49 protein-coding genes and 2 pseudogenes are annotated in these 57,086 nt (G+C 63.3%); 35 read left to right on the top strand and 16 right to left on the bottom strand.

What is annotated here, in order from left to right; translation table 11 throughout:
* Nucleotides 1-244: 244 nt before the first annotated feature.
* The 4 genes from AB3X94_RS14900 to imuA are packed head-to-tail and all read right to left on the bottom strand — an operon-like array spanning nucleotide 245 to nucleotide 6,541.
* Complete coding sequence (locus tag AB3X94_RS14900) at nucleotides 245-1,204, bottom strand: SOS response-associated peptidase family protein (protein ID WP_368611940.1); 960 nt, start codon at nucleotides 1,202-1,204, stop codon at nucleotides 245-247.
* A 48-nt stretch (nucleotides 1,205-1,252) separates the two neighbouring features.
* A complete protein-coding gene (locus AB3X94_RS14895; protein ID WP_368611939.1) occupies nucleotides 1,253-4,402 on the bottom strand; it encodes an error-prone DNA polymerase in 3,150 nt (1,049 codons plus the stop codon).
* A 32-nt stretch (nucleotides 4,403-4,434) separates the two neighbouring features.
* Nucleotides 4,435-5,904 (bottom strand): DNA polymerase Y family protein, encoded by a 1,470-nt coding sequence (locus AB3X94_RS14890; protein ID WP_176108855.1) that lies wholly within the window; start codon nucleotides 5,902-5,904, stop codon nucleotides 4,435-4,437.
* Nucleotides 5,834-6,541 (bottom strand): translesion DNA synthesis-associated protein ImuA, encoded by a 708-nt coding sequence (gene imuA, locus AB3X94_RS14885; RefSeq protein ID WP_026228047.1) that lies wholly within the window; start codon nucleotides 6,539-6,541, stop codon nucleotides 5,834-5,836. The genes AB3X94_RS14890 and imuA overlap by 71 nt, the downstream gene beginning before the upstream one ends.
* Nucleotides 6,542-6,625: 84 nt before the next feature.
* On the opposite strand from imuA, the gene AB3X94_RS14880 reads away from it, so the two are divergent.
* From AB3X94_RS14880 to dctA, 4 genes are read left to right on the top strand one after another with little or no spacing between them, the layout of a single operon-like run.
* Nucleotides 6,626-6,910 carry a hypothetical protein gene (locus tag AB3X94_RS14880; RefSeq protein WP_176108854.1) on the top strand — a complete coding sequence of 95 codons (285 nt, stop codon included), beginning with the start codon at nucleotides 6,626-6,628 and terminating at the stop codon, nucleotides 6,908-6,910.
* Between the two features lie 30 nt (nucleotides 6,911-6,940).
* Nucleotides 6,941-7,348 (top strand): GFA family protein, encoded by a 408-nt coding sequence (locus tag AB3X94_RS14875; protein ID WP_176108853.1) that lies wholly within the window; start codon nucleotides 6,941-6,943, stop codon nucleotides 7,346-7,348.
* Nucleotides 7,349-7,405: 57 nt separating this feature from the next.
* Nucleotides 7,406-8,374, top strand: a complete 969-nt coding sequence (locus tag AB3X94_RS14870) for a LysR family transcriptional regulator (RefSeq protein ID WP_368611938.1) — start codon at nucleotides 7,406-7,408, stop codon at nucleotides 8,372-8,374.
* A complete protein-coding gene (gene dctA, locus AB3X94_RS14865; protein WP_368611937.1) occupies nucleotides 8,371-9,678 on the top strand; it encodes a C4-dicarboxylate transporter DctA in 1,308 nt (435 codons plus the stop codon). The genes AB3X94_RS14870 and dctA overlap by 4 nt, the downstream gene beginning before the upstream one ends.
* Before the next feature lie 40 nt (nucleotides 9,679-9,718).
* On the opposite strand, the gene AB3X94_RS14860 is transcribed toward dctA, so the two are convergent.
* The 7 genes from AB3X94_RS14860 to AB3X94_RS14830 form a co-directional block, all read right to left on the bottom strand.
* Nucleotides 9,719-10,501, bottom strand: coding sequence for a substrate-binding domain-containing protein (locus AB3X94_RS14860; RefSeq protein ID WP_176108850.1), 783 nt, complete (start codon nucleotides 10,499-10,501; stop codon nucleotides 9,719-9,721).
* Between the two features lie 43 nt (nucleotides 10,502-10,544).
* Entirely contained in the window at nucleotides 10,545-11,840 is a 1,296-nt protein-coding gene (locus tag AB3X94_RS14855) for an MFS transporter (protein ID WP_368611936.1), read from the bottom strand.
* A gap of 196 nt (nucleotides 11,841-12,036) precedes the next feature.
* The gene (locus tag AB3X94_RS14850; RefSeq protein WP_176108848.1) at nucleotides 12,037-14,736 is read right to left on the bottom strand and encodes a CoA-binding protein; all 2,700 of its coding nucleotides are present in this window, start codon (nucleotides 14,734-14,736) and stop codon (nucleotides 12,037-12,039) included.
* Between the two features lie 10 nt (nucleotides 14,737-14,746).
* Nucleotides 14,747-16,051 carry an ATP-grasp domain-containing protein gene (locus AB3X94_RS14845; RefSeq protein WP_176108847.1) on the bottom strand — a complete coding sequence of 435 codons (1,305 nt, stop codon included), beginning with the start codon at nucleotides 16,049-16,051 and terminating at the stop codon, nucleotides 14,747-14,749.
* A 721-nt stretch (nucleotides 16,052-16,772) separates the two neighbouring features.
* The gene (locus AB3X94_RS14840) at nucleotides 16,773-17,087 is read right to left on the bottom strand and encodes a high-potential iron-sulfur protein (RefSeq protein ID WP_176108846.1); all 315 of its coding nucleotides are present in this window, start codon (nucleotides 17,085-17,087) and stop codon (nucleotides 16,773-16,775) included.
* Between the two features lie 91 nt (nucleotides 17,088-17,178).
* Nucleotides 17,179-18,453, bottom strand: coding sequence for a c-type cytochrome (locus AB3X94_RS14835; protein ID WP_176108845.1), 1,275 nt, complete (start codon nucleotides 18,451-18,453; stop codon nucleotides 17,179-17,181).
* 119 nt (nucleotides 18,454-18,572) lie between these two features.
* Nucleotides 18,573-20,300, bottom strand: coding sequence for a methanol/ethanol family PQQ-dependent dehydrogenase (locus AB3X94_RS14830; protein WP_368611935.1), 1,728 nt, complete (start codon nucleotides 20,298-20,300; stop codon nucleotides 18,573-18,575).
* A gap of 437 nt (nucleotides 20,301-20,737) precedes the next feature.
* On the opposite strand from AB3X94_RS14830, the gene AB3X94_RS14825 reads away from it, so the two are divergent.
* The 5 genes from AB3X94_RS14825 (at nucleotide 20,738) to AB3X94_RS14805 (ending at nucleotide 24,804) form a co-directional block, all read left to right on the top strand.
* Nucleotides 20,738-22,723 carry a sigma-54-dependent Fis family transcriptional regulator gene (locus AB3X94_RS14825; RefSeq protein WP_176108844.1) on the top strand — a complete coding sequence of 662 codons (1,986 nt, stop codon included), beginning with the start codon at nucleotides 20,738-20,740 and terminating at the stop codon, nucleotides 22,721-22,723.
* A 37-nt stretch (nucleotides 22,724-22,760) separates the two neighbouring features.
* Nucleotides 22,761-23,009: a pyrroloquinoline quinone precursor peptide PqqA gene (pqqA, locus tag AB3X94_RS14820; protein WP_368611934.1), complete on the top strand. Its 249-nt coding sequence runs from the start codon at nucleotides 22,761-22,763 to the stop codon at nucleotides 23,007-23,009.
* A gap of 86 nt (nucleotides 23,010-23,095) precedes the next feature.
* Nucleotides 23,096-23,377 carry a pyrroloquinoline quinone biosynthesis peptide chaperone PqqD gene (gene pqqD / locus AB3X94_RS14815; RefSeq protein ID WP_368611933.1) on the top strand — a complete coding sequence of 94 codons (282 nt, stop codon included), beginning with the start codon at nucleotides 23,096-23,098 and terminating at the stop codon, nucleotides 23,375-23,377.
* Nucleotides 23,378-23,500: 123 nt separating this feature from the next.
* Entirely contained in the window at nucleotides 23,501-24,343 is an 843-nt protein-coding gene (locus tag AB3X94_RS14810; RefSeq protein ID WP_368611932.1) for a helix-turn-helix transcriptional regulator, read from the top strand.
* 83 nt (nucleotides 24,344-24,426) lie between these two features.
* Nucleotides 24,427-24,804 (top strand): cupin domain-containing protein, encoded by a 378-nt coding sequence (locus AB3X94_RS14805; protein ID WP_312883599.1) that lies wholly within the window; start codon nucleotides 24,427-24,429, stop codon nucleotides 24,802-24,804.
* Nucleotides 24,805-24,813: 9 nt separating this feature from the next.
* Here the strand turns inward: AB3X94_RS14805 and AB3X94_RS14800 are convergent, their stop codons facing one another.
* Nucleotides 24,814-25,560, bottom strand: coding sequence for an SDR family oxidoreductase (locus AB3X94_RS14800; RefSeq protein ID WP_176108840.1), 747 nt, complete (start codon nucleotides 25,558-25,560; stop codon nucleotides 24,814-24,816).
* Nucleotides 25,561-25,634: 74 nt separating this feature from the next.
* On the bottom strand, nucleotides 25,635-26,456 hold the full coding sequence (locus AB3X94_RS14795) for an SDR family NAD(P)-dependent oxidoreductase (protein ID WP_368611931.1): 822 nt from the start codon (nucleotides 26,454-26,456) through the stop codon (nucleotides 25,635-25,637).
* 108 nt (nucleotides 26,457-26,564) lie between these two features.
* Between AB3X94_RS14795 and AB3X94_RS14790 the strand changes: the two genes are divergently transcribed.
* From AB3X94_RS14790 to AB3X94_RS14770, 5 genes are all read left to right on the top strand, one after another.
* Nucleotides 26,565-27,425, top strand: a complete 861-nt coding sequence (locus tag AB3X94_RS14790; protein ID WP_368611930.1) for a helix-turn-helix transcriptional regulator — start codon at nucleotides 26,565-26,567, stop codon at nucleotides 27,423-27,425.
* A gap of 107 nt (nucleotides 27,426-27,532) precedes the next feature.
* Complete coding sequence (locus AB3X94_RS14785; RefSeq protein WP_368611929.1) at nucleotides 27,533-31,807, top strand: TIR domain-containing protein; 4,275 nt, start codon at nucleotides 27,533-27,535, stop codon at nucleotides 31,805-31,807.
* A gap of 28 nt (nucleotides 31,808-31,835) precedes the next feature.
* Nucleotides 31,836-32,693 carry an MBL fold metallo-hydrolase gene (locus tag AB3X94_RS14780; protein ID WP_368611928.1) on the top strand — a complete coding sequence of 286 codons (858 nt, stop codon included), beginning with the start codon at nucleotides 31,836-31,838 and terminating at the stop codon, nucleotides 32,691-32,693.
* Between the two features lie 1,170 nt (nucleotides 32,694-33,863).
* Nucleotides 33,864-34,604 carry an autoinducer binding domain-containing protein gene (locus AB3X94_RS14775; protein ID WP_368611927.1) on the top strand — a complete coding sequence of 247 codons (741 nt, stop codon included), beginning with the start codon at nucleotides 33,864-33,866 and terminating at the stop codon, nucleotides 34,602-34,604.
* Nucleotides 34,588-35,616 (top strand): fatty acid desaturase, encoded by a 1,029-nt coding sequence (locus tag AB3X94_RS14770; RefSeq protein WP_368611926.1) that lies wholly within the window; start codon nucleotides 34,588-34,590, stop codon nucleotides 35,614-35,616. The genes AB3X94_RS14775 and AB3X94_RS14770 overlap by 17 nt, the downstream gene beginning before the upstream one ends.
* On the opposite strand, the gene mnmH is transcribed toward AB3X94_RS14770, so the two are convergent.
* Complete coding sequence (gene mnmH, locus AB3X94_RS14765) at nucleotides 35,545-36,603, bottom strand: tRNA 2-selenouridine(34) synthase MnmH (protein ID WP_368611925.1); 1,059 nt, start codon at nucleotides 36,601-36,603, stop codon at nucleotides 35,545-35,547. The two genes, AB3X94_RS14770 and mnmH, sit on opposite strands and share 72 nt — an antisense overlap.
* 512 nt (nucleotides 36,604-37,115) lie before the next feature.
* Here mnmH and AB3X94_RS14760 point away from each other — a divergent pair.
* From AB3X94_RS14760 to AB3X94_RS14660, 21 genes and pseudogenes are all read left to right on the top strand, one after another.
* On the top strand, nucleotides 37,116-37,517 hold the full coding sequence (locus AB3X94_RS14760) for a hypothetical protein (RefSeq protein WP_260332039.1): 402 nt from the start codon (nucleotides 37,116-37,118) through the stop codon (nucleotides 37,515-37,517).
* 103 nt (nucleotides 37,518-37,620) lie between these two features.
* The gene (locus tag AB3X94_RS14755; RefSeq protein ID WP_184225648.1) at nucleotides 37,621-37,860 is read left to right on the top strand and encodes an AlpA family transcriptional regulator; all 240 of its coding nucleotides are present in this window, start codon (nucleotides 37,621-37,623) and stop codon (nucleotides 37,858-37,860) included.
* Nucleotides 37,847-38,137 (top strand): hypothetical protein, encoded by a 291-nt coding sequence (locus AB3X94_RS14750; RefSeq protein WP_311733455.1) that lies wholly within the window; start codon nucleotides 37,847-37,849, stop codon nucleotides 38,135-38,137. The genes AB3X94_RS14755 and AB3X94_RS14750 overlap by 14 nt, the downstream gene beginning before the upstream one ends.
* A 366-nt stretch (nucleotides 38,138-38,503) precedes the next feature.
* Nucleotides 38,504-39,079: a hypothetical protein gene (locus tag AB3X94_RS14745; RefSeq protein WP_184248097.1), complete on the top strand. Its 576-nt coding sequence runs from the start codon at nucleotides 38,504-38,506 to the stop codon at nucleotides 39,077-39,079.
* A gap of 2 nt (nucleotides 39,080-39,081) precedes the next feature.
* A complete protein-coding gene (locus AB3X94_RS14740; protein WP_184225650.1) occupies nucleotides 39,082-39,756 on the top strand; it encodes a lytic transglycosylase domain-containing protein in 675 nt (224 codons plus the stop codon).
* 49 nt (nucleotides 39,757-39,805) lie between these two features.
* Complete coding sequence (locus AB3X94_RS14735; RefSeq protein ID WP_184248094.1) at nucleotides 39,806-40,147, top strand: TrbC/VirB2 family protein; 342 nt, start codon at nucleotides 39,806-39,808, stop codon at nucleotides 40,145-40,147.
* A gap of 17 nt (nucleotides 40,148-40,164) precedes the next feature.
* Entirely contained in the window at nucleotides 40,165-40,485 is a 321-nt protein-coding gene (locus AB3X94_RS14730; protein ID WP_368611924.1) for a type IV secretion system protein VirB3, read from the top strand.
* 1 nt (nucleotide 40,486) lies between these two features.
* Nucleotides 40,487-42,964, top strand: a complete 2,478-nt coding sequence (locus AB3X94_RS14725; RefSeq protein ID WP_184225653.1) for a VirB4 family type IV secretion/conjugal transfer ATPase — start codon at nucleotides 40,487-40,489, stop codon at nucleotides 42,962-42,964.
* Nucleotides 42,961-44,130 (top strand): type IV secretion system protein, encoded by a 1,170-nt coding sequence (locus AB3X94_RS14720; protein WP_368611923.1) that lies wholly within the window; start codon nucleotides 42,961-42,963, stop codon nucleotides 44,128-44,130. Before AB3X94_RS14725 ends, AB3X94_RS14720 begins: the two co-directional genes overlap by 4 nt.
* A gap of 37 nt (nucleotides 44,131-44,167) precedes the next feature.
* Nucleotides 44,168-44,842: a P-type DNA transfer protein VirB5 gene (virB5, locus tag AB3X94_RS14715; protein WP_260325872.1), complete on the top strand. Its 675-nt coding sequence runs from the start codon at nucleotides 44,168-44,170 to the stop codon at nucleotides 44,840-44,842.
* Nucleotides 44,843-45,064: 222 nt separating this feature from the next.
* Nucleotides 45,065-45,775: a virB8 family protein gene (locus AB3X94_RS14710; protein WP_368611922.1), complete on the top strand. Its 711-nt coding sequence runs from the start codon at nucleotides 45,065-45,067 to the stop codon at nucleotides 45,773-45,775.
* Nucleotides 45,772-46,596: a TrbG/VirB9 family P-type conjugative transfer protein gene (locus AB3X94_RS14705; protein WP_184225657.1), complete on the top strand. Its 825-nt coding sequence runs from the start codon at nucleotides 45,772-45,774 to the stop codon at nucleotides 46,594-46,596. Before AB3X94_RS14710 ends, AB3X94_RS14705 begins: the two co-directional genes overlap by 4 nt.
* The gene (gene virB10 / locus AB3X94_RS14700) at nucleotides 46,589-47,812 is read left to right on the top strand and encodes a type IV secretion system protein VirB10 (RefSeq protein ID WP_368612090.1); all 1,224 of its coding nucleotides are present in this window, start codon (nucleotides 46,589-46,591) and stop codon (nucleotides 47,810-47,812) included. Before AB3X94_RS14705 ends, virB10 begins: the two co-directional genes overlap by 8 nt.
* Nucleotides 47,809-48,927: a P-type DNA transfer ATPase VirB11 gene (gene virB11 / locus AB3X94_RS14695; RefSeq protein WP_368611921.1), complete on the top strand. Its 1,119-nt coding sequence runs from the start codon at nucleotides 47,809-47,811 to the stop codon at nucleotides 48,925-48,927. Before virB10 ends, virB11 begins: the two co-directional genes overlap by 4 nt.
* A gap of 9 nt (nucleotides 48,928-48,936) precedes the next feature.
* Complete coding sequence (locus AB3X94_RS14690; protein WP_368611920.1) at nucleotides 48,937-49,311, top strand: hypothetical protein; 375 nt, start codon at nucleotides 48,937-48,939, stop codon at nucleotides 49,309-49,311.
* Nucleotides 49,308-51,026 (top strand): type IV secretory system conjugative DNA transfer family protein, encoded by a 1,719-nt coding sequence (locus AB3X94_RS14685; RefSeq protein WP_368611919.1) that lies wholly within the window; start codon nucleotides 49,308-49,310, stop codon nucleotides 51,024-51,026. Before AB3X94_RS14690 ends, AB3X94_RS14685 begins: the two co-directional genes overlap by 4 nt.
* On the top strand, nucleotides 51,023-52,873 hold the full coding sequence (locus tag AB3X94_RS14680; RefSeq protein ID WP_184225661.1) for a PriCT-2 domain-containing protein: 1,851 nt from the start codon (nucleotides 51,023-51,025) through the stop codon (nucleotides 52,871-52,873). The genes AB3X94_RS14685 and AB3X94_RS14680 overlap by 4 nt, the downstream gene beginning before the upstream one ends.
* Before the next feature lie 55 nt (nucleotides 52,874-52,928).
* Nucleotides 52,929-54,422 carry an LPD7 domain-containing protein gene (locus AB3X94_RS14675; RefSeq protein WP_368611918.1) on the top strand — a complete coding sequence of 498 codons (1,494 nt, stop codon included), beginning with the start codon at nucleotides 52,929-52,931 and terminating at the stop codon, nucleotides 54,420-54,422.
* Between the two features lie 14 nt (nucleotides 54,423-54,436).
* Nucleotides 54,437-54,967, top strand: coding sequence for a plasmid stabilization protein (locus AB3X94_RS14670; RefSeq protein ID WP_221313923.1), 531 nt, complete (start codon nucleotides 54,437-54,439; stop codon nucleotides 54,965-54,967).
* Nucleotide 54,968: 1 nt separating this feature from the next.
* Complete coding sequence (locus AB3X94_RS14665; RefSeq protein ID WP_368612089.1) at nucleotides 54,969-55,982, top strand: relaxase/mobilization nuclease domain-containing protein; 1,014 nt, start codon at nucleotides 54,969-54,971, stop codon at nucleotides 55,980-55,982.
* A 30-nt stretch (nucleotides 55,983-56,012) separates the two neighbouring features.
* A pseudogene (locus tag AB3X94_RS14660) lies at nucleotides 56,013-56,161 on the top strand (DNA adenine methylase); the annotation flags it as partial.
* 196 nt (nucleotides 56,162-56,357) lie between these two features.
* Here AB3X94_RS14660 and AB3X94_RS14655 read toward each other — a convergent pair.
* Together AB3X94_RS14655 and AB3X94_RS14650 are read right to left on the bottom strand one after the other, a co-directional pair.
* A complete protein-coding gene (locus tag AB3X94_RS14655) occupies nucleotides 56,358-56,897 on the bottom strand; it encodes a hypothetical protein (RefSeq protein WP_368611917.1) in 540 nt (179 codons plus the stop codon).
* Between the two features lie 61 nt (nucleotides 56,898-56,958).
* Nucleotides 56,959-57,086: pseudogene (locus AB3X94_RS14650) on the bottom strand (IS5/IS1182 family transposase); the annotation flags it as partial.

Here is a 57,086-nt window from a genome sequence, read left to right as displayed (position 1 = left end):
CCAGACCCAGTCGGCGACCTCGGCGCGGTCCGTGGCGTGCGTATGCGCATGGTGCAGGTGGTGGGCGCGTTGCGCAGGCGCTTCGATGATTGACGGGGTCCGGATCGCACCTGTTCGCGAACCTCTGCGACCGGGTATTTTTTGCCAGCCGACGAAGATTCATAACGCAGAATATGTTACTGCGCGAAGATTGCAAGGATGATCCGGCACCGTATTGCGCGGCCTGGAAAACCGCATGTTGTATTCAGGCCGCGATCCGATGTTCGTAGAACGGCCGGTCCCGATCGTCGAGAATCGCGTACAGCGCTGCCAGATCGTGCGGATCGGGATTCAACCACGCGTCGATATGCTCGGGCTTGATCGGAATGATGCAGCGATCGTGGCCGGCGGCGGCAACCTCGGGTGGCGGATCATCGGTGATGGCCGCGAAGGACAATAGATCGGGCTCGCCTTTGCCGCTCCAGCGGGACCATAAGCATGCGACCAGCATGTCATGGGGCGGGTTGGGGCTGAACTCCAGCCGGACATTTTCATCTTTGTCGCCGGGCGCCAGTTCACGGCCTTCCATCCGCGCGCGCGATACGTTCTCATAGAATGAACTGGCCAGCACGAGTCCATGCGAGTAGCCGAATAGCGTTTTCCAGAAACTTTCGAGACTGTCCCGACGAGCGTTGTACGTGCCCGGATAGCGGGTGTCGTACGATGCGGGCTTGCCGGCGAGGCGGCACTGATAGCGCATCGGCTTGACCACGCGCTGGCCGTTTTCCATCACCAGTACCGGCGCGTAGTAGCCTGGAAAGATGCGCGAGTCGGCTGCTTTGGGATCGACCCGGCGGAGGTCGTCGAGCCGTTCGAGCGTGCGGTCGATCTTGTCTTTGGCGATCCGTTGACTCTCGGTCGCCGCCTTGGTGACTTTGGTCTGCAAGGAGCGCTCGGCATCGGCGAAGCGGGTGCGCTGTTTGAACAGTTCCTGTTCGAGCTTCACGGTCTGCTGCGACCGGAAGCGTTCGATCATCGCCCAGACTTCCCGTTCCGCGTCGGACTGCGGTTCCGAGAACGCGTCTTCCATCGCTTTGGGAATCTTCGCCTGATTGTCTTGCGCGCGTTCGAAGAAAAGCCGCGCGAATTCCTCGATGCTCATCTGCGCGCCGAACATGCGAACGTAGCGCCGGTAGTCCGCCACGATCTGAGCCGAATAGCACATGGATGCCCTCCGTTTGCTGTTCCGATGATACGCATTCGCGCGCTCGCGTCAGCAGAAGTTTCTGCTCGTCGTTTGCAACTTGCCCAGCAGATGGGACATATCGACGAGCCTCTGCGCGACGAGGTGCCGTACTTCTCCCTGACACTGCCACGTGCCGTACACGGCGAGCAGCGTGGCGCCCAACGCTTCCTTGCGCTGTTTTTCGAGCAGGCCCGGCCAGATGATCACGTTGACGTTGCCCGTCTCGTCTTCCAGCGTGACGAATACGACGCCCTTGGCCGTGCCAGGTCGCTGACGCACCGTCACCAGTCCGCAGGCGCGCGCGAGGCGGCCGTCGCGATAGGTCCGCAGCGTCGCGGCCGGCATCAGCCGGTTCGCGAGCAATTGCGGCCTGAGCAGTTCCAGCGGATGGCGGTTCAGCGTCAGGCCGAGCGAGCGGTAGTCGGCGACGATGTCGTGCGCTTCGCTCGGTGCGCCCAGTTCGGGCGTTTCGTCCTGAGTCGCCGCGGCCGCGAGCATATCCTTGTCCGGCACCGCAGCGACCGACTGCCACAGCGCTTCGCGGCGGTTTCCCGCGAGCGCTGCCAACGCATTCGCATCCGCGAGCGCATGCAGGTCTTTGCGGTCGAGCTGCGCGCGGCGCGCGAGATCGTTGACGCTCGCGAACGGACGAACCGCGCGCGCGTTCTCGATCCGTTCGGCGGCGCCGTCCTTCATGCCGCGCAGCAGCGAAAGACCGAGCCGCACGGCGGGGCGCATCGCCCCCGCACGCGGTTCGAGCGAGGAGTCCCAGCCGCTCACCGTCACATCGACCGGCAACACCGTGACGCCGTGCCGCTGCGCATCCTGAACCAGTTGCGACGGCGAATAGAAGCCCATCGGCTGGCTGTTCAGCATCGCGGCGAGAAATGCCTCTGGTTCGTGACACTTGAGCCAGCTGCTCGCATAGACGAGCAGCGCGAAACTGGCCGCGTGACTTTCGGGGAAGCCATATTCACCGAAGCCCTTGATCTGCTCGAAGATCGCCTCGGCGAAGGCCTGGTTGTAGCCGCGCTCCTGCATGCCGAGCACGATGCGGTCATAGTATTTTTCGAGCCCGCCCTTGCGTTTCCACGCGGCCATCGCGCGCCGCAGCTGGTCGGCTTCGCCGGCCGTGAAGCCGGCCGCGAGAATCGCCACCTGCATCACCTGCTCCTGGAAGATCGGCACGCCGAGCGTGCGGCCCAGCGCGGTCTTTAACGCGTCGCTCGGATAGGTGACGGGCTCGAAGCCCTGGCGGCGCTGCAGGTACGGATGCACGGCGCCGCCCTGAATCGGACCCGGCCGCACGATCGCGACTTCGATCACGAGGTCGTAGAACGTCTGTGGCCGCATGCGCGGCAGCATGCTCATCTGTGCGCGCGATTCGATCTGGAACACGCCGACCGTATCGGCGGCTGAAATCATCGCGTAGGTCGCGGGATCTTCAGACGGAATGTCCTGCATTTCGAAACGTTCGCCGCGCTGTTCCGACACGAGGTCGAGTGTGCGCCGGATCGCCGACAGCATGCCGAGCGCGAGCACGTCCACCTTCAGCAAGCCCAATGATTCGAGATCGTCCTTGTCCCACTCGATCACCGAGCGGTCGGCCATCGCCGCGTTTTCCACCGGCACGAGCCGCGTGAGCTTGCCGCGGCTGATCACGAAGCCGCCCGAATGCTGCGACAGATGGCGCGGAAAATTCAGCAGTTGCGCGGCGAGCTTCGCCCAGGCCTGAATCAGCGGCTTGTCCGGATCGAGGCCGGATTCCGCGAAGCGCGCGAGCAGATCCTGGCGGCTATCGAACCAGTGATGCGACTTCGCGACCGCATCGACGATCTGCGGATCGACGCCGAGCGCCTTGCCGGTTTCCCGCAGCGCGCCACGCGGACGATAGGTCGACACCGCCGCCGCGATCGCGGCCCGGTCGCGGCCGTACTTGCGATAGATGTACTGGATCACTTCTTCGCGCCGCTGGTGCTCGAAGTCGACGTCGATATCGGGCGGCTCGCCGCGCTCCTTGCTGATGAAGCGCTCGAACAGCATGTTGCCGCGCGCGGGGTCCACCTCGGTCACGCCGAGGCAGTAGCAGACCGCCGAGTTCGCGGCCGAGCCGCGACCCTGACACAGAATGTGCTGGCTGCGCGCGAAGCGGACGATGTCATAGACGGTCAGGAAATACGGCTCGTACTGCAGGTCCGCGATCAGTTCGAGTTCGTGCTCGATCTGCTGCTGCACGTGATGCGGGATCCCCGCCGGAAAACGCCGCTGCGCGCCGATATAGGTCTCCTGGCGCAAGTACGAGGCCGGCGTATGGCCGGCCGGCACCAGCTCGTCGGGATACTCGTAGCGCAGCTCATCGAGCGAAAACGTGCAGCGGCTCATGATGTCGACCGTCGCGGCCAGCGCGTCTTCCGGGTACAGGTTGGCCAGGCGCAACCGCGAGCGCAGATGCTGCTCGGCGTTCGGCGCGAGATCATAGCCGCACTCATGGACCGGTTTGCCGACCCGGATCGCGGTCATCGTGTCCTGCAGCGGCTTGCGCGAGCGCACGTGCATCACGACTTCGCCAAGCGCGACGACGGGCACGTCGCGGCTCTTCGCGACGAATTCGACCGCGCCGCGATGCATGTCGTCCATCGCGCGTTGATGCAGCACGAGACCGACCCATGCGCGGCCGGTGAAGGTTTCGTCGAGCCATTCGACCTGCGCGTCGAGCGCGTCTTCGCTGGCCGGGAAATCCGGCACCAGAATCGCGAGGCAGTCGGGCATGCCGAGCAGGTGGCGATATTCCTTCTCCGGCCGCGACAGATCCTGCGGCGTGAGCCGGTATTCGCCCTTGGGCGCGCGCATGCGCGCGAGCGTGATCAGCTCGGACAGATTGCCGTAGCCGTTGCGGTTGCGGGCGAGCAGGATCAGGCCGAAGGCCGGCGAACCATCGGCATTGACGAGCCGGAAATACGAACCGACGATGAACGGCAGCTTCGCTTCCTTCGCCGCGACATGCGCGCGCACGACTCCCGCGAGGGAGCATTCGTCGGTGATCGCGAGCGCGGAGTAGCCGAGTTGCGCGGCACGCTCGGCCAGTTCCTCAGCGTGCGACGCGCCGCGCAGAAACGTGAAGTTGGAAAAGCAGAACAGCTCGGCATACGCCGGCAGCATCGTGAAGGTGGTGTCCATGGCCGTTCATCCGCGCATATCAGCCGCGCCTGTCAGCCGAACAGGCCATGAAGGAACCAGCGTTGCTCTTCTTCCGCGTCGCGGCTGCTCACGCGTTCGCGGTAGATCCAGTAGCAGCTCTGGTCGTCCGCCTGCGCGACGAAGTAATCGCGCGTGACGAGCTCGCCGTCGAACCAGCCGCTCTCGATACGCTCGCCCGGCGACACCATGCGCAACGGCGAGCCATAGAACGGGCGGTGCTGGCGCATCAACAGACGCACCGGCGTATCGAGCATCCACGTCGGGCGCGGCAGATTCTGCGGCAGCGGCTCGGGCTTGACCGGCTGCGACACCGGCAGCCAGCGGTTTGCGATCTCCGGGCGATGATCGGCGGTTGGCGCGGGTTTCAGCACGTTCTCTTCGCCGAGCCGCGCGACCAGCAGTTCGAGCAGGCGCTCATGGTCTTCCTGCGAGCCGCCCGGTTCGGGAAACAGCGTGTCCGACGCGGGCGCGGCCGACTCGACGTTCGACGCATCGAGCCGCAACGCAATCACGGGCGCGGCGAGCTCGATGCGATGCAGCCGCTCTTTCAGCAGCCGCATCAGATGTTCTTCGCGCCAGGTCGGCTCGCCGAGCGCGATGTCGATCGTGGTCGGCTCGATCGCATTGCGGCCGCGCTCGTGTTCGAGCGACAGGCGAATGCCGCTGACCGCGAGCTGCTTCGCGCACAGCCATCCGCACAGTTGCACGACGAGCCGCTGCGCGCCGAACACCGCGCCATCCGCGTGTTCGAGCCGGTCCGGCATCTCGATGCGCGCCGAGAACGTGGGCGGCAGTTCGAGCCAGTCGAACAGTTCGGGCGCGGTCCCGAACGCGCGGTCGAGCGAGTCGAGCAGATGTTCGCCGCAGCGGCGCTGCAAGCCGGCGCGGGGCAGGCGGCGCAGATCGGCGATGCGCTCGCAACCAAGGCCCGTGAACCAGTCGGCGAACGGGCGGACTTCGGGCACGGCGAGCATCGGCAGCGCTGAGAGGCGGTGTTCGAGCGACGCGAGCTTCAGCACGCGGCGGTTGCCGAACTTCGCGAGCAGCCACGCGCCCTGGCCGGTCGGCGCGGCGCTGATGCGCGCGGTGAAGCCGAGCGCATCGAGGATGGCCTTGGCGTCGCGACACAGCGCGAGCAGGCCGCCGAAGAGCCGCAGACTCGCGCCGATCTCGACGACCACCGTCGCCTCATCGAGCAGCGCGACTTCGGGCGAGAAGCGCATCAGTGCGATCCCAACCTCGCGATGAGCCGCCGCTTCGCGGCCGCTGTCGCGCTCAACCATCTCGGTTTCCGGCGACAGCGTCAGCACGCCGCCGCGCTTCATGCCCGGACGCACGCCTGCCGAGCGCGCGGCGGGATCGGCCATGACCACCTTGTCTTTCTCCAGCACCGCGCAGCCATGCGCGGGCTCAGGCGACCACTTCGGTCTGAAGACCTCGAGCGGCAACTTTGGCAGATGAACGGCGAGAAAGACGCGCATGTCGGGAAAGCAGAACGGGTGTGGGTTGAAGGGGAATCGACAGGGGCTCTGCGCGAGCGGGCCCTCGTCGTTTCACGATGTCGATGGTCAGACCTTCGGCCGATGGCCTGAGCGCGAGCCGCAGCAGCGCGGGCGACGCGTCCTGCGCGGTGGCGAGCGGCCGCACCATGATGAAAAGCGTCTCCGACGACTGCGCGGCCAGATGCAGGCGGCGCAGCGACGACGCCTGCGCGTATTGCGCCCAGAAGATCAGCGCGCCGCAACTGCCGGCGCGCAGGATCTGCTCGGCGGACCACAGCGCGTCGGCGGTTTTCGGCGCGTTGATGCGCAGCACCTGCTGCAGCGACAGGCCGATGTAGTTGAGCCCGAGGCCGTCCGGCGTGTGCGGCGGCTGCACGAAGGCGACCGGACGCTCGCCGACGGCGCTGAGCGCCGGCTGCAACAGCCGCAGTTCGCCGACGCCGGCCTGCTGCACCAGCAGATCGACCAGCGCGCCGAGCGGCCAGCCGCCGCCGGGCAATTCCGCCGACAGGGCCGGATAGCCGGTATCGACGCTGCGGCCGCGGCCAGCGCCAAGCTGGGACGCCCGCCACAAGGACGGGTGTATGGCTTCCGGTGCTGGCAGGGCGGTTGTCATTTGCGAAAATACCTGTATGGATATACAGTATCCTACATCGTTTTCAAGATATGGCGAATAGGCACTTTTTTCGGGAGCGGATGAATGGACATGCGAGTGCGCAAGCCGGCCGGGCATCCGATGCCCGAGATCGCGGCGTTCGTGGCCGAACTGAAAGCGGCGTTCGGCGAGCCGGGCATCGATGAAGCGATTCGCCGCGGCAAGGCGGGCGAGCCGAGCTTTCATGCGCGGGAAAACGGCCGCTCGGTGGGAACGGCGCGGCCGGCCGAGGCGAACGTCTGGCGCGTGGATCGCGCGGTGCGTGACCGCCACTACTGCGAGGGTTGCGACGGCTCGTGCGTTGGCAGCGCGAAGTCGTGCCGTCCATAATTGCAGCGGCCCTCAACCTCGGAGAACCCCATGCTGCGCACGTACCTCGGAAGCTGCCATTGCCAATTCGTGAAGTTCGAGGCTCGCATCGATTTCGACAAGGGCACGTCGAAATGCAATTGCAGTTATTGCAGCAGGCTGCGATTCTGGCACGTGCAGGTTCGCCGGGAGGACTTTCGTCTGCTTTCGGACGAAGCCGCGCTCAGCGAATATCAGGGGAAAAATGCGGTCGCGCATCATCCGTTCTGCCGGCGCTGCGGGGTCCATGTATTCGATCGGATCGATATGCCGAACGGCACGGGGTATCCGTATATCAACGTCAACATCATGTGCATCGATGAACTCGATCTCGATGCGGCGTTGAGTGCGCCCGTGATCTATCGGGATGGGTTGCACAACGACTGGGGCAATCCGCCCGAGCAAACGCGGCATCTTTGATCGCTGCGTCTCCTGAATAATGCAAAATAGCCGGATTCCAAGATGCGGAGACCGGTCGTGGGCGTCAACTTCGACTTGAACGACTTGCAGGCGTTTCGCGCGGTGGTGGAGCTGGGCAGCTTCCGCAAGGCCGCCGAGGCGGTGAGCATTTCCCAACCGGCCTTGAGTCGTCGGATCGACAAGCTCGAGGAAGCGCTCGGCGTGCGTCTCTTCGAGCGAACCACGCGTAGCGTCACACTCACAACTGTCGGCCGCGTGTTCGCCCCGAGCGCGGAACAACTGCTGGATGACCTCGACATCGCACTGCTCGGCATTCGCGATGTTTCATCGAGCCGCCTGGGTCATGTGACTATCGCGTGCGTGCCATCGGTGGCGTACTACTTTCTGCCGAGCGTCATCGCGAGCTACCATCACCGCTTTCCACGCATCCGGGTCAAGGTTCTGGATGCGAGCGCCAACGAGGTGCTTGGCGCCGTCATCAGCGGCGAGGCTGATTTCGGCGTGAGCTTCATGGGCAGTCAAGAGTCCGAGATCGAGTTCAAAGTCCTGCTGCAAGAGCGGTTCGTTGCTGCTTGCCGCCGCGATCATCCCCTCGCACGCAAGAAGCGCGTGACCTGGACCGAGCTTTACGAGCACGATTACGTCTCGGTCGACAAGACTTCCGGCAACCGTCTGTTGCTCGACCAGGCGCTCTCGAGCGTCGCGCCACGTGCGCCGAGCGTCTGCGAGACGCGACACGTGACGACCATGCTCGGGTTGATCGAAGCGGGGCTCGGCGTCGCCGCCGTGCCGTCGATGGCCATGCCCGGACATGACCACCCGATCCTCACGAGCGTGCCGCTCGTCGAACCGGTGGTGAGACGACGCGTGGGAATCGTAAGACGGCGCGGACGGCCGCTCACACCGGCCGCCCAGGAGTTTCATCGGACGATCATCGAGATGAAGCGCGCCGGAGCCGCAAGGGGTGATGCCGTGGGCAATAACGCAACGGCGACAGTCAAGACAGGAAGGAAGACCGCATCGTGACGTTGGCAAGACCGATTCGTCCGCTCTATGTGCAAGTCCTGCTGGCCATGGTGATCGGCATGATCCTCGGCCATTTCTGGCCGGCAACGGGCGCGCTGCTCAAGCCGCTCAGCGACGCGTTTCTCGGGCTCGTGCGGATGATGGTCGCGCCGATCGTCTTCTGCACGATCGTCTCGGGCATTACGTCGCTCGCCAGCGGGAAGGCCATCGGACGCACGATCATCCAGGCGCTGGCGCTTTTTTATTGCCTGACGGCCGTCGCGCTGGTGTTCGGACTCGGCATCGCGTTCGTGCTGCGACCTGGCGCGGGCATGCACATCGACGTACATCATCTCGATTCGAGCATCCTCGCGCAATATACGAAGCACGCGCAGGCGGGCGGACTCGTGGCGTTCGGGTTGAGCGTGATCCCGGAGACGATGCTCGGGGCCTTCGAGAAGGGCGAGGTGCTGCCGGTGCTGCTGCTCTCGCTGCTGTTCGGCTTCTCTCTGAATTCATATCCGCAGGCCGGCCGGCCCGTGCTCGCGCTCATCGACGGCGTCGCCCAGATCCTGTTTCGCGTCCTCGCGATGATCATGCGGCTCGCTCCGCTCGGAGCGTTCGGCGCGATGGCGTTCACGGTGGGCCGCTTCGGCATCCGCTCGGTCGGCTCGCTCGGCATGCTGATGGTGTCGTTCTACGTCGCATGCGTGATGTTCGTTGCGCTGGTGCTCGCGCCGCTCGCGCGGCTGCACGGTTTCGCGCTTTGGCGACTCCTGCGCTACCTGCGCGAGGAATTGCTCATCGTTCTCGCGACATCGTCGACGGAGCCGGTGCTGCCGCGTTTGATCGGGAAGCTGGAGGCGCTCGGTTGCGACAAGGGCGTCGTCGGGCTCGTGCTGCCCGCGGGCTATTCGTTCAATCTGGACGGCACCGCGATCTATCTGACGCTCGCCTCGATGTTCATCGCTCAGGCGTGCGATGTGCCGCTATCCGCGTCTCAGACCGCGACGATGCTCGCCGTCATGCTGCTCACTTCCAAGGGCGCGGCCGGCGTGTCCGGCAGCGGGCTGGTCGCGCTCGTCGCTACGCTCACGGTGATTCCGGACTTGCCGGTTGCCGGGGCGGCGCTGCTGGTGGGCATCGACCGCTTCATGTCCGAGGCGCGGGCGCTGACGAGCGTCATCAGCAACGCGTGCGCAGTGATCTTCGTTTCGATGTGGGAAGGCGCGTGCGATCGAGCACGTCTCGCACAGATGCTCAGGGCGCCCGAGCCCGCCCGCCCGGACGTCGCGAATGATCCCGCGACAGACGCCTTGCGGTGACGGGAATGCTGGCTGAGACAAGCCTTCCCGTGGTTCTGCCTCAATGCGCCAGGACGGAATCGAGCCCGGTCGATTTCACTTCCGCTTGTACATCGGGTGAAGCAAGATAGTCGAGAAGCGCTTTCGCTTCCTTCGGATGCCGCGCACCGACGGGAATGCCGGCGGCGAAACGCGTGACGGACTGCAGAGACTCGGGAATCTTGCCGACGAACGTGGCACCCTGGACGGGCAGCAATTCGCTCACCTGCTGGAAGCCGATTTCGTAGTCCCCGTTTGCCACCACCGACGCCACCGGAATCCGCGGGATCATCTTCGCCTTCGACCTGACCTGATCCTCGATGCCCAGCTTCTTGAACAGCTCTCGCTCGATATAGACGCCGCTCGCGCTGTCCGAGTAGGCGATCGACTTCGCCTGCAACAGGGTCTGCCTGAGGCCCTCGGGGGAGCCGATGTCGGGCTTCACCGCCCCTTCGCGCACGACCATGCCGATGCGCGAATCGGCCAGCTCTACCCGCGATCCGGGGATGACCTTGCCTTGCTTGATCAGCTCGTCGAGTGCGTAGCCGACCATGATGACGGCGTCCGCGGGCTCGCCGCGCTCGAGCCTGTTGGGGATCGCTTCGGGCGATTTGCCCATCGAGGGCCCGAGCGAGGTGTCGAGCGTGTTGCCAGTCTGGGACGCGAACTTCGGGCCGAGCACCTTGTACGCGGCGGTGAAGCCGCCGGAGCTCATCACGTGCAGGTCGGCGGCCTGCACGTTCGCCGCAGCGGCCGAGCTTGCGACGAGCGCCGCGGCGCAAAGTTTCAGAAGCAGATTTTTCATGGTGATGGTCGTGTGCGGTTGCGATGGATGCGGGGCAAGCGCATCAGTGCGCCGGTGTCAGCGTTACTGCGCGGCGGCGATAGAGCGCGAACGTCGCCAAAAGCGCGCACGCTGCGGCGAGGCTCATCCAGTATCCGGGCGCGGCCTTGTCGCCAGTCATATGAATGAGCGCCGTCGAGATCGCGGGCGTGAAGCCTCCGAACACGGCCGTCGCGAGGCTGTAGGCGAGCGAGAACCCGGCAACGCGCACCTGCACCGGCATCACTTCCGTGAGCGCGACGACCATCGCGCCGTTATAGATGCCGTACATGAACGAGAGCCAAAGGAGGACGAGCAGCATGTTGACGAAGCTCGGCGCGTGAGCGAGCAGCGACAGTGCCGGGTAGGCGGTCGCGATGGCGAGCACCGTCATGGCGACGAGGAGCGGCCGGCGGCCGAGCTTGTCGGAGAGCGCCCCGCCGATCGGCAGCCACACGAAGTTCGATACGCCGACACACAGCGTCACGAGCAGGCTGTCGGCGGTGCTCAGGTGCAGGACCGTCTTGCCGAAGGTCGGCGCGTAGACCGTGATGAGGTAAAAGCTCGTGGTGGTCATCGCCACCAGCATCATGCCTGCGACGACGACGGCCCAGTTCTGGACCAGCGTGCCGAATACTTCCTTCATGGTCGGACGATGCTGGCGCGCCTTGAACTCCTGCGTTTCCTCCAGATTGCGACGCAGCATGAAGATGAACGGCACGATCATGCAGCCCACGAAGAACGGCACGCGCCAACCCCACGCTGCTATGGCCGATGCGTTCAGCCACTGATTGAGCCCGAAGCCGAGGCCCGCGGCGACGACGATCGCCACCTGTTGGCTCGCGGACTGCCAGCTCGTGAAAAACCCTTTGCGGCCGGGCGTGGCCATCTCGGCAAGATACACCGACACGCCGCCCAGCTCCGCGCCCGCCGAGAAGCCCTGCAGCAGCCGTCCGAGCAGCACGAGCGCGGGCGCCAGAAGTCCGATCGTCGCGTAGCCCGGTACGAACGCGATCAGGATCGTGCCGCTCGCCATGATGGAAAGCGTGACGATGAGGCCCTTGCGGCGGCCGACGTCGTCGATGTAGGCGCCGAGCACGATCGCGCCCAGCGGGCGCATCAGGAAGCCGGCGCCGAACACGGCGAACGTCATCATCAACGAGGCGAACTCGCTGTGGGCGGGAAAGAAAACGTTGGCGATCTGCGTGGCGTAGAAGCCGAACAGGAAGAAGTCGAACTGCTCCAGGAAATTCCCGGCCGTTACACGGAAAACCGTGGCGGCCTTCGAACGTCCGGTGGAAAGGTTAGACGAGGGGTGCATCGAGGTGTCTCCTGAGATCTTGAAAAGACGCGGTGGTCCGGCCGATTATGGTTTTGGCAATATTGGCCTGGAGGCGGCAAAACGATAAGTGCAACTTTCGGAACGATTGATGTTCTGCCGTTATCAATCGCGGCCCTGCCGTCGCCACCGCGCCGCGCAACGCGAGCACGGCGGCGGCCGTCAGAGGCCTTTTTTGTCACGCAACGAAGTGGCATTGGGAAGCGGCCGTGCGCGTATCCATATTGCGTCCGCGGTTCAGGTGATCGTCAATTTCAGCAGCGCAGCCGAGCATGCGCGGATAGAGAAAGATCGTGAACGCGGCCGTTTCGAGATCCGCCTCGCTGAACGCTCCGCGCCTGAGCGGCTTCCACAGCATCTTGAGCAGCAGCGCGGCGATCACTGCGTCGACATTGACGCAATAGACGTTACGCGACACGCCGGCATCGAAAAGCGCCTGAACGAGCGCGCGGTAATACGCATGGAACACGTTGTACTCTCCGCGAGCTTCATAGAGGTTCGCTATGAAGACCTCACGCGGGTCGTGATTCACCGGCTTGTCTTTGAAGACCGGATGGTTCACACCCGGAAGTTTCGCGATGTCGAGACTGCCCGCATGCTTCTGGCGTGCCTTGTACTGCGCGTAACGATCGACAGAGCGGCGCGCGAGCGCTTCCAGGTCGACGGCATGGTGCGCATCGGAAGGATCATCGAGGCCGCTGTCGCGGAACGCCTCGTTGAGGAACGCAATGCCTTCATAGCCGTTGCCGCCATGCGTATAGCCGGTGTGTGTGAGGAAACCCGCGAGCGCCTTGTTCAACTGCACGCGCTCGGGGCTCTCGGGGCCATCTGCGGATACCGCGCCCTTTGCGCCCTGGGCCGAAATCGCGCCTGGTCCGTTTGTCAGCAACAAGCCGGCGAGCGTCCTGAAGGCGAACAAATCGTCGGCGGTGGGTTTCAGGTTGAGGAGCGCCGCGAAAGCGATTTCGGTCAGGGTGCGCTCGCCAAGCAGTTCTTCGGTGGCGAAGCCGCAAAAGCCCTCGGAGCTGTGGCGCGAAGCATCCGCCGAAGCGCCGATCATCGTGCCGAAGAGTTTCGTCCACCACGGCAGACTTTCCGCCGTCAGGCGCGAGATGCGCTTGCGCATGAGCGGACCCCAGGCGAGCGTCGTCGTGATGGCCGCGAGCACGGCTTCCGAACGCGGATGTCCCGGGCCGCACGCCAGCCACCGGATGATTGCGGAACTCACGCCGCGCGCGGCGAGCGCCGCGAGCATCGCTTGCGCTTTCGGGTCGGGTTCATCGGAGAAGAGCGCCGCGCTGCCGGTGGTATCGACGGCACCGGTATCGAAAGTCTCATCGAATGCGTCCGTGAGCCTGGCTGCCGCGAAGCGGTCGATCATGAGTGCTGCCGCCTCGCGCGCGGCGCGCTGACGAATCGGCCCGACGATCGCCGCCGCGGCCGCGAGCACGGCGTTGGGCGCGTTGCCCGCCTCGCGCGAAGCCTGCGCGGCCGCCAGTTCCGGCGTGCCGTGCAAGTTCACCGCCGCGCCAACCGCCACGTCGATGAGCTTCGCGTCGTTCGCTCCGCCCAATTCGTGCAGTAGCGCGAGACAGACATTCGCTTCGAGCGAGTGGGTCGCCGCTTCGAGCATCGACACGCCGTGCAGGCTGCTCACCTGCGATCTCGCGTCCATCTGAGAGGCGCCCGAGGCATCCTTCATCGGCTGGCGCGGCGGGACCGCGCCTATATGGCTGTTCACCCGCGCCACCTGCTCGTTGTACGGCGCGATGGCTTCCACCACAGGCAGGGCGAGTTCATCGGGCAGTGCGAGACCCTGATCCGAGCCAAACCACGGTTTGAGCGCAAGGCTGCCTTCGGGCTCGAAGTCGGGCATCGTCGCGTTCTCGCGCATCACCGCCGTGAGTGCCGCCGGAATGTGCGCGATGTTCGTCACCACCGCGCCCTTTGCCGAGCAGCACGGATCGTCCGGCGTGAAGAGCCGCTCGACGCCAAACTTCTCCATGAACCAGCGCTCTTTCGCGCGCGCATCGTCGGCGCCGCCCGCCATTGCGCCCGCGTGGCCCACCGCACGCGTGAGACGGCTCTTCCAGCGTCCCACCACGCACGCGACGACCGGTTTCGTGAATGCGGCGTCGGCCTCGTAGTAGCCGCCCGGCTCGCAGTACAGCACGGCGGCCTTGCTGCGCGCGTCGTTGGCGAGGGCGAAGGCGAATTCCGGCGCGGCATAGTGGATGTAGACGTCCTTGCCGCTGGAGACCACGGTCGACGTGCCCCAGCCGCTCATGCGCAGATATTGCGCGATGGTGGTGCTGAATCCGCCCGAGTTGGAAAAGATCGCGATCGAGCCCTGCCGCAAGGTCGCGCCGGGATCATCGCCGCCGAGCGCGCCGCCGATGCGCACGCGCTGCCACGAATCCGCGACGCCCAGTCCGTTTGCACCAAAGATGTCGATGCCGGCCTGCTGGCCCATCGCTCGAATTTCCCGTGCGTCGTGCACCGAGATCTTCTCCGTGATGATGAAGATCTTGCGCAGATCGGGATTCACGCGGATCAATTCGGCTACGCCGTCGCGCGCGGCCGAAGGCGGCAGGTACACGACGCCGCAATTGAACCGGTGCCCGGCTTCGAGGCCTTCGCGCACGTTGTTGTAGACGGGGATATCGCCCGCGGGAGTCGCGAGCACCTGTCCGCCTTTGCCAGGCGCCGTGCCGAACACGACGTTCGCGCCCGAAAACGCATGGCTCACCGGCGTCACCTCCGACGACTCGCCGCCCAGTATGTTGAGCACGCATACCCGGTCTTCGCGCGTGGCGATGTGTGCGAGCGACTGGATGCCTACGAAATACCTGAAATGATTGTTTCCTCGCTTGACCACGTCTATCTCCTTATGCCACGTGCGTTTCTGCTTGCGGGTGCGCCTCGCGCGCGCCGATACGCGCCGCGACCTGCGCGCGTCCGCCCGATTGCATCCACGCATCGGCCTTGCGTGCGTACTGGATCACTTCGCTGATGTCGGAATCGAACCCGAAGAGGCGATAGGGCAGGCCGAGCGCATCACAGGTGTCGCGCAGTGCGGACATGCCACGCACGAGGTTCGGGCCGCCGCGTCCGAGGACGACATAGAGCGGCGTCGGACCGTGCTCGCTGAAGTGCTCGCGCAGTGCATCGGCCATCGCGCGCAGCGTTTCGTATATGTCGGTGTTGTTGGACTTGCCGCCAATGATGAACAGTACGTTGGACTGCTTCAGCCAATGTCGGAAGCAGATGCGCGCCACTTCCTTCATCTTTTCGTAGGGCGGATTGCCGCCAAAATCCGACGAGATGATGGCCGCGTCGCCCAACATCTCCGTGACGAGCGAATTGGCTCCGCCGCCGAACGTGGGCGCGAGGATCGTTCCCTTGTCGTTGATCACGTAGACATCGCTTTGACCCTGGTGAGTGCGAAGCTGATTGATCTCCTGCTCAAAGTCCGAGTAGTCCGCGGCGAACAGGTGAGCGGGCAGGCCGAGACGGGAGAAGCGCGGGTCGTCGCGATCGAATCCACATTTGAAGTCGCAGGCCACCGGAATGAGGCGCCCCTTCCTGTCCTCGCGCATGCGGATCGGATTCAGTTCGAGCGTGGTCATGCCGAAGTCGTGAAAGAGCTCCCAGAGCTTGGGCAACTGCTGCACGAGCGGAGAAATGATCTCGCGCGGCGCACCGATCTCGCTCAGCGCATTGGCGACGACGAACGCTTTCAGGCCGGTCAACGCATCGAAGGGCACCATTGCGACGTGCCTGGGATCGACCTCCTCGATATCCATGCCGCCCCTATGCGAGAGCGTCATGGTCGGAGCGCGAAAGCGGGTGGAATCGGTAATCGAAAAGTAGACTTCGTGTTTGGCTGGTACTCCGGCTTCGAACGTCACGCCGTTCGCCTTGGCCCTTACGTGCCCCACGATATGCTCGGCGAAGTAGAGGCGCTCTTTCTCCGCAAGCGCGGTCTTGAGATCGGTCGCGCGGCCGAGCAATCCGGCCTTGCCCTTTTTGCCCACGCCGCCCTTGAATACCGGCTTGATGAAGATCTGCTTGTGACGGTCGATCAGCGACTTGATCTCTTCCTCGCTCGCCCCGGGCCCCAGCACTTCGCTGGCCGGAAATCCGACAAATTGCAGCAGGCGCGCGCCGTGCAGCATTCCAGTGATTTGCATATAGAAGTCTCCTGAATTTTCTTGCGATATGAACGGAAAGCGGCTTTGCATGCGACCAGTGCTGCTTCGCTCGCAGCAGGTGCGAGCGAAACCCGCGTCGTCGAGCGCGTGCTTGTGGCAGCGGGAATCAACGGCGACGTGTGTCGTGCAAAAGATGCGTCGGTGCGCAGCGCCGCGAACGTGACTCGAGCTCGCAGTCGGATGCGCTGATAGGAACGGCGTCACGCGCTTGTAGGTTCTTCTTCTAATGCGCTGTTCTTTTGAACCGTTTTCTCGGGCTTCTGTGACACATAGTTGCGCAAGAAGACCAGGAGTAGAAGTGCGATTTTTGGAAGCATTGATGCATGGGCGTTATCAATGCCAATGCTGCGACCGGGTGACAGCGCTCGTAGTTTTACGAAGATCTTTCGAGTCCAACTAGTCGAATCAAGCCAATCCGGTTTCCCTGCAATTGCGCCGGTCAGGGGGCTCTTCGCGGATGGTGGGGCATGTCCGGCAGGTGGGCGTCCAGTCGATGGCGTTCCGATGTGAACTGAGCGAACTGGGGGTTGAATCTGGAAGGATCATCGAGCGTGCCGGCGTAGAGCGTCACGATGTCCGGCGCGTGATGCGGGCTTAGCAGAGCTCCAACGTCGTTCAGCAATCGCATCGAATCAGCGAGCGAAGCGTCGGCAGACCCGTCGCGCGTGCGCCGTTTCGCGGCGCACCCACGGACCAGCGCTCAAGCTCGTGGCGCATAGACGTTGCACCAGCCTTCAGCGGCAACGGATTTGCCGGGGAACATCGGGCACGGTCCGGCGGCCTCACCCGCTGCGCCGGTATAGAAACGACAGTTCGCGCAGGTCTGGCCCGCGTGGTACTTGGGGAACTTCGCGGCGTCGACGCTGCTCGCTTTCGCACGATAGCCGAGCGAGCCGGCCGTGGCGTCGTTTTCATCGACGGGCGGCGGCGCGGCGAGCGCGAGGTCGGCGCTGGCGAGTGCGGCGCACAGGCCCGCGGCCTGGAGAATGAAGTGTCTGCGATTGTGAGAGACCATGATGGTGTCCGGAGAAAAGAAATGGGTCGGCCATGCCGCATTCCATTCGATCGAAGCGGCGTGGCATTGCAATGCAGTGCGATGCAACGTGTCAGTGGCGCGGTCCGGCGTTCAGCGGCGTGGTAGAGGATTGCGCGGCCTGCGCGGTCAGCTTCACGTTGCCGGTGTCGTAGCCATTCGTATAGAGCAGGAAGGCCATCAGATCGGCGTACTCCTCGTCGCTCATCTTGCCGGGATGGTCCGCGGGCATGTTGGTCGACATGTACTGATAGATGCCGCCGATCGTCAGATGCGAGTTCGCCGCTGGCGCGAAAGCCGGTCCGATCAACGAGGGCGCCGTGTTGCCTTCGAGCTTTTCGCCGTGGCATTTCGCGCACGAATCGGCATACAGATGTTCGCCGTGGGCGACCTGATCGTGATCGAACGATGGTGCCTCGGTCGTCGCCGCAACCTTGATGAAGCCGCCGGCGGCCGGCATGCCGCTCACGCGCCATACATTCGCGCGCGGCGACGGCTGCGTCGGGCCGTCGAGATAGCGTGCGGGACTGCGCACGAGGCTCGCGCGAGTGGTCGCCGAACCGGTCGCGATCGTGGCTGGTAACGCCCAGTTGCGCGTCAGCGCCGCGAGCCGGCCATCGCTGCGCAAGCGCGCGAGCGCGCCGTCGATGCGCTTTTGCAACTGCTGCGTGCCGGGTCCCGACGCGAACACGAGATTCCAGTCGGCATAGGGCGATTCGGTGACGGCGACGTCGAAGTGCTGCTGCGGGTGCGCACGCCGATATGCCACCACGGCCGGGTACCAGACGATCGCGCGCTGCGCGCGTCCTTTCGCGACGGCGTCGACGGTCAGTTTGGAGGTGGTTTCCAGATCGAAGCGCGCGTTCTTCTGCTCGACCGCGATCAGTTGCGACGGGCTCGACCAGGTGGCAGCAATCGTGATCTTGCCGTCCGGTGCCGCGACGCTGGTGCTAGCCGCATGGTCGCCGCGCAGCGCAATGCTGACATAGCCGGAGTGAAGATAGCCCTGGGAAAAGAGTAGCTGGGAGTCGGAGCCGTCGGCCACGCTCGAACGCGGAAAGCCCGCGATCACATCGCAGTCGCGCTGCAGCGATTTCGACAGCTCGCGAGCGGAGATGCCGTCGTCGTCGCCGTTGTCGTCGATGCCGCGCGACGCGAAGGTCGCGGCGATGCCCGCGGTGCTCAACACCGCGCGTGCAACGGACTTGTCCAGCTCGGCCGAAGGGCTGCCGGGCATCGTGCATACGCGGACGCTGGATGGCGTCTGCGCCGCCGGCTGGGCGGCAACATGCGCGGCGCTGGCGACGAGCGCGCTGGCCAGAGCAATCTGAGTGAGTCGAATGTTCATGATGGTGCGTTCCTGTGATGGCGGGAACACCGCGCCCGCATGAACTGCGTGCGGGCGCGGAGAGATGCAACTGCGAGAGTCAGAGGCGCAGAACGATCCGGGTGCAATGGTTGCTGTGCCTAGCTGCGATCGAGCGCGAACACATACAGCGTGCCGCCGCGCGGGACGTCCTTCGCGACGTCGGCCATCGGGCCGCCCCAGATCGGATTCGCACCGCCGTAGCCCGCGAGCACGGCCACGTATTCCTTGCCGTCGACTTCGAACACGGAAGGTTGCGCGACGATGCCGCTCGCGAGTTGCGGGCTCTCCCACAACACCTTGCCCGTCGTCACGTCGAACGCGTACAGATGGCCGTCGAGCGAGCCGCTGAAGGCGAGCCCGCTCGCGGTCGTGGCGACGCCGCCGTTCCACGGCATTTTGGTCCAGTGACCCCACAGCTTCTTGCCGGTATTGACGTCGATGGCCTGAAGCTCGCCATAACCCTGGCTGCCCGGTTCGGGCTGAATCTCGAAGCCTTCGCCGAGGTAGGGCAGGCCCTCCATGTAGCTGACCGACTTGCCGGACAGGCTCATGCACGCATGCAGCGACGGCACCACCGCGATGTGCCGCTCCGGATCGTAGGAGGTCGACCACCAGTTCTTGCCGCCGAGAAAGCTCGGGCAGGTGTTGATCGTCGTGCCGGCCTTCGGAAACCGGCTGGCGTCCTGAACCGGTTTGCCGTCGGCGGTGTAGCCGGTCACCGATAGCGCCTTGACGAACGGCTCCGCGTAGATCAGCTTGCCGGTCTTGCGATCGATCGCGTGGAAGAAGCCGTTGCGGTCGGCATGGATGATCGCGTCATACTGCTTGCCCTTGTAGCTGATGTTGGCAAGCACCGGCGTGTTGACGCCGTCGTAGTCCCACGTGTCGTTGTTCGTGTACTGGTAGTGCCACTTCAGCTCGCCGTTTTTCGGGTTGAGCGCGAGCAGTGAATCGGAGTACAGGTTGTCGCCCGGACGCAGCGCGGCGAGCCACGGCCCCGGATTGCCGACGCCCCAGTACAGCGTCTGCGTGGCCGCGTCGTAAGTGCCGGTCAGCCACGCCGCGCCGCCGCCGTGTTCCTGCATGCCGTCGGGCCATGTGTCGCTGCCTTTCTCACCGGCACTCGGGATCGTATAGCGTTTCCAGATGATCGAGCCGTCGTCGGGATTGAGCGCGGCGATATAGCCGCGAATCCCATACTCGCCGCCCGACGTACCGACGACGATCGCGCCATCGAGCGCGAGCGGTGCAAGCGAGAACGCGTAGCCGAGACCCGGCTCGAACATCTGCTTCTTCCACACGAGGTTGCCGCTCTGCGCGTCGATCGCGGCCACCTCGCCGCTCAGCATCGCCACATAGACGTTCTTGCCATACAGCGCGACGCCGCGATTCACGACATCGCAACAGGCGGTCTTGAACGATTCCGCGCCGAGCTTCGGCTCGTATTTCCACAGCTGCGTGCCGGTTTTGACATCGAACGCATAGACGTTGTCCTTGGGTATACTGACGAACAGGTAGCCGCCGTTGACGATCGGAGTTGCTTCGAATCCCTGCTTGAGTTCCGCGGGGAAACGATAGCTCCAGGCCTGCTTGAGACCGGCGACGTTCGATGCATCGATCTGCTTCAGAGGGGAATGCGACTGGCCGCTATAGCTGCGGTAATAGGTGAGCCAGCCCGGGTCGCTTTGCGCTTGAGCGAGGCGCTCGTAGGTCACGGCGGGATAGTCCGGGGCGGCGCCCACCGGAGCCACGTTCAGTGCCATCGCGATCGCGATGCTCGCTCCAAGGACAGCCAGCCGGCCAGCGGCGGGCGAACGGTTCTTCATGGTCGTCTCCTGAGTGTTTGTCGATGCAGTGCCGGGAGAGGCGTCGCCCCTCGTTCCGTATCGTCGATCCGGATGCGATGCCGTTACTGCAAGTCGCATGCCATTTTTGTGAGCGAGTCCGAAAGGGCGGCGCGCCTGAAACGTGCCGCGGCATATATCGCTTGCGTGGCGTTCCATCTGTTGCGTCCCGGTACAACGCCGGGCGATGGAGTGTTGAGAAACAGCACAATTGCGGCGCTCGCGCACATCGCTCGGGGCGAGGGCGACGTCAGCAGCGCGGGTCGAGCGCCACTCGGGGTGACTCCGCATATCGCAACGCGCATCGATTTGCGGTAATACAGCCTCTTCGCTTCGCCACCGTCGATGAATGGCCCGGAGCTTGCTTAAGAGAACGCAGAAAAGTCTGGCAAGGTACCAGGCTCTGCTGGAGGGAGACAATGCGCGATGACGTTCATCCGGCCGTGGCTCAGACGGCCGTCCGGTCCAATGACTTTCCCGCGCCGGCGATTCAGAAAGCGCACGAACGGTCCGAAACGTTTGGTCTGTGCGCGTCGGCGCGACCGGATTACGAGGTTCTTTCGAACGCCGGACTGGTGCTCAAACGCGAGCAGAACCGGGTGCTGTGCGCGCACGCGATGCCGGTGATGGAGACGCTGCGCGAGCAGATCGCCAACACGCAAAGCATGATCGTGCTGACCAATGCCGAAGGGCTGATCCTGCATTCGATCGGCGACGACGATTTTCTCGCGCGCGCGGAGAAAGTCGCGCTGCGGCCCGGCGCGAACTGGGCCGAGGACCGCCAGGGCACCAATGCGATCGGTACGGCGCTGGCCGAGCGCTGCGCGATGGTCGTGCACGGCGACCAGCATTACCTCGCGGCGAACCGCTTCCTGACCTGCTCGAGCGTGCCGATTCTCGATCCGTATGGTGACGCGATCGGCGTGCTCGACGTGACGGGCGACTACCGCAGCTATCATCAGCACACGATGGCGCTCGCCAAAATGTCGGTGCAGATGATCGAGAATCATCTGTTCACGACCACCTTTCACGAAACGCTGCAAGTGTCCTTCCATAGTCGTCCGGAGTTTCTCGGCACGCTGATGGAAGGCATCGTCGCGTTCACGAGCGACGGACGTTTTCTGTCGGCCAACCGCAGTGCGCAGTTTCAGCTCGGCATGCCGCTCGCCGGGCTGCGCGCGCATACGCTGTCGTCGCTGTTCCAGACCACCAGCGCGCAACTGATCGATCGTGCGCGCGCGAGCCTCGACCCGCACCTGATGCTCAATCTGAGCAGCGGCGCGGTGGTTTGCGCGCGCGTGCAGTTCAGGCGGGCGTCGCTGGCCGAAGGCAGCCGCCCGGTCGCCGTGCACGAGGGCGCGCGGGCGGCGGCGCGCGAGGAGCCGCCGCAGACCGTTGCCAGGCTTTCACGTCTGAGCTATCTCGACACGGGCGACCCGCAGATCGCCGCGGTCATTGCGAAGGTCAAAAGAGTGATCGGCAAGGACATTCCGATCCTGATCAATGGCGAGACCGGCACGGGCAAGGAACTGCTCGCGCAGGCGATCCACAATGATTCGCCGCGCCATGCCGGGCCGTTCGTCGCGGTCAACTGTGCTTCGATTCCCGAGACGCTGATCGAATCCGAGCTGTTCGGCTACGAGGAGGGCGCATTCACCGGAGCGCGGCGCAAAGGTGCAATCGGCAAGCTGCTGCAGGCGAACGGCGGCACGCTGTTTCTCGACGAGATCGGCGACATGCCGTATTCGCTGCAAGTGCGGCTGCTGCGCGTGCTGCAGGAACGCGTCGTCAACCCGCTCGGCTCGACGCGCAGCATTGCGGTGGACGTCGCGATCATCTGCGCGACGCACCGTGACCTGCGCGTGATGATCGCGCAAAACCGCTTCCGCGAGGATCTCTACTACCGGCTCAATGGCCTCGTGGTGCGTCTGCCGCGTCTGCGCGAGCGGACCGATCTCGCGGTCGTGATCCAGAAGATGTTGCTGCGCGAATCGCTCGCGAGCGCAAGCGGGCAGCCGCTTCACGTCGCGCCCGACGTGATGGCGATGTTCGAGCGCTGTCCGTGGCCGGGCAACTTCAGGCAGCTCGGCAATCTGCTGCGCACCGCGGCGGCCATGGTCGACGCGGACGGCGAGATCCGGCGCGAGCATTTGCCCGATGACTTCTTCGATGACCTGCGCTGTGGCGTTGCGTCGAGCGGCGCGGCGGATACGCGAGGCGCGGGCAATGCGTGCGTGCCGGAGTGCGCTCGTCTGCAGGACGTGACCGTGTCGGTGATCGCCGCGGCGCTCGCGCGGCATGGCGGCAACGTGTCGGCGGCCGCGCGCGAACTCGGCGTGTCGCGCAACATGATCTACCGGAAGATGCCCGCGGTCGAGCCGGGACGTACCGTGGACGATTTTTGAGCCCATCACCGCTTTCATCGGCACTTCGGTTTCGCCAATGTGTTGTCGCACCGCTGTTGCATCGCGCAGCAGCGGTGCTCCAAAAATCAACACCGCCCATCTCCCGAATGCCCGCGCCTCGCATTACGACATCGGCATATCCTTTGCTTTGAAGGGAGCGGCCGCGCATCGAGTGCGGTTTTTCATCCAATCGCAAACAAGGAGACATGCCATGCAATGGATTACCCCCTCGTATGCCGAAGTGCGTTTCGGCTTTGAAATCACGTTGTATATCGCCAATCGCTGATCGGGCTGCGGCGTGCCGCCCGCGCTGCACGTAGGGCGCCGCGGGCGGCGCACGCAACGAACGGCCATGAATACACTGGGATCGCGATGAACACGCGTGACTCGGATAGCGGCGTGCCGCTGCGCCCCCGCCTGCGAAGCGTCTTCCGCCTGCAGTGGGAAGCGGCGCAGGACGCCTACGTGCTGCTCTATGCCGAAGGGACGGTGAAGCTCAACGCTAGCGCCGGCGCGATCCTCGCGCGTTGCGACGGAGAACACGAGCTCGACGACATCATCGGCGAACTCGAACGGCTTTTCCGCACGTCCGAACTTGCGCCCGACGTCTACCGTTTTCTCGATCACGCGCGACTGCGCGGCTGGCTGGATTGACCAGCCCCAGGACTTTGTGCTCGTTGCCCGCTGATCCGATGCCGTTGACATCGTGGCAGGAGCTGACTCGCAGGGCCGACAAGTGTGTAATATCGACTGCAACGTCTCTTTGGGAGCAATCCCATGCTACGGGTACTTGAGCCGGGCGACTACTTCGGCGCTACCACCCTGCAATACAGGGGTGATGGCATCTCGGTCGTGGAGACCCAATTCGCAACGGATCTCATCATTCCGCAGCACGAACATGTGAATCCGTTTTTCTGTTTTGTGCTGGACGGCCGCGGTACACGAACCTGGCCGTCACGCGGTGGCGAAGATGGGCCGATGTCACTGACGCTTTTCCCCGCAGCCGTACCGCACGCAAATTGCTGGTACGGGGCCGGCGGCAAGGCGCTCCATGTCGAATTTTCGTCTTCGTGGCTAGAGCGGCTGGGCCGTCGGACCAAAGTCCTCGATCGCCCGGATGACTTCGCCAGCGGAGCTCCGTTGTCGTTCATGCGCCGTCTCGTCCGCGAGTGCCGTGAGCAGGATTCGGCTACATCGCTAGCAGTCGAAGGGCTGGTACTCGAGCTTCTTGCGGCGTGCGAGCGGGCCGTCCCGCGCGCGGCAACGGTTGGCGGTTCACGTCGATGGCTCGCTCGCGTGGAAGCATTGCTGCACGATCGTTTTCGTGAGACGTTGACGTTGGACGAAATCGCTTCGGACAGCCATGTTTGCGCCGACCACCTCGCGCGGGAATTCCGCAAGCACTATGGCTGTACTGTCGGAGATTACGTGCGCCAGCTTCGGCTCGATTTTGCATGCGCTCAATTGACCGGTGGACGCCATTCGCTCAAAGCGATTGCTCAGGCCGCCGGTTTCGCCGACCAAAGCCACTTTACACGCGTGTTTCGGCGCAGGATGGGGCTGACACCGGGCGCGTACCGCGCGCAGTTGCTCGAAGATCGCTCCCGTACCAAAGATTGACGGTCCGGTACAAGACCAACAGAACTGCCTAGGCCTACAGTGGCTCGCATATTCGACACGAACTGACGTTCATGGAGACTGATGTGAGCACCGATTCCTTTCCGTACTCGACCCACCTTAACGTCCTCTACTCCTTCGGCGAAGTCATCGACGTGCCCGCCCTCGTGGCGGCAAACGGCCATCCCTGGTACAACCAGACGCTGTGTCAGGTGGACCAGTCGGTAGTTCGGCTGGGTGTCGTGCAGGGCGAATATCATTGGCACAAACATGACGCGCAGGACGAATTCTTTTATGTGGTTAGCGGACGCTTCCTGATCGACCTCGAGGACCAGGTCGTCGATCTGGGCCCGGGACAAGCGTTTGTCGTGCATAAAGGCCTGCTGCATCGCCCTCGAGCGCCTGTGAAAACGGTGATCCTGATGGTCGAGGCGGCGGGAATCGTTCCCACCGGTGACACCTGATGCAGATCGTCAGCGAGGCTCGGTCAGCGGGACGGTCTGGCCAGCCGAATCCAGACCAATTCCACCGTCGCATATGATGGTTTGCCCAGACATGAAGGAGTTCGAAATCAGAAATTCAATCGCCATGGCGATGTCGTCAGGCTGGCCAATTCGTCCTACCGGCGTTCTCGCCGCATAACCGGCAAAAGCGGACTCCTTATCTTGCTCAGAGAGAAAGTCCCACCACGGCGTATCAATGACGCCAGGGGAAACTGCGTTAATCCGCAACGGGCGTAGCTCTGCCGCCAGGATCGGCACGATCGCCGCAATCGCCGCGTTCGCTGCGCCGAGGCCCGCTGTTCCGGGCATGGCCGAGTGTGCCGATACGGCAGAGAGAAAAGTGATGCTTCCGGTTTTCGCAATCGACGCAAGGGCCGCCTGGGCACACGCGAAATGAGGAAACACTTTCTCATCGAATCCCCTACGCACCGCATCGAGACTGACGGCTGAAAACGGGCCTCCCCCCTTGCCACTGCCGAGCGCGAGAACCAGGTGATCGATTGCGCCAATCTCGGCAAACGTGCCGGCGATGGTCGATGCATCGGATGCATCGAATCTCACCGTATTTGCAGCGCCGCGCAACGCGGCCTTCGCTTTGGCCAGTTTCGCCGAATCTCGCCCGGCAATCGTAACCGCGTATCTCCGCTCCAGTAGCCGGCTCGCTGTAGCGAAGCCAATCCCGGAAGAACCGCCGACAATGAAGACATGATCTGACATGGTTGAAGTTTCCGCTCTTTGAAAAATGCCGGGTTTCCGGAACCCGGGCCGGACCGACATCGAAGTTCGATGTGTCAATGTGCCAGCGACGGGTCCGTCAACTGAAAGCTGAGCTGACGCAGTCGCTTGCGAAGCGCAGGGTTGTAGGCGTCGGGATGAGCTCTGGCGAGCCCTGTGCCGTCGAAATAGAGGCCGGTACGGCCTTCCATTGCGGTGCTGGCCGCAAGATGAAGAACTGCGTCAGCACCTTCCTCGACCGTGCTCAGAGGCGTGATTCCCCCATTCCTCACCATGGTTGTGTCCATGTATGTGGCCGGATGCAGACAGTTCGCCGTCACGCCGGTCTGCGCCAGTTCGTCGGCCAGATCGAACGTGAACATGATTTGCGCGAGCTTGCTCTGGCAATAGGCCGCGGTACCGCTATAGCCGTGGCTCAACATCAGGTCGTCGAAATCGATCGGGCGTTGTCCCACGGAAGCAACATTGACAATCCGCGATCTCGAGCCCGTCAGCAAAAGAGGCAGCAGAAGCCTCGTCAGGGCGAAGCCCGCGAGGTAGTTCACCGCGAACCGCAATTCGATTCCATCCGCCGTGACTTGCCTGGTCGAGCCACGCGGACCGGTTCCGATGCCGGCGTTGTTGATAAGCAGGTCGAGTCGATCGTGCGCGCGCCCGATCGCGCTTGCCAGCGATTGAACTTCCGCGAACGTAGACAGATCAGCCGGATAAAAAGTCGCTTTGCCTCCCGCACCCGCTATCTCGCGAACGACGGATTCGCCCCGTTCCATGTTTCGCCCGTGAACGAGCACGTGCGCGCCCTGGGCTGCCAGCCGATTCGCGACGCAGCGTCCGAGTCCGTCGGTGGAGCCGGTAACCAGCACAAGCTTGTTCGTCATGTTCATGATTGAATAGACTGGAAGTTGGTTTCGTCTTCATCCTGTGCGCTTTGCCGCGCGACAAACAGTGCTGGATCGATACTGGTATAGGGAGCTACCACGATGACGATGAACGTCAGAACCCTCGCCGCCGAACGACGCCGTGGTGAGCTAGGCGCATTCCTGAGGTCGCGGCGCGAGCACCTGAGTCCGGCCGCGGTCGGATTGCCGGACGGTTTTCGACGACGCACGCCGGGGCTGCGCCGCGAGGAAGTCGCGATGCTCGCGGACGTCGGTATCACGTGGTACACCTGGCTCGAACAGGGGCGCGACGTCCGCGCGTCCGAAGAGGTGCTGATCGCAATCGCGGATGCGTTGCGACTGGACGCCGTTGAGCGGCGGCATCTGTTCGTATTGAGCGATCGTCCGTCGCCGGAACTCCAGTCGACGAATCCGGAAAAGCTCGAGGAGCCGGTGCAACGGATGCTTGCCAGCCTGTCAGGCCAGCCCGCTTACGTCACTGGCCGTCGCTGGGATATCCTGGGCTGGAATCGGGCCGCCACTTTGGTATTCGGTGACTACGGGCAGCTTTCGGTGGATGAGCGCAATCTGATGTTCATGGTTTTCGCGAATGCGCGGCACCGCCGTTTGCTCGTTGACTGGGAGGAAGTGGCGCGTGCGTCCCTTGCGATGTTCCGTAACGACAGTGCGCGCTATGTGGGCGATCCTGATTTTGAACGGCTGATATCGGCGCTGCGACACAGGAGCGACGAATTCAATGCGTGGTGGCGCAGGCACGAGGTGCTCAATCCGTTATCGAATATCAAGCGCATCAGGCATCCGCGAAAAGGCCTGATGGTCTTCGAATACACCAGTTTCGCGCTGCTGGACGACTCCGATCGCAAGCTCACCGTCTACACGCCGCTTGACGAATGCAGGACCGCGGACAAGCTGGACGCTCTCATCGTGTCCGCCAGGCGCGAGCTATAAAGCATTGAGGCAATCAATTCAGCGCGCGGGATGCCAGACTCAAACACATGAGGTGGATGGTGTCCTTTGCGAGTGCAGTCAACTGCGGGACTGAAGTTCGCAGCGCGGTGCCCACGATCTTCATCAGCCACGCCAGCGCGAATAACGCTCTCGCGCTCGCGATCGGACACTGGCTTGCCGATAACGGCTGGGATGATTACTTCCTGGACCTCGAGCCGGTCGAGGGGGTGGCTGCTGGGGAACGCTGGCAGGAAGCGCTCAAGTCTGCGGCCGACCGCTGCGAGGCCGTGCTGTTTCTGATTTCGCCCGCATGGTGCGACTCTCGCTCGTGCCTGGCTCAGTTAACCTTTGCCAGATTCCTGGGCAAGACAATCTTCGGTGTGCTCGTCGAGGCGACGCCGATCGACGCCTTGCCGAAAGAATTGACGGCGCAATGGCAGGTCTGTGACCTCACCGCCGGGACCCAACGCCAGAGCTTCCGGGTCTCGCATGACCCGCTCGTTTCGGCAACTGAAGTCTCTTTCGCCAAAGCGGGGCTTGCCCGGCTCGAGCTTGGGCTGCGACGAGCCGGCTCCGCTCCGTCGGGCTTTCCGTGGCCGCCGGCTAACGATGCCGAGCGCCCCCCTTATCCGGGACTGAGAGCGCTGGAGGCCGAGGATGCGGCCGTGTTCTTTGGCCGGGACACGGCGGTATTGCGCGGGCTCGATACGCTACGCAGTGTCCGCGAGCAGGGGATCGAGCGGATGTTGGTCATCCTCGGCGCATCCGGAGCGGGCAAGTCGTCCTTTGTGCGGGCCGGCCTGTGGCCGCGCCTGAAGCGCGATGACCGAAACTTTTTGCCGCTTCCAGTGATCCGTCCGGAGCGGGCTGTTGTTACTGGCGCCACCGGACTCGTCGTCAGTATCGAGCTGGCCTTTCTGGAACTCGCGGTACTCAGGACGCGCGCCGAGATCCGCCAGGCAGTTCAGACTCCTGATGGATTCGAGCAATTGCTTGGCCAGCTTCGAACGCTGCACTGCTCGCGGCTCGCGTCAGATGCCGTTGTGCCGACCGTTCTGGTCTGCGTCGACCAGGGCGAGGAATTATTCAGCGCGGAAGGCGAAGAGGAGTCTTCGCACTTCCTGTCCCTGCTTGCGAGGACGCTCGCCACGGCGGAACACGCGGGAATGCAGACGATCGGCAAACGGCAGCGTGCGCTTGCGGTCGTGGCGATCCGCACAGACGCTTACGAGCAATTGCAGAGCGCGCCAACGCTGCGCGGCGTACCACCGCGTGTCTTCAGTCTCCCTCCATTGGAGCGCGCGGAATTCAAGGCGGTGATCGAGGGTCCTGCCGCGCGGGCTACCGCCGCCGGGCGTAAGCTGACGATCGAGCCAGCGCTGACCGAGCGGCTTCTTCGGGATACTGAAGGGGCAGACGCATTGCCCTTGCTGGCCTTTACGCTCGAGCGGCTATTTACCGACTATGGCGCCACCGGAAACTTCAGCGTAGCCGACTATCAGGCGATCGGGGGTATGCGCGGTTCCATCGAGGCCGCGGTCGAATCGGCATTTGCCGATCCCGGACGGGAGCCCGCCGTTCCAGCAAATAAGGCCGAGCGCGAGCGCCTGCTGCGCGAGGGCTTGATCCCATGGCTCGCACACGTCGAACCGCTGACGCAACAGCGCAAGCGCCGTGTGGCACGCTGGGATGAGCTTCCCGAATCCGCCCGTGCCGTCCTGAAGCGTCTCATCCGGTATCGACTGTTATTGCAAGACCGGCGCAAGGCCGAAGCTGGCAATGAGGAAGCCACCATCGTTGAAATCGCGCACGAGGCGTTGTTACGGCAGTGGCCTGTCCTTGCCGCCTGGCTCGACGCGGACGCGGATGCGCTCAAGACAGTCGCAACCGTGCAGCGAGCGGCGCAGGAGTGGCAAAAGCACGGGCAGGGGACGGCCTGGCTGGCCCACGCCGGCGAGCGGCTGACGAGCGCGGAAGCGATCCTGCAGCGTTCGGACTTCGAACGAATGCTGGGCACGGATGACCTCTCCTATTTGCGGGCTTGCCGCGGGCGCGAGGAGCGCGAGTCGCAGTTGCAGCGAATCGCTCACACACGGACAGCGTCCACGCAGCGACTCATCCAGGTACTGATGGGCGTAATCGCGTTCATTCTGCTTGCGACAGGGGGGTGGATCATTCATCAGACCCGGACGGTCGCACGCCAGACTTCCGTTGTGTTGGCGTCGGCCGCGACGCTGGCGAACGACGCGGGAATCTACGATCGCGCAATGCGCTTCGCGATACTGGCGGTGCGCAAGAGTTGGCTCTCGCCGGGATCGGTTGACGCAGAGCTGGAGCTCATGCGCGGCGCGCAGGCATCAATGCAAATTGCGTTGCTCGGCGGGCATCAGGATGCGGTCGATTCCGCCGTATTCAGCCCCGACGGTAAGCGGGTGGTGACCGCGTCCTGGGATGGGACCGCGCGGGTGTGGGACGCGGCTACCGGCAAACAGATCGTGCAGCTCAGCGGACATCAGGGGCTGATTTATTCCGCCGCCTTCGGCCCGGACGGCCGGCGCGTGGTGAGCGCCTCGGCGGACAGAACCGCGCGAGTGTGGGACGCGGCTACGGGCAAACAGATCGTGCAGCTCAGCGGGCATCGGGATCTGGTTTATTCCGCCGCCTTCGGCCCGGACGGCCGGCGCGTGGTGACCGCCTCGGCGGACAGGACCGCGCGGGTGTGGGACGCTGCTGCGGGCAAACAGATCGTGCAGCTCAACGGGCATCAGGGGCCGGTTTTCTCCGCGGCCTTCAGCCCGGACGGCCGGCGCGTGGTGACCGCGTCCGCGGACAGGACTGCGCGGGTGTGGGATGCGGCGACCGGCCAGGTGATCGCGCAGCTCAGCGGGCATCGGGAACTGGTGAGCTCCGCGGCCTTCAGCGCGGATGGCCGGCGCGTGGTGACCGCGTCCGATGACAAAACCGCGCGGGTTTGGGATGCGGCGACCGGCCACGTGATCGCGCAGCTCGCCGGGCATCAGGGACCGGTTTTCTCCGCGGCCATCAGCCCGGACGGCCGGCGCGTGGTGACCGCGTCCGATGACAAAACCGCGCGGGTGTGGGATGCGGCGACCGGCCACGTGATCACGCAGCTCATCGGACATCAGGGACCGGTCAGCTCCGCCGCCTTCAGCCCGGACGGCCTGCGTGTGGTGACCGCCTCCGATGACAAGACTGCGCGGGTGTGGGATGCGGCGACCGGACAGACGATCGTGCAGCTCATCGGACATCAGGGGCCGGTGAACGTCGCCGTCTTCAGCCTGGACGGTCAGCGGGTGTTGACTGCATCCCGTGACAGGACAGCGCGCGCGTGGGACGCGGGGAAGGGGATCTTGCTGCTCAGCGGACATCAGGAGCCAGTCGTTTTCGCCGCCTTCAGCCCGGACGGTCAGCGGGTGGTGACGGCGTCCCGTGACAGGACTGCGCGGGTGTGGGACGTCGCCACGGGCAAGCAGATTGCGCTGCTCAGCGGGCATCAGGGGTGGGTTGACTCCGCTGCGTTCAGCCCTGACGGCCGGCGGATAGTGACCGCGTCCGCGGATCAGACCGCGTGGCTGTGGGATGCGGCCGCGGGCAAACAGATCGCCCAGCTTAGCGGGCATCACGGGGCAGTTTTTTCCGCCGCCTTCAGCCCGGACGGCCAGCGGGTGGCGACGGCGTCCGCGGATGGGACCGCGCGAGTGTGGGACGCGGCCACGGGCAAACAGATCTTGCTGCTCAGCGGGCATCAGGAGCCGGTTGATTCCGTCGCCTATAGTCCGGACGGCCAGCGGGTGGTGACTGCGTCCTGGGATGGGACCGCGCGGGTGTGGGACGCGGCCACCGGCAAACAGATCGTGGTGCTCAGCGGCCATCGCGGCACCGTTTTTTCCGCCGCCTTCAGCCCGGACGGACGGCGCGTGGTGACCGCGTCCGCGGATGGGACCGCGCGGGTGTGGGACGCGGCGACGGGCAAACAGATCGGCCAGTTCAGCGGGCATCAGGGGGCAGTGGGTTCCGCCGCCTTCAGCCCGGACGGCCAGCGGGTAGTGACCGCGTCCGCGGATCAGAACGCGCGAGTATGGGACGCGGCGACTGGCCTGGTGATCGCGCAACTCACCGGGCACCTGGGAGCCGTGAGCTCCGCTGCCTTCAGCCCGGACGGCCAGCGGGTGGTGACCGCGTCCGCGGATCAGACCGCGCGGGTGTGGCCTATCCGATGGCTTATGCAGAATCGAGGGCGGAGCCTGGCGATGGCGGTGTGCAAGGAAAGGCTTGTGGGAGCAAACTTGCTCACAACCGGTGATGGAGCCGCCCTTTCTCTCGTACGCGGGCGCCGGGACGAAAACGTATGTGGATCCTGATTTGCCGACCGGACGACAGGAGCATCGAATGAAGCCGACACGCAACGCCGATTCCGTCCCAGGCGAGTGGTACATCGACACAGCGTGCATCAATTGCGGTGCATCGCGTCACGTCGCGCCGGGGCTGATTGTCGAACGAAACGACAAGAGTGTCTTCTTGCGGCAGCCCGTTACGCCCGAAGAGCACGTCGACGCATGGCGTGCGGTGCTCGTGTGTCCTACGGCGTCGGTACGGAGTGAAACGAAGCAGCCTCGTCCGGGTGCCGCGATCTTTCCACAGCCGATCACGTCGGCTGTATGGCGCTGCGGATTTAACGCGCGGTCGTCGTTTGGCGCGCACTCTTACTTTGCGAGGCGTCCGGACGGCAATCTGATGATCGACTCACCGCGCTACGCGGCGGAACTCGTGAAATGGTTTGATGAGAACGGTGGCATCGCGCACATCCTTCTATCGCATCGTGACGACGTCGCGGACGCAGATAAATACGCTCGTCATTTCGGCGCGCGCGTCTGGATTCACCGGGAAGACATGTCGGCCGCGCCTTATGCAACGGACCTGCTCGACGATGGATCGGCAACGGACATTGCGGTCGGCGTAAGCGCGATCCCTGTCCCCGGGCACACGCGCGGCAGCGTCGTGTACCTGCTCGACGACAGCGTGTTGTTCTCGGGTGATTCGCTCGCGTGGAGCCCGCGCGCGGGAGACCTCGTCGCGTTCAGGGACGCGTGCTGGTATTCATGGTCTGAGCTCACCGAATCGCTTGGCAAGCTAGCCGCGTATCGCTTCGACTGGTTGCTTCCTGGTCACGGCTGGCCCACGCACTTGCCGGCCGATGAAATGCGCGCCCGCTTGCTCGCGTTGGTTGTTCGCATGCGGAGGGATTGATGTTGACGGGCTTTCGTGGCGAGATCGGCGCATGTGCCGCAATGCAGGTGGGGCTGAGAGCGTGGCCTGGCGCTCCGGAAGCCCAGCTGTGAATAACAAAAAACCCCGTAAGACTTTGATCTTACGGGGTTTCTCGAACTACTTCGGCTTACGCCGGAACAACTTGTGGTGCCAGGAGAGGACTCGAATTAAACACATAACCAATTGAAAAATAACAAGAAACATGATTCCGATAGCGACTGTATACGTACTCGTATACGCAAAAAACTTGGACGTCAGCGGCGCGTTGCGGCTCTCGTGGGACGAATATTTGCTCGGGACGACGCTACCCTAGATTCTCCGAAGAGCGAAGTGAGCTAACGACGAGCCTTTTGGCAGCTCGCTCTTGGGGCATTGCGCCTCGTACAAACTCCGAGTCTGCCCCCAATTGATGACAATCAGGTTTTGCTAAGTCGGCCGCACCCGCTGAAGCAACCCTTAAGCCAGACCACGCCATCGTTCAAGAAATTCGCATTATGAGGAGTCGATACACTATTGGCTCCCCCTATTTGGCAGATGAAACCGAGCAAACTAAGCTGGAGTATTGCTTCATGCGGCTTTTCTTTCGTATAGCTTTCGGTCATGGCAAGCGCTACATGCGAACTGAGTTTTCTCTGTCCCAAATGCAGTGTTCCGATGGAAGACTGCTGGGAAATCCTCGCCGCAGGTGAGGTTCACCGCCTCACTTGTCAGTGCTGCGGCGCCGTGTTCAACGGTTTGATCGTGGAGTGTGATGCGTGCGGGTCCGAGGACTTTATCTCCAGTACGTCAGAAATCGATGCTGAAGGGATTGCCTGCTCCTCCTGTGGTCATCGCAATCTCCGTGACGGAGTCGATGATGAAGAGCCTTATTTTTGAGCGCGGGCTCCTTATCGGCGGAGAGCGGGTTGTGCTCAGTCTTTTTAGGGCTCCCCCGGGGTTCATTCTGGAGCGACGACTGATTGAAAGAGATCAATCGACATTCGTCCAGGTGCTTCCCATAACGGTTCCGTACGATGTCCAACGATTCGCCGTTGCAGATGACTATTCGAAAGAACTCGCCCCGTTGTATTACGAGGTTCGGCGTCAACTTCTAGAAAGTCGCACGCTCGGATAGCTGGAGAGATCGGGAAGGGGATAGAGGCGGAAGAGATGGCCACCCAACTGACGCCCCCAGACCTAAGCGTCCTTTTTGAAAGGCTCATCAGCGCCAGCGGCGATTGCGAATTGGCCGATTGCGTGAAAGCCATAGTCAGTGCACTGGGCGGAGAGTCGTACGTCTTCGTTGCCATTTACCCCGGAGTGTCGACGGCGGCCCGTCCTACGCATCGTTTTTTGATCGGCTGCAGCCCCGAATGGTGCCAGATGTACAACACCAATAAGTGGTATATGACCGATCCATTTTTGGAGTATGCGCGAAGCAACACCGCACCAATCACCGGTTCGGAGATTACGCTTGAGACGCAAGGCCAGTGTGAAATGCTTGCAGCCGCGAGTGAACATGGCTTCAGAAGTGGAATCGTCGTTCCCGTCCATACGAGCGTCTCAGACCGTCTGGGCGTTCTGTACATCGGTTCCGACGATAGCCAGGAGATCGGGGAAAAAAAGCTCGGTGCACATCGGTTGTACTTCAGGGCGCTCGCCTCGGAGCTACTGGATTGGTTCAATCGAGTCTCAAAGCGCGAGCTAGTTGAGGCGCATGGAATTACTGAAATGGATCTTCGTGTAATGGGCTACGTGAAGATGGGATTTACTGCCGAGGATATTGCTCGCGAATTAGATGTTTCTATTCAGACGGTCTATGGAAACTATAAAAAGATAAAGGACAAGATTGGGGTTTCTCATATTTCGGAAGCGGTTAAGTTCGCTCAGGTAAATGACCTTCTGGCGTAACTCGATTAGCGCATTTTGGCTATCACTAACTTTGCCGATAGCCGCGGCTGGTCTGTTCCTTGTCGGACAGCCGTGGGCGTTCGCGATGATCGTCCTTTTTCTTGTTCCTATGCTGGACGCGGCGGTAGGCCGTGGAGCTCCGGGAGCGGGGAAAGTCTTTGAGAAAACAACTGAGGATCAAGTGCCGTGTTGGTTCGCGGTCGCGTGGATGGTCGCGATAGGAATCGGCGCATGGCGCGCAAGCACGTCGTCTTGGATAGAGTTGATCGGACTTGCGACAGCTTGCGGATTACTCAGCGCGACCGCGATGGCGCACCTTCATGAACTTGCCCATCGATCGAATAGATTCTGGAGGGAGACAAGTGACATCGCATTCGCCGTCGCCGGCTATCCGCATTATCGATTCGCACATCAACTACATCATCAACACGTGGGGAATCCGAAGTTCGGTTCGGCGGCACCGTTGGGAACGTCGGCGTGGCGCCATGCCGGTAGATCCTACACGGCTGCCTTTACCTCTTCACTCTCTCCGCAGTCATATCGTGATGGGAAAGTACCGTTGAGTTTGTTTAGAAACCTAGTCTTCTCCTTGTCTCTACTGACCATAGCAGCGGTTCTGCAAGGTCGAGTTGCAATGTTCTATATCGGCTATTGCATTGTTAGCATCTTTGTTGTCGAAACAGTGGGATATATGCAGCATTACGGTATCGTCGTGGATTCCTCCCATCCCACGATAACAGCTTGGGACGTCGACTTCTGGCTGTCGAACTGTCTGCTTGTCAATAACGGATTTCACAACGCTCACCATCGCGAAAGTGAGGCGAAATATTTGAATCTCAATTCGCAAGGCGTCGCTATGCCCGCAGGCTACTTTCAGATGCTTTGGTTAGCGCTGTTTCCGCCGGCTTGGTACTACCTAATGGATCGACGTGCAAAGATTTTACTCACGCGTCAACGACGTCGGCGTCTCGCTCTCAGAAATCAAACGCTTTGCGACTGTAGCAAGGTATGATGAATCCAATGTCTCAAGTTCGACCTCTATAGGGCACCCAGTACGCGAGTAGTTTTTTTTCGTAGAGCGCGAGTATGCAGGATCATAGTAATCGAGCATGATGCTCTCGAACAAGGCGACGATTTCATGACGCTCAGCCAGCGACATCCATTTTTGTAGGGTTACGCCGCTTATGAGGGATTTTAGATAGATTAGGCGCGTGACTAGACCCTCAGGGTCTTTTTCGAAGTGGGGATACTCGCGACGCCACATTTCGATTCGCTCGGGCATCGGCGTTTTGACCGAAAACAAACGTCCCTCATGCATTCGATCGAACAACGCAGTAGGCAATTGGACTTGCCCGATACGTTTGCTCTCACCTTCAATCCAGACGCGTCTCGAAGAATCCAGCCGATAAAGCTCGGCAAGCAACATGCTGTCGAATAGCTTCTGAGTGGGTTGCTGTCGTCCGGGAATTGCCCCAATGATCGATCCTCGGTGCGAGGCGAGATCTTCGAGATCAATGATCTGTGCACCGGACTCTCTCAAAGCAATCAGCAAACGCGTCTTCCCGCATCCTGTGGGACCGGAAAGCACATTGAACTGCAAGTTGGCAGGGATCTCTTCAAGAGTTTCACGAACCCAGCTCCGATATCCTTTCCAACCCTTTGGAAGCCGTTCGACCTTGTAGCCAATTGTTTCTAACGTGTCTGCCCAGAGCTTGCTTCGTTTTCCACCCCGGAAGCAATAAACGAGAATTGACATTTTTCGACTTGGCCGAAAATACGGAAGCTCGAGGTGCCGCGCAATGTTTTTTAAAGAATAGGCGACGCCGATCTGATAGGCGCGCATAGGATCAGTTCGATGCGTAGTACCGACTTCGGCGTACTCATCATCGAATACAACGGGCAGGTTTATCGCACCTGGCAAATGGTCTTCGGCGAACTCACGCGGGCTCCTCGCATCAATCACCAGGTCAAACTTCTTCAAAGCATCCACGTCGTACATGTTTTACCTCAACTAGCACAGCGACGGTTAAAAGTCAATGTAGTCTGGTGTGGTGCCGATCCCGCAGCCAGCGAACTAGACTTTTTCTTGCAGCGCTGCGTCCGACAACGGCCGGCTCGTACGATCGTTTTACCACTGACCGGCCGTCAGAGTGTCATGTCTGACTTGAGGATACGCTGCCCCAAGGGGGCGCTGTAATAGTCGAATGAGGGAATTGCGGGAGTTGCAGGTCAACGCTAAGGGACCGTGCTGCAATTTGGATCGGCTGGACGATCGATGTCGCCGTCCGGTCTGATTTGTGGCACGTAACGGGGAAGTGATGCGGCAGAACGCTGCAGGCGATGAGGACGATCATGGATCACTCAGAGAACCCATGTCAGCCAGCAGGAGCACGTGACGATAGCACCGTAGCGCTTGCTCCAAATTCACTGCAGAGGCGCGTCGACCAGGCCGAGGCTGACGTTCGCCGCCTAACGGAGCAATTGAGAGGGAAGGAGCGACAACTGAGCGATATGGGAAAGGCGTTGCTTCGTACGGTGGCCGTCCACCATGCGATAGAGGAGCGGCAAGAGCAGGAGCTTGAGTCGTTGCGTGCGATGGCCCCATCGTGGAGGACGTTGCAATGCGCCTGCGAGGAGCAGTCGGAGCATTCTTACGGGATCACCGTTCGGCTGCCGTTTATCACCGAGATTCTTTCCGGAATGTTTGATGTCATGCAAATTTTCTGGTCCGACTATGACGAGAACAATCCGCCCAAGTCGTCCGTCGTAGCGCGGGCGATCGACGAACGGTTGAATCTGAAAGCTCAACCCGACGGCGAGGCGTCTCGAAGCGCGCAGACGTATGCGTCTGCAATCCGACCCGATTGGCTGAAGGAGAATGCTGGCAGCCGATACTCGCGGTCGCGGTCCTGACGGGGTGTACTGACGGTAAGACGGACTTCCCCGTCTGTGCTTCCTGTTGCTTGAATCGGATCTGTGCCGGACAGATCCGCACAAAGCCAGGAGGAAGGAAGTCATGTCGGATTCGATACATGTGGCAGGCGCGATTTTGCGTCGCAAACAGGTTGAGAAGGTCGTCGGCCTGTCTCGGACCACCATCTATCAGCGCATCAAGGATGGAACGTTCCCGAGGCCAGTATCGCTGGGCGGGCGAATGGTCGGCTGGCGAGCGTCGGACATCGAGACGTTTTTGGTCAATCCAGCCGGATATCGCGTGGCGGCCAGTCCGTTCGACAGGGCGCATGATGATGATTGATCCATCCCGTGCGTCGCTGCAATCCCGTCTCGACAACTGGGCCAATGCGTCACGTGGCGCCTACAATCCGATCGACGCAGCTAGGATCGAGGCGGCCTGGCGATGTCTCGAGCCTCGTCACAAGGAATTGCTTCGTATGGTGTTCTTGTGGCACGCCGGTCGCGAAGTGGTTTGTCGCCGCCTCAGAATTCCTCGTTATCCGCGCAGTCTTTACGAACTGGAGCTCGCCGCAGCCGAGCACGCGCTTGCCCGTCTGCTGGAGAAGAAACGGCCGTAAAATTTTTCCGGAATTCGCCGGATACCCCGGGAACCTGACGGACGACAGTGCGGAAATACCGGCGATTTCGAGGCTTGCCTCTCTGCAAAATCGCACCTAGAGTGCAGTCAACAACCTGTTCCGGTCGACGCGCAAACGCACGACCGAGTACGCGCCAGCGGCTCCGATGTCCCGATGTATGTGTGTGGGCGTAGTTGGTCGCAATGCGAGTCAAGCCTGTGAACCTTACGGTCGCAGGCTTTTTGGTTTTCTGCTGATCCCCCTTGAACCCGCGGCGTGCCTCCCCGGCCCCGCGGGTTTCTTTTCCCGCGCACATCCGTGTCGGTACGTCGGTGCGCGACGGATTGAATCGATGGAAGGTGGATCATGAAGATGGATCGTTTCGTTCTCTGGTGTCGTGAACTGCGCGCGATGCGCGGTATTGCGCGGCGCTGGTCGCTCGCGCTGGCACTGCTCGCCGGCACTTCGGTTTTCACGCCGGGCGTGGCGCATGCGGACGACTGGGGTTGCCAGGTCATGCTCTGCCTATCGAATCCCGGCGGTCCCGAGCAGTATGGCGAATGCGTGCCGCCGATCGAGAAGCTTTGGCGCGCGCTACGGCACGGCGACCCATTTCCGACGTGCGAGTTCGGTGCAGGCGGGGCGCACGGTACGTCCGCCACCAATACGTTCGCGAGCGGCGGTTATTGTCGCGAAGACCTGCTGTTTTGGGGTGGCCCGGAACAGAGCGAACTGCTGTGTCGGGCAACCGGCGCCATCAACGTCACTATCGACAACCAGCTTTATACACGTGTTTGGTGGGACGTTGGTGGACAGGGGCCCACGATCACTGAATTCTATGGGGCGGGCAGTACGCAAGCGCCTTATGACCCGACGCGGTCCGCAGCGCTCTTCCAGCAGCGCATCGACCAGCAGTGGGATCGCTTCGGCGGGGGAAACTGATCATGTCCCTCGACTTCATGGCACTCGCGCAGCAGTGCGCGCCGCAGATCGCGCCGGTCACGATGGCCGCGATCGTGCGCACTGAATCCGGATTCAATCCCTATGCGATCGGCGTGGTGCATGGCCGGTTGCTGCGGCAACCATCGAATGCCGCCGAAGCGGTGGCAACGGCACGCGCGCTGGAGACGACGGGTTGGAACTTCAGCGTCGGACTCGCCCAGGTGAATCGCGCGAACTGGCAAGACTACGGCCTGACTGCCGAGAACGCTTTCGAGCCGTGCCGCAACCTGGGGGCGGGCGCCGCGATCCTTCAAGACTGCTTCGCGACGGCGCGGAGCCGGCGGGTCCATGCAGATGCCGATTCTCAGTCCGGTGTACAGGGGGCGCTGCGCGCGAGCCTGTCCTGCTACGCGAGCGGCAATTTTTCGACCGGCTACCGGACGGGGTATGTACAGCGCGTCGTGGACAACGCGGCGGGTCAGTTGCCGTTGCCGCCGGGCGTGCCGGCGATCATCCCTATCCCGGTCGTGCCGGTCGATTCAGCGACGCCGGTTCGCCCCTCTCTTTCCCCATCTGTCTTTAGACAGCTATCGCGGCAGGACCGCAATGGAGAGACTGCCACATCACCGGTTAAGGATCAGCGGCGCGAACCGGATGGCAGTGCGGTGGTGTTCTAGCCCGTCGCTTTGAAGAATCAGATAGTGATCGATCGAACAGGAGCCGGTCATGTACTTAGGAATACTTCGTAAATTACAAAATTTCGACATGTGGACGAGGCGGTGGCTGTCCGGCCGAACGGCGGCGCGCGGAATCGCGATCGCCACTTCGTCCCTGATGTTCGCGGTGCCGGCATGGGCGCAGCTCTCCCAGGTCAATACGCTGCTGAGCACGATCCAGACGACGTTGCTGGGCGTGGGGGGCGTGATCTGCTCGATCTCCATCATCTGGGCGGGCTTCCGGATGATGTTCCAGCATGCCCGGTTCGGTGATATTGCGAACGTCTTTATCGGCGGTCTCTTCGTCGGTTGCGCGACCGTCATCGCTAGCATGTTGATTCCGGCAGGCTGATCGAGGAGCGCCGAACCATGCACCCGCTCAAGGATCCCGTCTTCAAGGGCTGTACGCGTCCCGCGATGCTCTGGGGCGTGCCGCTCGTGCCGTTCCTGGTGGTCGGTGGCGGCATGCTGATCCCGGCCATCTGGGCACTGCTCGCGAGCCCCCCGTTGGGTATCGCGATCCTCTTCCTGATGATTCCCGTGTTGGTCGCGATGCGCATGATCACGCGCCATGACGATCAGCGCCTCGCGCAGTATTCGCTACGCGTTCGCATGGTGCTGCGCCAATGCAACCGCTGTTTCTGGGGCATGCATGCCTACGTGCCGGTCCTCCTGAAGAGGAGGGCGTGATATGCCGGCCAAACCGCAATTCGTTTCCGTTGCGAATCGGGAAGTGCCGCTTGCGGGTTACATCCCCTACTCGACGCACGTGACCGACCACGTGATCAAAACGCAGGAAGGCGACTACCTGCAGAGCTGGAAGATTGCCGGCATCGCGTTCGAGGCGTCTGATCCTGCCGATATCTTCGCGCGTCACGATGGGTTCAACCAGTTCGTGCGCGGGCTCGCCGGCGGCCATGTGGCGCTATGGTCGCATCGGCTGCGCCGGCGTGTGTCGGATCGCTTCCCGACGGCGTACCGGAACCGCTTCTGCGAGGAACTGGCCATACGCTACTACGCGACCTTCGCGGGCTACCGGATGATGGCCAACGAGCTGTATCTGACGGTGATCTACCGTCCGAACCGCACCCGGCTCGGACGCGTCTTCAGCCGTGCGGCGCGCCGCACACGCGACGATATCCGGCGCGACCAGCTCGACGCACTGAAGGTGATGGCCGAACTGGCCGCTCAGGTAGAGGCGAGCCTCAAGCCCTACGATCCGGTCGCCCTCGGTGTCTATACGCGACAAATTCCCTTCACGTCGCGCCCGCGCCGCTACTCGTCGGCGCTGGAACTGCTTGGCTATCTGGTGAACGGCGTCTGGGAGCGGGAGCCCGTACCCTCCGGCCCGATCCGCGAGGCGCTGCCAACGTCGCGCCTCTTCGTCGGGGCCGAAAAGGTCGAGATCCGCATGCCGGTCGAGACCCGCTTCGCCGCGATGCTCGACCTGAAGGATTACCCGGAAGACACCGAGCCGGGCATGCTCAACGGTCTGCTGTATGGCGACTTCGAGTACATCGAGACGCAGTCTTTTACGATCCTCGACCGGCCCAGTGCGAAGGAGGCGCTGGAGCGGCAACGCAACCAGCTCATCGCGGGAGAGGACGTCGCCGTGTCCCAGGTCACGGCGATCGATCAGGCGCTCGACGATCTGATCAACGGCGATTTCGTTCTCGGCGAATACCACTATTCGCTGGCCGTGCTCGGCGACACGCTGGATGATGTATCGCGAAGCGTCGCAAAGGCCCGCACGCAACTCGCCGATGCCGGTTTTCAGACGGCACTGATTGACCTCGTCGCCGATGCGGCCTGGTTTGCCCAGTTACCGGCGAACTGGCGTTACCGGCCGCGCGAGGCAAAGCTCACCTCGCGCAATTTCTGCGGCCTGTCGAGCCTGCACAACTTCGCGACGGGAAAGCGCGACGGCAATCCGTGGGGCGAGGCGATCACGATCGTCAAGACGCCCAGCGGGCAGCCGCTCTATCTGAACTGCCACGCGACATCCGACAAGCAGGACTCGCTCGACGAGAAGGCACTCGCCAACACCCAGATCATCGGCCGGGCCGGCGCGGGCAAGACCGTGCTCGAACTGTTCCTGCTCGCGATGGCGACGAAGTACGGCATCACGGCGGTGTTGTTCGACAAGGATCGCGGCACGGAGATTGCGATCCGCGCGATGGGCGGCACCTATACGGTGTTTCGCCGCGGCGAACCGACCGGGCTGAACCCGTTCCAGATGGCGCCCGGCGAACCGATGATCGACTTCTGGGAGCGCCTCGTGCGCAAGCTCGTCGACATCGGCGCGCCGCTGTCGGCGCGCGACGAGATCGACATCTCCCGCGCGGTGCGCGAAGTCGCGCGCATGGACAAGCCCCTGCGTCGTCTGTCGATGGTCCGGCAGCTCCTGCCGAACGTGGGCGAGAACAGCCTGCATGCGCGGCTCGCGAAATGGTGCGCGGGCGGGCGCCTGGGCTGGGTGCTCGATAACCCGACCGATCGCATCGATCTCGCGCACGCGACGCTGTTCGGCTTCGACGATACCGAACTGCTGGACGACGCCGAGGTGTCGACGCCGGTCACGATGTACCTGCTGCACCGGACTGAGAACCTGATCGACGGCCGGCGCTTCATCTACGTGATGACCGAATTCTGGAAGCGCCTGAACGATCCGGTTTTCACGGACTTCGCGAAGAACAAGCAGAAGACGATCCGCAAGCAGAACGGGCTTGGGATTTTCGATACCCAGTCGCCGGCCGACGTGCTGCGCAGTGACATTGCGAGTGCGTTGATCGAGCAGAGCGCGACGTTCTTCTTCCTGCCGAACCCGCGCGCCGATTACGACGATTACGTGCGCGGTTTCAAGCTGACCGAAGCCGAATTCAACATCGTGCGCAACCTCGGCGAGAACAGCCGCCTGTTCCTCGTCAAGCAGGGCCATCGCTCGGCCATCGGCCGGCTCGATCTCACGGGCCTTGGGGATGTGCTCGATGTGCTGTCGGGCACGACCGACAACGTTGAACTGCTCGACACGATCCGCGCCCAGGTCGGCGACGCGCCACAGGACTGGTTGCCCGTCTTCCATGAACAGCTTGCGAAGCGCCGCGCCGCACAGTTAGAACAGGCCAGTGCGCGCCTATCTTTGTTGCCGGGGCCGGGAGGTGTGGGATGAGCGGCCTCTTTACCGCTGTGTGCGGCACGCTCGAGAACGGCATGTCGATCTACGTGACGAACGTGTCGTCGGCGCTGTCCGGCGCGCTCGTGCCAGTTGTCACGACGGCTGTCACGATCTGGGTGTTGGCCTACGGTCTCGCGGTGGTGCGCGGCGAAGCGCACGAAGCCGTGCCGGCGTTCGCGTGGCGCGGGCTAAAGGTGGCGATCACGCTCGCATTCGCACTGAGCGCCGGGGTCTACCAGCAGCAGGTCGTCACCGCTGTCGACGGTTCGACGTCCGGACTCGCCCAGACGATCCAGAACGCGGCGAACACGACGGGCGGTGGCAATCCCGGCTGCGGCTCGGCCAACGGCAGCAGCGTGACGGGGCAGGGTGCAGCGACCGGCATCTACCAGACGCTCGACTGCTACGACCAGCAGATCGATCTCGTGATGGACGCCTACTTCGACAAGGCGACGCACGAAGGAATCAGCCCGAGTGGTCTCGCCGCCGCGATAGGCGATTTTCTGTGTGGCCTGGTGGCCGCGCTCGGGGGCTCGATCTTCCTGATCGTTCTGGCCTTCGAGGTCGTGATGGCGAGGATGCTGCTCGATCTCGTGCTTGGGCTTGGGCCCATTTTCATCGCCTGCGCGGCGTTCGCGCCGACCGCGCGGTTTTTCGAGGCGTGGACCGCGAAGGTCGCCAATTACGCGTTGCTGCAGGTCCTCGTGGCCGCCTTCCTCGGTATGGCGCTCACCGCGTTCTCGGCTGATCTCACGTCGCTTCATGCGACGGGTAGCGCACCCGGCGCCGATGCATCGGTCCTCGTGCAAGCCATTTCCGCCTCCCTGGACGACAGCGCGGCGGCCGCCGCCGCGATTGGCCTCTTCGCGACCGGCGTGTTCCTCGCGATGGTCGGCTGGCAGTTGCCGTCCGTGGCGGCGGGCCTGTCGGGCGGCGCGACATTGTCCGGCTTCGGCGCATTCGTGGCGGGCCTTGCCTCGCGGAGTCTGGCGATCGCGATCGGGCGGGCGTTAAGCGCTAACGGGCGAGGGCCACGCCCCGGCGGCAAGATTCGCGATCGTACGGGCTCAGGTGGTGGCTCCGACGGTACGCCGGTGAGTGGCACGACGCCGGCCTACCAGCGCGCCGCGCGCACGAACCTCGGTCAGCAGGGTAGTTGAAGAGGAGGTGATGACCGTGAACGGACGATGCAGATGGATGAGCGCCGCATGCGTGTGGGCGTCAGGGTGCGTGGGTGCTTACGGGCAGGGTATCCCGGTCTATGACGCGCAGAACGTCATCCAGGCCATTGCCTCGGTGGAGCAACTGAAGCAGGAAGTGCAGCAGGAGATCCAGATCTACCAGTCGACGGTCGGCACGCGCGGCTTCGGCGCACTCCTGAGCAATCCGGTCGTGGCGAACTCGTTGCCGTCGAACTGGCAGAGCGTCTATACGGCGATCCAGAACGGCGGCTATACGGGCCTGACAGGCAGCGCGCAGGCGCTGCGCTCGGCCAGCCAGATCTACAACTGCGAGGACCAGACCGGGATCGATCAGCAGGTGTGCCAACGCGCGCTCAACAAGCCCTATCAGGACAAGGCTTTCGGCCTGCAAGCCTACCAGACCGAGGTGCAGGAGCTGGACCAGATCCAGGGCCTCGCGCGGCAGATCGACGTGACGCAGGACCAGAAAGGCATCGCGGAGTTGCAGGCGCGTATCCAGACCGAGTCCACGGCGGTCGGCAACGAGATGACGAAGCTGCAGCTCTTCCGGATGCTGGCCGAAACCGAGGACAAGCTCACGGCCGAGCAGCAGAGTGAACTGGTGCTGAGCCGGGCAGCCAGGACCAACCGGCTGCAGGACCAGATGGTGCCGGCGTCGTTCGGAAACTGAGGAGATCACCATGTCCCTGCTGACCTCTTTGGCACTCGCTTGCTGCGTCGCCTGGAGCCTGGCTGCCTGCAGCAGCGGGTCGACGAAACCCATGTTGCCGGACGGGCTGCATCGTGTGCCGGTCAACCGCGTGCCGCCGGTGCCCGATGTGCCAACTGCAGCACCAGCCACGGTACCGGCGGTTCCGGATCGGCACGCGTCCCCGGATGCCGGAGACCGGTCATGAGTGCGTCGCACGATTACGGGCGCGTGCTCGACATCGAGGCGTCGCTGACCCACCTGCAGGAGCGTTCCGAACGGCGCGCGTGGCATGTCGCCTACGCGGCGATCGGCGTCGCCGTGCTCAGCGCCACTGCGCTGGCGGTGATGGTGCCGTTCTATCGCGTGGTGCCGCTGCCCATCGAGGTCGATCGCCTGACGGGCGAATCCCAGGTGATCGACGTGCTCGATGCTCGCCACGTGCAGACGAAGGAGATCCAGGACAAGCACTGGGTCGAAACCTATGTGCGCGCACGCGAGCGCTACGACTGGGGGCTGCTGCAGATGGACTACGACAGCGTCCTTGCGATGAGCGACGACGTGGTCGCTCGCGATTACCGCGGCATCTATAGCGGCCCCGATGCGCTGGACCGGCAGTTAGGGCCGGGCATCGAGCGGCGCATCCGGCTCCTCTCGATCACGCTGCCGCCCGACGAACCCGGGCATGCAGTCGTGCATGTCGAGCGCACATCGTTCAAAAACGGCGAGGCCCATGCCGAACCCACGCAGCGTTTCGTGATCACGCTGGCCTACACCTACCAGCCGCCCGTATTCACGCGTGAAAGCGTGGCGATTGCCAATCCGTTCGGTTTCAAGGTCACGGCCTACAGTCGCGACCCCGAATATACGCCGCCCGCTGCGGCATCCGCCTCGAATGTCGGGGGCACGCCATGAGAACGCCTGCTTTAGTCGTGGTGCTCGCTGCTGGGTTGCTCTCAAGTACGGCCTACGCGTTCGACCTGCCTGGATGGAATGACGACTCGCGCGTTCGCCAGGTGATCTATCGCGCGGACGACGTTGTGCGCATCGAGGCGCAGCGCGGTTTTGCCACGCACATCGCTCTCGATCCGCACGAGCACATCCTGGTCGTCGCGCCCGGAGACCGGGACGGCTGGCAGGTGGTCGCGAACAGGGGCGATCACGACGTGTACCTGAAGCCGCAGCTCGCCGCGCACGCCTCGAATCTCGAGATCCGTACCGACCGGCACAGCTACAGCTTCGATCTGGTGGTGCTCCCGCTCAAGGCCAGGTTTGGCAACGACCGTGAGATGTACCGCGTGAGCTTCGTCTATCCGGATGAGCTGGCGAAGCAGGCGCAAGGGGATTCGGATGCGGCGCGGGTCGCGAAGCGCCTGGCGCAGCTGCCCACCGTGCGTAACGCGCGGTACTCGATGCAGGTCATGCCGGACTCCGACGACATCGCACCGACCGCGGCATGGGACGACGGGCGCTTTACCTATCTGCGTATCCCGAACAACCGACGCATGCCGGCGATTTTCCGGGTGGCCGACGACGGCACGGAAAGCGTGGTCGACAGGCACGTCGAAGGCGACACGATCGTTGTGCACGAGGTCGCGAAACTATTTGTGCTGCGGCTCGGCAATGAGGTCGTGGGCATCTGGAACGACGCCTACGACATGGACGGCGTGCCACCTCATGACGGCACGACGGTCAACGGGGTAAAACGCGTTCCGCGGAGTCACGATGATGAATGACCAACCCCCGCGCAATGTGATCGAACCCGACGATGCGCCCGGTTCGGTGCCTCGAAGTGGTCAGAACGAGGCGACATCGGGTGCTACTCGGGATCGCGGTATGCCCGCATTGGGTCAATACCGTGGTGCCCGCCCACGCGCCTGGTGGCTGACGCCGGTCGTGATCGTGGTGATGGTCGGCGCCGGCGCCGTCTGGACGTTGCATGGCTTTCTCGCGCGCCACGATGCCGAAGCGAAGGCCAGGCGCGACACGCTAACCGATACGTCTTCCCAGGGACGCGTGTTCAAGGATCTGCCTGCATCGTCGGTCGATCATGCGGCCTCGGCCCCGGTACCGCCGAGCGCGGTTGCGGCTCCTTCCACGCCGGCGTCGGGTGCGGACGTGGCTGCCGCGCCTGCTCGCGCCACACACGCGGCGGCAACCCGCAGCTACTTTGATGCGCCGCTGCTCGCAACGGGCGGTGGACAGGAGTCCGCGGGTGGGCTGCCAGACGGGATGGCGGGCGCGGCTTCCTCAGTTGTGGTCGCGGCGAGCGGCGCTGCCGGAGCGTTGGCCCAGGGGCCGGCCGGCGGCGCGCTCGCCCAGGCGTTGACGCCAACCGTCACGCAGCGCGTTCGGGCCGGGACGCTGGGCAACCGGAGTCTTATGCTCGCGCAGGGCACCAAGATCGACTGCGCGGGCGATACGGCGTTCGATTCGACCGAGGCCGGCATCTCGACGTGCACGGTGACGAAGAACGTGTATTCGGACGATGGCCGTGTCGTGCTGATCGAGCGGGGTTCGCAGATCAGCAGCCAATATCGCTCGAACCTGTCGCCAGGCCAGAAGCGGGTGTTCGTGCTGTCGGCCCGTATCGAGACACCCCACGGCGTCACGGTCGAGATCGACTCGCCCGCGGCCGACGCGCTCGGCCGCATGGGCATCGACGGTTACGTGGACAACCACTGGGGCCAGCGCATCGGCGCAGCGATGCTGCTCGGCCTCACCCAGGACGCGATTGGCTATCTGTCGACCCGCGGCGGCAACTCCAGCGGGTCGGTGATGTATGAGAACACGCAGCAGCAGGGCAACGACTTGGCCACGCGCCTGCTCGACAGCACGATCAATATTTCGCCGACGCTGACACAGAACCAGGGCACGGAGTTCACGATCGTCGTCGCGCGTGATCTGGACTTCGGATCGGTGTATGCCCTGGAGCCGGAGGGCACGCGATGATGCCGCATATCCACCTGCCGGATGCATCCCCTGACCCGGTGCTGGCCCGGCTACCCGATGACGCTTCGGTGCGCGAGCTGATGCGTCCGTTCGCGCCGCTGCTCGACGACTCTGGCGTGACGGAGTTGGTGATCAACCGGCCGCAACGTGTGCTGACCGAGAATGCGCTTGGCTGGTATGGCCACGATTGCCACGAACTCGATTTCGACCGGTTGATGTCGTTCGCCGTGGCGGTGGCCACGCTGACCAGTCAGGAAATCTCGGCCCAGCATCCGATACTGTCGGCGCTGCTGCCGGGTGATGCGCGCATCCAGATCGTGGTACCGCCGGTCGTGCCGCCGCGAACGGTGTCGGTGACGATCCGTCGGCCGTCCGCACGCGAGAAGACGCTCGATGCGTACCGTGACGAGGGGCTGTTCGACGACACGGTCTGGCATCGTCCGGATGGGCTTGATTCAGCGTTGCCAGCATTGCGAGCCGAAGACCGCAGGCTGGTTCGATGCCTAGAAGAGCACGACTGGGGCACCTTCTTCGACGGGGCGGTCACGGGTCGGCTCAACATCGCGGTCGTCGGCAATACGGGATCCGGCAAGACCAGTTTCATGAAGACCCTGTGCCGCTCGATCCCGGCGACCGAGCGGATCGTGACGATCGAGGATGTCCGCGAGCTGTTCATCCGGCACATCGAGAACTGCGTCCACCTGCTGTACAGCAAGGGCGGCCACGGCCAGGCGCGCGTGACGCCCGCCGATCTGATCGCGAGCACGACGCGTATGCGCCCGGATCGCGTGCTGCTCGCCGAGCTGCGCGGCGCCGAAGCCTATGACTTCCTGAAGCTCCTGACAACGGGTCACGCGGGTTCGATCACGAGCTACCACGCGCCCAATGCGACGGTCGCGATCGAACGCTTTGCGCTGATGGCGAAGGAACACCCGGAAGCCGCTGCCTGGGATGATACCGCGCTCAAGCGCCTGCTGTTTTTGACCATCGATGTCGTCGCGCACATGGATGCACGCGCGGTTTTCAATGCAGCGGGCGAGCAGACCGGCAGGCAGTGGGGCATGACGGAAGTCTGGTTCGACCCGGTGCGCAAGGCACGCACCGCGTTCGTCTAGGGAGCTGCGATGAACCACACGTCTTCCTCTCTGCTTCAGCACACCAGGACAGCCGCCATGACGCTGGCCGTGCTGGCTTGCCTGATGGGTGGAGTAGCCGCATCGCTCTGGCTCGCGTCGTTTTTCCTGTACGCCAGCCTGCGGATCAATCCGCTGCATGCGGGACTGTGGGGCTGGCTCGATGCGACGCTGGCCTGGCGGCACGGCATGATGCCGAACGTCGGCCGCAAGCTCGCGGGGGCGGCGCTGTTTGGCGTGCTCCTGTCCTTCGGTGGGCCAGTGTTCGGTCTGCATGCGCTATGGGCAAGCACGAACCGGCGTCGTCTCTACGGCAGCGCCCGTTTCGCGAGCGAATCGGACATCCGTCGGGCGGGGCTGCTATGACGATGCACACGCACCTCGATACCACGCCCGCGATTGTCGTCGGCATATGGCGCGGGCGTTACCTGCGCTTCACGGGGCAGCAGTTCGTGCTGCTGGCCGCGCCCGCCCGCTCGGGCAAGGGCGTCGGCATCGTGGTCCCGAATCTGCTCAGTTTCCCCGATTCGGTGGTGGTGCTCGACATCAAGCAGGAAAACTATGCGGCCACGGCCGGTTTCCGACGAGCGCATGGACAGGATGTATACCTGTTCAATCCGTTCGCCGAAGACGGCCACACGCATCGCTACAATCCACTGTCGGCGATCTCGGACGGCCTGTTCCGGGTGGGCGACATTCTTGCGATCGGCTATGCCCTCTATCCGCCGGGTGGCCACGATGACTTCTGGAAGGACCAGGCGCGAAACCTGTTCCTCGGCATCGTGCTCCTGTTGTGCGAATGGCATGACGCGCGCCGGGCCGGTCGGGGGACGTCGATTCCCGACTACCCGGTCACGATGGGGGAAGTACTACGGCAATCATCAGGCAATGGCATGCCGGTGAAAACCTGGCTGCAGCGCGCGTTGGTGCAGCATCGCGACTTGCTCTCGGGGCAATGTGTCGATGCGTTAAATCGCTTCCTGTCGAACGACGACAAGGTGCTCGCGAGTGTGCTGGCAACCTTCAACGCGCCGCTCACGATCTGGGCCAATCCGATTGTCGACGCGGCAACCAGTGCAAACGACTTCGACGTGCGCGATGTCCGTCGCCGCCGGATGTCGGTCTATATCGGCATCACGCCCGACCATCTGTCGGAGGCGGCGCTGCTCGTCAATCTGGTGTTCTCGCAGTTGGTCAACCTGAACACGAAGCAATTGCCCGAAGCCGATCCCGCGCTGAAATTCCAGTGCCTCGTGCTGCTCGACGAGATGACGTCGATCGGAAAGATCCACATCATCGCGCGCGCGGTCGCCTATATGGCGGGCTACAACCTGCGTCTCCTGTCGATCGTCCAGTCGATCGCGCAACTCGAGTCGGTCTACGGACGAGCCGACGCGCGCACCTTCATTACGAACCACGCGATGCAGATCCTCTATGCGCCGCGTGAGCAGAAGGATGCGAACGACTACTCGGAAATGCTCGGCACGTTCACGGACCAATCGCGCAGCGTCAGCCGCCCGAGCGGATTTTTCGGGAGCCGGGGCGGGTCGAGCGAAAGCGTGTCAGAGCAGCGCCGGCCGTTGCTGTTGCCGCAGGAGCTGAAGGAACTCGGTCGAGACAAGGAAATCGTCGTCCTCGAAAACACCAGGCCGATCCTGGCCGACAAGATCTGCTACTGGCGCGATTCCGAGTTTGCGTCGCGCGTCATGGCCGCGCCCTCCGTGCCCGCACTGAATCTGGCCCATTTCAGCGCTGTGGTAGAGCGCCGGCTGCGCGATCTGCATCCCAACGAGATCGATCCGGACGGCGCGGGGCTGATCCATCCGCCACCCGAATACCTGGAAGTGCTGCAAGCATGGGATCCGCGTGACCTGCCGCCGAACCTCGCCGACATCAGAGAGGAGGAGGCCGTGGCCTACGTGGAACGGCATTTCATGCTGCTGGGTGTCCCGGCCCGCCAGGTGGTGCAGGCGAGACGTCATCTGAGCGTCGACGATCTTGATGTGGCGGAACTCGATTTTGTTGAGCCGGAGCGGCGCGCAGCCGCGGACGTCTCACGAGCCATGGGAGCGCTGCAATGACGACCCCCTACGTGGATGAGACGGACCGTGCGCGTGCCGCGCTTGCCGTGATACCCGCTGACGACTATGAGACCTGGGTCGACATGGCGTTCGCGCTCAAGCAGGGCTTCGGCGACGAGGGTTTTGAAATCTGGGATGCGTGGAGTCGAACGGCCGCTAACTATAACGAGCACGCGGCGCGAACTACGTGGCGCTCGGTCCGCGCATCGGGCGGCAAGACGCTCGCCACGCTGTTCTGGCAGGCGCGCCAGCATGGCTTCGACCTGAAGCGAACGAACTATCCGGACAACATGACGGCCGCGCTCGCGCCGTCTCCGGAGATGCTGGCGCAACGCGCGCGCGAGGAGGCGCAACGGCAGGCGCGCCATGCCGCTGTGGCGCGCGAGGCCGTGTCGATCTGGCAGTGGGCGAGGCCGGTCGGGCCGGAGCATCCGTATCTCGTGCGCAAGCGCCTCGAGCCGATGGACACGCTGCACGAGCTGGATGCACTGGAGCTGCACGCACTGCTCGGCTATGCGCCGGCCAGCGAGGAAGAACCTCTGACGGGGCGCGTGCTGATCGTGCCGGTCTGGAACGGGCCGATCTCGACACTGGAGCTGATCGACGAACACGGGCGGAAATCATCATTGGCCGGCGGCGTAAAGAGGGGCGGCTACTGGATGACGGAGCCGACACTGGTTCCGACGAATGAATCGTCGCGGATCCTGATCGCTGAAGGCATGGCGACGGCCTTGTCCGCCTCGCGCGCGACAGGCTGGTCCGCGGTGGCGGCGCTCTCGAGCGGGAATCTGTCGATGGTGGCAACGAACCTTCGCGAGCGATATCCCGATGCAGACCTGATCGTACTCGGCGAACTGGGCAGTGGCGAGGCGCAGGCGCGGCAGGCTGCGGAAGCGGCTCACGCCCGTGTGGCCTGGCCGGCGTTTGCCGCTGATGCGCGCATCGACGACAAGGTGCCGACCGATTTCAGCGACATGGCGGTGTTGTCGGGCTTTGATGCCGTCGGCGCACATCTGCGCGCCGTGATCCGCTCTGTCGTGAAGGCGGAGGGTCAACCGGGTGTCTCCACCGCATCCGGCATGACAGTGGTTGAGGTGGATGAGCGCGAGGAGGGCAGGATGATGAGCAACGTTAAGGAAAGGCTGCTGGCCGACGAGGAAGGGAAGCCCCGTCGCCGGTCCTCGAAGCTTAGTGCGCCGAAACAGGCGGCGCCGGAGGTGCCAGCAACGGACGGGGCATCCTGCTCGGCGCCCTCTTCGGTGGATGCGACTGCGTCGTCGCCGGCTGCTGCGCCGGTTGCGGATCCGCCGCGGTTTGCGTCGACGCGCCCGCCGGTCGGCGAGCCGCTGTTTGGCGTGGGTGACGTGTCAAACGAGGTCAGGGCATTGGCCGAGCACCGGTTCGGCTCGCCGCTCAGGATGGGGACGCCGCGCGAGAACGGTGGCCCTTATCGCGGCGAGGTGTTCAACACGGAACACTATCTGATCCAGGAGGTCGCGACGCGCAGCGTCGTGTTCCATCGCAAGGATCAGATGACCTTCGTGTCCGAGCGGCTGAAGTGGATGGACGAAAACGCGCGGCTGAACGGTTCCGAGTTGCAGGTCGGTTATGACGGCGGCGAGGCCCGGGTCTATCCGTGGGACCGTGCGCGCGAACTGCTGGAACGGGCCGTCGGCTCGCTGAAGAAGTCCGCCCGCGAGTTGAATTACAGCCCGAATCTGGAGGGGATGCTCGACCAGTTGCAGGCGAGATCCTGGGCACGTATCCGGGAGGCGCGGGCGGCCGCGCTGGAGAAATCCCGGGAACAGAACGCGTCGCGCGAAGCAGACTCGACGCCCGACCGATAAGAGACGGCAGTTGTGCTCACGTGCAACGCCGATCTTGAGGATGCGAGGTGGTGACATGGCTCAGACAACTTCCGCTCACGAGGCCGATCCGGTCATCAACGTGATCGAACCGGACGTGCCGGGCAACAGCGGCGGCGGCCCGGCGGCTGCGGACGCACGTCGGGACAGGCTGAACTCGGCCGCGATGGGTGCGGTATCTGCCCGACGCCGGCGCGAGTTCGATGCTGCCCGCGCGCGGTTGCGCGATCAGGCGATCCGTGACGATGCCGTCACGCCACAGCAGGCCAATACCCGATCGCCAACCGGGCCGACGGTCGAGGCGGATCGGGTCCGTGCGCCGCTCGACCATCCGCCCGAACGCGTGCGCAAGCGCTATCTGCGCGCGGGCAACCAGTATTTCCTGAAGGATGCGCCGTATCAGCTTGCGTTCGAGGATCTGGGGCCGTACCTCGTTACCGAACACAACCGGCCCGACGTGGTCGAGTCGATGATCGACATGGCGCAGGCGAAATCGTGGCGGCGCATTCGCGTGTCGGGACACGAGGCATTTCGCAGCGAGGCGTGGTTGCAGGGCACGCTGCTCGGTATCGAGGTGAGCGGCTACGAGCCGAAGGCCGCAGACCTCGCGCGTCTGGCGGATGCCCGGCAGGCGCGGCTGGACAATCGCGTCGCGGCGGTGCCGGAGGTCGGCGCGACGGCTACCGTAGGTGTGCAGGATTGCGGTCCTGCCGTGGCTTCGTCGACGCCTCGGATCGACACAGGCGACACCATCAACGGAGCCTCGGCGTCCGCGCCAGTGCATGCGTTCGCATCGAAGCCGCCCATCCCTGCAGCAAACCGGAACGCCGCCAACGACGAGGCCGATGCCCCTCGACGGTACGTCGGCGAATTGCGTGAGCATGGGAGTGCTCCGTACCAGCACAATCCCGCGCGTAGTGACTCGTACTACGTCGTGTTTCGCGACGAGGCCGGCATCGATCAGGTGGTGTGGGGCGTCGATCTCGAACGGGCAGTGCGCGAAGCGAATGTCCAGATCGGGCAGCAGGTGACCCTCGAAAATCTCGGCAAACGCCTCGTTACTTTGCGGGTGCCGATCCTTGATGAGGAAGGCAAAGTGATTGGCGAAGAGGAGAAGGACGTCTATCGCAATACGTGGCAGGTGGAGGTCGCGCACCGGGATCGGGCAGCCTCCGTTTCGCCGTCACGATCCGACGGTCCGGATGCCGGGCGTGTTGCTGTGGAGGAACAGTCTCGCCGTCGTGACGCGGGATATCCGGAAAGCGAACGGGCCTTGCATCTCGCCGTGCTGATGGCCGCCATGCGTGAGCAGGGCTTCAGCGAACGTTCTGTTGCCCGCGTGCAGCAGCGCGCGGAGCGCATGCTCGTAGCGTTCCAGCATGAAGGCATTCCGGTTCCGATACCGAAGGTGTTTGATCCGGCCGCACCATCGGGCCGGGATCGTCGTAAGCGTTCCACTCCGGAACGCACGCCTGTCCGCGAGATCGACCGGACACCCGTTGAACCGTCATCCTCGTCGCCGTCACGCTGAGGTGAGTCGTGGTCATGCGCGAGCGTTTGTGTGTCGAACTCGGGGCCGTCAGGTGGCGCTGGGACGACTGGTGCACACGCCGCGGTTTGACAGCGGCCGAAGGCGTGCGGCAATTGATCGCGGTTGCTGTCCGTGAGGATGCTGATGAAGAGTCCGGCGCGATCCTGCCGGGCCTGCCCCGGCCGGTCGTTGGGGAGTCGCGCAGTCGCATCGAAATCCGGCTGACCGCGGCGGAACTGGGCGCGATCGAACACCTCGCGGCTGCGTTGGGCCTCAGTGGGAATCGATGGATCGTGTCACTCATCCGTGCGCAATTGACGAAGGAGCCGCAGTTGGGCGAGCGCGAGATGCGCGCACTGGCGGTATCCAGCCAGCAGCTTGCCGGGATCAGCCGCTTGTTGGGCCAACTGGCGCGTGCCAGCGGGACGGAACTCTCGCATCGGAATTTGATGATCGATTGGTCGGAGATGCGAAGACACATCGAGGACCACCTGCGTGCAACGGCGGCCGTCATGCGCGCGAACCTTGATCGATGGAGTCGCTGACATGCCTTACCCAAAAGTCTACATCGATGCGATGCTCGTGAACTGGGGCGATCGGTTGTTTCAGGAGCCGTTACGGCACGCACGTGCGTCGCGGCTCTCGCGTGTGGACATTCGGGACGGGGCCGCCCGCCTGCGCGCGCAGATTGCCCGCACGCTCAGGCGCACCCCGGAGGTCATGGTCAAGATCACCAACAAGGCGGCAAGTGCGCAGGGCATGGGTGCCGTGCGTCGGCATCTGCGCTATATCTCGCGTAATGGCAGAATCGAGCTGGAAGATCAGAGCGGCGAGCGTATTGCGGGGAAGGATGCCCTGCGCGATCTCACGGAGACTTGGGAGCTTGGCGGATGGAGTATTCCGGAGACCAGCACGCGGCGGGAGGTATTCAACATCCTGCTGTCGATGCCGCCGGGGACGGACCGGCAGGCGGTGCGCGATGCGGCTCGTGACTTCGCGGCGCTTGAGTTCGGCGATGGTCGCGCATACGTATTCGCCGCGCACGACGACGAGGCACATCCACACGTGCATCTGAGTGTGCAGGTGCGCGGCCCGGATGGTCGTCGCCTGAATCCGCGTCACAAGGATCTCCAGCGCTGGCGCGAGCGTTTTGCGGAAATGTTGCGTGAGCACGGTGTCGAGGCGAATGCGACGCCCCGGCGCGCGCGTGGCGTGACGCTGCGGTATCCGAAGCCTGCCGTCGTTCATATGATCGCGCGCGGTGAAACGCCGCGATACTGGAAGCCGTGGCCGACTGATGCGCAACGCGACGCAGGCTGGATCGCCCATGGTGGTGTATTTGCCGGCTGGCGAGAAATAGCCTACGCGATGGCGAGGTCGCGTGCGCGTGAGGATCGTGCAATGGCCGTTGAAATGGCGTATTTCGTTGGCGACATGCCAGTGCAGCGAGACCGGCCGATGCTGGGGCGCGGGCTGGATACCCGACGCGAGCAATCGGGTCGTCAGGTGTCGGACACCACAGATCGTCCGTATGTCGACGGGCCGGACGTGGAGCGTTGATGTGGGGAAGGCGTAACGGCTGCACATATCATGTCGTGGATCGGCGGCATCCGTCGTCGTGCCGATATCCTGATTCCCCGGTTTCCCCGCATACCTGCTACGTCGAGGTCTTTGCCGCCGCCGCGGCGCTATTCTTCATGCGGCCGCTGGCAGGGGGCGAGGTATTGAACGACGTCAACGATGATTTTTGAGCGTGTGGAAATTCTGTACATGGTCGGCGGTGCGGAGGCCCTTGGACCGCGTGGAGAACTGATCTTCTACAGTTGGAGCAGGGCGGATGAGCCAATGGGGCTGTTTTGACAGGGTGAGCAGACAGTCTAGAGGCTGCTGGTCGCGAGGAAGGTCGGGCATGCAGTCTCGCTCGACCGGGATCGCTCATCGATCGATGAGCCACGCCGGCGTTCCTTTGAATGTCGCGAAGAGCAAAAGCAGCAGGGCGATCACGAGAAGGGGAACACCGTAGAGCGCCACCGGGAAAAACAGCGCGAGCTGGAGGACCGATCCACCCGCGCCATACGGTAGGTTCGTGTCCCGGATGTTTTCGTAGATCAACCAGGCGACTGCTGCCAGGCCCAATGCCATGAGGACGACGCCACCCGACGTCGGTTCATGATGGAGGAAGGCTGCGCCCCACGCGACGTATCCCCACCAGAGCAGATTGATGCCAATGGCAGCAAGCCAGAATCCGCGTGCGGTGAAAAAGCGGTAGCCAAATCGGTGCCGACAATGGCGGCTGAAGAACTGGATACCCTTGGCCATTCCAAAAATGGAGCCAAGGATAATCACAAGTTTTAGAATCTCCATGGAATATTCTCCCGGATATTTAATTCGATCGTATTGCTTGCGCCGTTCAGTAGAAAAGGACTGGCAAAGGGCGAGATTCAGACCCCGATCTTTCCAAGAATAGATGGCCATGGCACGAATGCAACAGTTCCTATCCAGATGCTACATGGGAGGGCAGTAGCAGTAAGAGGCGTTAACAAAATGAGTTCTTCAGCTTTCGCCAGCAGATGATGCAGCAGGCAATTTTCATGAAGGCTTCATGGATGAATGCAAGCCGTTCGAAGCGGATGCGCAGTCGTCGAAAGTTATGAAGCCACGAAA

This window comes from Paraburkholderia sp. BR10923, assembly GCF_040948765.1.
Classification (GTDB): domain Bacteria; phylum Pseudomonadota; class Gammaproteobacteria; order Burkholderiales; family Burkholderiaceae; genus Paraburkholderia; species Paraburkholderia youngii.
This window is presented reverse-complemented; position numbering and strand designations above follow the sequence as displayed.

What these genes read in the sequence shown, in the direction of transcription:
- AB3X94_RS14900 (WP_368611940.1), bottom strand. Translation starts at nt 1,204, where the DNA reads ATGTGCTATTCGGCTCAGATCGTGGCGGACTACCGGCGCTACGTTCGC.
- AB3X94_RS14895 (WP_368611939.1), bottom strand. Translation starts at nt 4,402, where the DNA reads ATGGACACCACCTTCACGATGCTGCCGGCGTATGCCGAGCTGTTCTGC.
- AB3X94_RS14890 (WP_176108855.1), bottom strand. Translation starts at nt 5,904, where the DNA reads ATGCGCGTCTTTCTCGCCGTTCATCTGCCAAAGTTGCCGCTCGAGGTC.
- imuA (WP_026228047.1), bottom strand. Translation starts at nt 6,541, where the DNA reads ATGACAACCGCCCTGCCAGCACCGGAAGCCATACACCCGTCCTTGTGG.
- AB3X94_RS14880 (WP_176108854.1), top strand. Translation starts at nt 6,626, where the DNA reads ATGGACATGCGAGTGCGCAAGCCGGCCGGGCATCCGATGCCCGAGATC.
- AB3X94_RS14875 (WP_176108853.1), top strand. Translation starts at nt 6,941, where the DNA reads ATGCTGCGCACGTACCTCGGAAGCTGCCATTGCCAATTCGTGAAGTTC.
- AB3X94_RS14860 (WP_176108850.1), bottom strand. Translation starts at nt 10,501, where the DNA reads ATGAAAAATCTGCTTCTGAAACTTTGCGCCGCGGCGCTCGTCGCAAGC.
- AB3X94_RS14855 (WP_368611936.1), bottom strand. Translation starts at nt 11,840, where the DNA reads ATGCACCCCTCGTCTAACCTTTCCACCGGACGTTCGAAGGCCGCCACG.
- AB3X94_RS14845 (WP_176108847.1), bottom strand. Translation starts at nt 16,051, where the DNA reads ATGCAAATCACTGGAATGCTGCACGGCGCGCGCCTGCTGCAATTTGTC.
- AB3X94_RS14840 (WP_176108846.1), bottom strand. Translation starts at nt 17,087, where the DNA reads ATGGTCTCTCACAATCGCAGACACTTCATTCTCCAGGCCGCGGGCCTG.
- AB3X94_RS14835 (WP_176108845.1), bottom strand. Translation starts at nt 18,453, where the DNA reads ATGAACATTCGACTCACTCAGATTGCTCTGGCCAGCGCGCTCGTCGCC.
- AB3X94_RS14830 (WP_368611935.1), bottom strand. Translation starts at nt 20,300, where the DNA reads ATGAAGAACCGTTCGCCCGCCGCTGGCCGGCTGGCTGTCCTTGGAGCG.
- AB3X94_RS14825 (WP_176108844.1), top strand. Translation starts at nt 20,738, where the DNA reads ATGCGCGATGACGTTCATCCGGCCGTGGCTCAGACGGCCGTCCGGTCC.
- pqqA (WP_368611934.1), top strand. Translation starts at nt 22,761, where the DNA reads ATGTGTTGTCGCACCGCTGTTGCATCGCGCAGCAGCGGTGCTCCAAAA.
- pqqD (WP_368611933.1), top strand. Translation starts at nt 23,096, where the DNA reads ATGAACACGCGTGACTCGGATAGCGGCGTGCCGCTGCGCCCCCGCCTG.
- AB3X94_RS14810 (WP_368611932.1), top strand. Translation starts at nt 23,501, where the DNA reads ATGCTACGGGTACTTGAGCCGGGCGACTACTTCGGCGCTACCACCCTG.
- AB3X94_RS14800 (WP_176108840.1), bottom strand. Translation starts at nt 25,560, where the DNA reads ATGTCAGATCATGTCTTCATTGTCGGCGGTTCTTCCGGGATTGGCTTC.
- AB3X94_RS14795 (WP_368611931.1), bottom strand. Translation starts at nt 26,456, where the DNA reads ATGACGAACAAGCTTGTGCTGGTTACCGGCTCCACCGACGGACTCGGA.
- AB3X94_RS14790 (WP_368611930.1), top strand. Translation starts at nt 26,565, where the DNA reads ATGAACGTCAGAACCCTCGCCGCCGAACGACGCCGTGGTGAGCTAGGC.
- AB3X94_RS14780 (WP_368611928.1), top strand. Translation starts at nt 31,836, where the DNA reads ATGAAGCCGACACGCAACGCCGATTCCGTCCCAGGCGAGTGGTACATC.
- AB3X94_RS14775 (WP_368611927.1), top strand. Translation starts at nt 33,864, where the DNA reads ATGGCCACCCAACTGACGCCCCCAGACCTAAGCGTCCTTTTTGAAAGG.
- AB3X94_RS14770 (WP_368611926.1), top strand. Translation starts at nt 34,588, where the DNA reads ATGACCTTCTGGCGTAACTCGATTAGCGCATTTTGGCTATCACTAACT.
- mnmH (WP_368611925.1), bottom strand. Translation starts at nt 36,603, where the DNA reads ATGTACGACGTGGATGCTTTGAAGAAGTTTGACCTGGTGATTGATGCG.
- AB3X94_RS14760 (WP_260332039.1), top strand. Translation starts at nt 37,116, where the DNA reads ATGGGAAAGGCGTTGCTTCGTACGGTGGCCGTCCACCATGCGATAGAG.
- AB3X94_RS14755 (WP_184225648.1), top strand. Translation starts at nt 37,621, where the DNA reads ATGTCGGATTCGATACATGTGGCAGGCGCGATTTTGCGTCGCAAACAG.
- AB3X94_RS14750 (WP_311733455.1), top strand. Translation starts at nt 37,847, where the DNA reads ATGATGATGATTGATCCATCCCGTGCGTCGCTGCAATCCCGTCTCGAC.
- AB3X94_RS14745 (WP_184248097.1), top strand. Translation starts at nt 38,504, where the DNA reads ATGAAGATGGATCGTTTCGTTCTCTGGTGTCGTGAACTGCGCGCGATG.
- AB3X94_RS14740 (WP_184225650.1), top strand. Translation starts at nt 39,082, where the DNA reads ATGTCCCTCGACTTCATGGCACTCGCGCAGCAGTGCGCGCCGCAGATC.
- AB3X94_RS14735 (WP_184248094.1), top strand. Translation starts at nt 39,806, where the DNA reads ATGTACTTAGGAATACTTCGTAAATTACAAAATTTCGACATGTGGACG.
- AB3X94_RS14730 (WP_368611924.1), top strand. Translation starts at nt 40,165, where the DNA reads ATGCACCCGCTCAAGGATCCCGTCTTCAAGGGCTGTACGCGTCCCGCG.
- AB3X94_RS14725 (WP_184225653.1), top strand. Translation starts at nt 40,487, where the DNA reads ATGCCGGCCAAACCGCAATTCGTTTCCGTTGCGAATCGGGAAGTGCCG.
- AB3X94_RS14720 (WP_368611923.1), top strand. Translation starts at nt 42,961, where the DNA reads ATGAGCGGCCTCTTTACCGCTGTGTGCGGCACGCTCGAGAACGGCATG.
- virB5 (WP_260325872.1), top strand. Translation starts at nt 44,168, where the DNA reads ATGAGCGCCGCATGCGTGTGGGCGTCAGGGTGCGTGGGTGCTTACGGG.
- AB3X94_RS14710 (WP_368611922.1), top strand. Translation starts at nt 45,065, where the DNA reads ATGAGTGCGTCGCACGATTACGGGCGCGTGCTCGACATCGAGGCGTCG.
- AB3X94_RS14705 (WP_184225657.1), top strand. Translation starts at nt 45,772, where the DNA reads ATGAGAACGCCTGCTTTAGTCGTGGTGCTCGCTGCTGGGTTGCTCTCA.
- virB10 (WP_368612090.1), top strand. Translation starts at nt 46,589, where the DNA reads ATGAATGACCAACCCCCGCGCAATGTGATCGAACCCGACGATGCGCCC.
- virB11 (WP_368611921.1), top strand. Translation starts at nt 47,809, where the DNA reads ATGATGCCGCATATCCACCTGCCGGATGCATCCCCTGACCCGGTGCTG.
- AB3X94_RS14690 (WP_368611920.1), top strand. Translation starts at nt 48,937, where the DNA reads ATGAACCACACGTCTTCCTCTCTGCTTCAGCACACCAGGACAGCCGCC.
- AB3X94_RS14685 (WP_368611919.1), top strand. Translation starts at nt 49,308, where the DNA reads ATGACGATGCACACGCACCTCGATACCACGCCCGCGATTGTCGTCGGC.
- AB3X94_RS14680 (WP_184225661.1), top strand. Translation starts at nt 51,023, where the DNA reads ATGACGACCCCCTACGTGGATGAGACGGACCGTGCGCGTGCCGCGCTT.
- AB3X94_RS14675 (WP_368611918.1), top strand. Translation starts at nt 52,929, where the DNA reads ATGGCTCAGACAACTTCCGCTCACGAGGCCGATCCGGTCATCAACGTG.
- AB3X94_RS14670 (WP_221313923.1), top strand. Translation starts at nt 54,437, where the DNA reads ATGCGCGAGCGTTTGTGTGTCGAACTCGGGGCCGTCAGGTGGCGCTGG.
- AB3X94_RS14665 (WP_368612089.1), top strand. Translation starts at nt 54,969, where the DNA reads ATGCCTTACCCAAAAGTCTACATCGATGCGATGCTCGTGAACTGGGGC.
- AB3X94_RS14655 (WP_368611917.1), bottom strand. Translation starts at nt 56,897, where the DNA reads ATGGCCATCTATTCTTGGAAAGATCGGGGTCTGAATCTCGCCCTTTGC.